This window comes from Bailinhaonella thermotolerans, from assembly GCF_003594875.1.
Classification (GTDB): Bacteria; Actinomycetota; Actinomycetes; order Streptosporangiales; family Streptosporangiaceae; genus Bailinhaonella; species Bailinhaonella thermotolerans.
Genome location: NZ_QZEY01000013.1, coordinates 182205 through 237619 on the forward strand (window position 1 = coordinate 182205; position 55415 = coordinate 237619).

59 protein-coding genes (1 of these 59 only partly in view) are annotated in these 55415 nt (G+C 73.1%); 25 read left to right on the plus strand and 34 right to left on the minus strand.

Features of this window, described 5'->3' with window-relative positions:
• Positions 1 to 10: 10 nt before the first annotated feature.
• From D5H75_RS27890 to D5H75_RS27935, 10 genes are all read right to left on the minus strand, one after another.
• Positions 11 to 643, minus strand: coding sequence for a TetR/AcrR family transcriptional regulator (locus tag D5H75_RS27890; protein WP_119929516.1), 633 nt, complete (start codon positions 641 to 643; stop codon positions 11 to 13).
• Positions 640 to 1536, minus strand: coding sequence for an oxygenase MpaB family protein (locus D5H75_RS27895; RefSeq protein WP_242454560.1), 897 nt, complete (start codon positions 1534 to 1536; stop codon positions 640 to 642). The genes D5H75_RS27890 and D5H75_RS27895 overlap by 4 nt, the downstream gene beginning before the upstream one ends.
• Positions 1537 to 1607: 71 nt before the next feature.
• Complete coding sequence (locus D5H75_RS27900; RefSeq protein WP_147425295.1) at positions 1608 to 2003, minus strand: hypothetical protein; 396 nt, start codon at positions 2001 to 2003, stop codon at positions 1608 to 1610.
• A 123-nt stretch (positions 2004 to 2126) separates the two neighbouring features.
• The gene (locus D5H75_RS27905) at positions 2127 to 3095 is read right to left on the minus strand and encodes a zinc-binding dehydrogenase (protein ID WP_119929518.1); all 969 of its coding nucleotides are present in this window, start codon (positions 3093 to 3095) and stop codon (positions 2127 to 2129) included.
• A gap of 210 nt (positions 3096 to 3305) precedes the next feature.
• Complete coding sequence (locus D5H75_RS27910) at positions 3306 to 4727, minus strand: SpoIIE family protein phosphatase (RefSeq protein ID WP_119929519.1); 1422 nt, start codon at positions 4725 to 4727, stop codon at positions 3306 to 3308.
• Positions 4728 to 4782: 55 nt separating this feature from the next.
• Positions 4783 to 6666, minus strand: a complete 1884-nt coding sequence (locus D5H75_RS27915) for a CheR family methyltransferase (RefSeq protein WP_242454561.1) — start codon at positions 6664 to 6666, stop codon at positions 4783 to 4785.
• 91 nt (positions 6667 to 6757) lie between these two features.
• Positions 6758 to 7858 (minus strand): chemotaxis protein CheB, encoded by a 1101-nt coding sequence (locus D5H75_RS41965; protein ID WP_202638573.1) that lies wholly within the window; start codon positions 7856 to 7858, stop codon positions 6758 to 6760.
• 10 nt (positions 7859 to 7868) lie between these two features.
• Positions 7869 to 8273, minus strand: coding sequence for a hypothetical protein (locus D5H75_RS27925; RefSeq protein WP_119929521.1), 405 nt, complete (start codon positions 8271 to 8273; stop codon positions 7869 to 7871).
• 42 nt (positions 8274 to 8315) lie between these two features.
• Positions 8316 to 9230 (minus strand): hypothetical protein, encoded by a 915-nt coding sequence (locus tag D5H75_RS27930; protein WP_119929522.1) that lies wholly within the window; start codon positions 9228 to 9230, stop codon positions 8316 to 8318.
• 186 nt (positions 9231 to 9416) lie between these two features.
• A complete protein-coding gene (locus D5H75_RS27935) occupies positions 9417 to 10640 on the minus strand; it encodes an NAD(P)-dependent malic enzyme (RefSeq protein WP_422674059.1) in 1224 nt (407 codons plus the stop codon).
• 230 nt (positions 10641 to 10870) lie between these two features.
• Between D5H75_RS27935 and D5H75_RS27940 the strand changes: the two genes are divergently transcribed.
• The 4 genes from D5H75_RS27940 to D5H75_RS27955 all read left to right on the plus strand — a co-directional run bounded on the left by D5H75_RS27940 (position 10871) and on the right by D5H75_RS27955 (position 14356).
• Complete coding sequence (locus D5H75_RS27940; RefSeq protein WP_119929524.1) at positions 10871 to 11731, plus strand: transporter substrate-binding domain-containing protein; 861 nt, start codon at positions 10871 to 10873, stop codon at positions 11729 to 11731.
• Positions 11732 to 11737: 6 nt separating this feature from the next.
• Positions 11738 to 12583 (plus strand): amino acid ABC transporter permease, encoded by an 846-nt coding sequence (locus D5H75_RS27945; RefSeq protein ID WP_119929525.1) that lies wholly within the window; start codon positions 11738 to 11740, stop codon positions 12581 to 12583.
• A 4-nt stretch (positions 12584 to 12587) separates the two neighbouring features.
• Positions 12588 to 13430: an amino acid ABC transporter ATP-binding protein gene (locus D5H75_RS27950; RefSeq protein WP_119929526.1), complete on the plus strand. Its 843-nt coding sequence runs from the start codon at positions 12588 to 12590 to the stop codon at positions 13428 to 13430.
• 368 nt (positions 13431 to 13798) lie between these two features.
• On the plus strand, positions 13799 to 14356 hold the full coding sequence (locus tag D5H75_RS27955) for a CGNR zinc finger domain-containing protein (protein ID WP_119929527.1): 558 nt from the start codon (positions 13799 to 13801) through the stop codon (positions 14354 to 14356).
• On the opposite strand, the gene sodX is transcribed toward D5H75_RS27955, so the two are convergent.
• Complete coding sequence (gene sodX / locus D5H75_RS27960) at positions 14311 to 14640, minus strand: nickel-type superoxide dismutase maturation protease (RefSeq protein ID WP_242454562.1); 330 nt, start codon at positions 14638 to 14640, stop codon at positions 14311 to 14313. The two genes, D5H75_RS27955 and sodX, sit on opposite strands and share 46 nt — an antisense overlap.
• Positions 14641 to 14719: 79 nt before the next feature.
• Between sodX and sodN the strand changes: the two genes are divergently transcribed.
• The 3 genes from sodN (at position 14720) to D5H75_RS27975 (ending at position 16530) form a co-directional block, all read left to right on the plus strand.
• A complete protein-coding gene (gene sodN, locus D5H75_RS27965; RefSeq protein ID WP_119929528.1) occupies positions 14720 to 15124 on the plus strand; it encodes a superoxide dismutase, Ni in 405 nt (134 codons plus the stop codon).
• A gap of 192 nt (positions 15125 to 15316) precedes the next feature.
• The gene (locus tag D5H75_RS27970) at positions 15317 to 15736 is read left to right on the plus strand and encodes an ATP-binding protein (RefSeq protein WP_119929529.1); all 420 of its coding nucleotides are present in this window, start codon (positions 15317 to 15319) and stop codon (positions 15734 to 15736) included.
• A gap of 17 nt (positions 15737 to 15753) precedes the next feature.
• The gene (locus D5H75_RS27975; RefSeq protein WP_422674060.1) at positions 15754 to 16530 is read left to right on the plus strand and encodes an RNA polymerase sigma factor SigF; all 777 of its coding nucleotides are present in this window, start codon (positions 15754 to 15756) and stop codon (positions 16528 to 16530) included.
• Between the two features lie 59 nt (positions 16531 to 16589).
• Here D5H75_RS27975 and bioB read toward each other — a convergent pair whose 3' ends face one another.
• From bioB to D5H75_RS27995, 4 genes are all read right to left on the minus strand, one after another.
• The gene (bioB, locus tag D5H75_RS27980; RefSeq protein WP_119929531.1) at positions 16590 to 17591 is read right to left on the minus strand and encodes a biotin synthase BioB; all 1002 of its coding nucleotides are present in this window, start codon (positions 17589 to 17591) and stop codon (positions 16590 to 16592) included.
• Positions 17588 to 18310: a dethiobiotin synthase gene (gene bioD, locus D5H75_RS27985; RefSeq protein WP_119929532.1), complete on the minus strand. Its 723-nt coding sequence runs from the start codon at positions 18308 to 18310 to the stop codon at positions 17588 to 17590. Before bioD ends, bioB begins: the two co-directional genes overlap by 4 nt.
• Before the next feature lie 130 nt (positions 18311 to 18440).
• Positions 18441 to 19175, minus strand: a complete 735-nt coding sequence (locus D5H75_RS27990) for a GntR family transcriptional regulator (protein WP_119929533.1) — start codon at positions 19173 to 19175, stop codon at positions 18441 to 18443.
• Positions 19172 to 20329 (minus strand): 8-amino-7-oxononanoate synthase, encoded by a 1158-nt coding sequence (locus D5H75_RS27995; RefSeq protein WP_119929534.1) that lies wholly within the window; start codon positions 20327 to 20329, stop codon positions 19172 to 19174. Before D5H75_RS27995 ends, D5H75_RS27990 begins: the two co-directional genes overlap by 4 nt.
• Before the next feature lie 110 nt (positions 20330 to 20439).
• Between D5H75_RS27995 and D5H75_RS28000 the strand changes: the two genes are divergently transcribed.
• Positions 20440 to 21906 (plus strand): PAS domain-containing sensor histidine kinase, encoded by a 1467-nt coding sequence (locus D5H75_RS28000; RefSeq protein WP_119929535.1) that lies wholly within the window; start codon positions 20440 to 20442, stop codon positions 21904 to 21906.
• A 393-nt stretch (positions 21907 to 22299) separates the two neighbouring features.
• Here the strand turns inward: D5H75_RS28000 and D5H75_RS28005 are convergent, their stop codons facing one another.
• Both D5H75_RS28005 and D5H75_RS28010 read right to left on the minus strand, forming a co-directional pair.
• Positions 22300 to 22554, minus strand: a complete 255-nt coding sequence (locus D5H75_RS28005; RefSeq protein WP_119929591.1) for a WhiB family transcriptional regulator — start codon at positions 22552 to 22554, stop codon at positions 22300 to 22302.
• A gap of 276 nt (positions 22555 to 22830) precedes the next feature.
• Complete coding sequence (locus D5H75_RS28010; protein ID WP_119929592.1) at positions 22831 to 23781, minus strand: diacylglycerol/lipid kinase family protein; 951 nt, start codon at positions 23779 to 23781, stop codon at positions 22831 to 22833.
• A gap of 39 nt (positions 23782 to 23820) precedes the next feature.
• On the opposite strand from D5H75_RS28010, the gene D5H75_RS28015 reads away from it, so the two are divergent.
• On the plus strand, positions 23821 to 24228 hold the full coding sequence (locus D5H75_RS28015) for a hypothetical protein (protein WP_119929536.1): 408 nt from the start codon (positions 23821 to 23823) through the stop codon (positions 24226 to 24228).
• Between the two features lie 275 nt (positions 24229 to 24503).
• Here the strand turns inward: D5H75_RS28015 and D5H75_RS28020 are convergent, their stop codons facing one another.
• Positions 24504 to 26153, minus strand: a complete 1650-nt coding sequence (locus D5H75_RS28020; RefSeq protein WP_119929537.1) for an acetolactate synthase — start codon at positions 26151 to 26153, stop codon at positions 24504 to 24506.
• A gap of 93 nt (positions 26154 to 26246) precedes the next feature.
• Here D5H75_RS28020 and D5H75_RS28025 point away from each other — a divergent pair, with 93 nt between their 5' ends.
• Together D5H75_RS28025 and D5H75_RS28030 are read left to right on the plus strand one after the other, a co-directional pair.
• Positions 26247 to 27929 (plus strand): carotenoid oxygenase family protein, encoded by a 1683-nt coding sequence (locus D5H75_RS28025; protein WP_119929593.1) that lies wholly within the window; start codon positions 26247 to 26249, stop codon positions 27927 to 27929.
• Positions 27930 to 27978: 49 nt separating this feature from the next.
• Positions 27979 to 28698, plus strand: a complete 720-nt coding sequence (locus tag D5H75_RS28030; protein WP_119929538.1) for a hypothetical protein — start codon at positions 27979 to 27981, stop codon at positions 28696 to 28698.
• A gap of 125 nt (positions 28699 to 28823) precedes the next feature.
• On the opposite strand, the gene D5H75_RS28035 is transcribed toward D5H75_RS28030, so the two are convergent.
• On the minus strand, positions 28824 to 29777 hold the full coding sequence (locus D5H75_RS28035; protein WP_119929539.1) for a thermonuclease family protein: 954 nt from the start codon (positions 29775 to 29777) through the stop codon (positions 28824 to 28826).
• Positions 29778 to 29871: 94 nt separating this feature from the next.
• Positions 29872 to 30408, minus strand: a complete 537-nt coding sequence (locus tag D5H75_RS28040) for an HXXEE domain-containing protein (RefSeq protein WP_119929540.1) — start codon at positions 30406 to 30408, stop codon at positions 29872 to 29874.
• A 155-nt stretch (positions 30409 to 30563) separates the two neighbouring features.
• On the opposite strand from D5H75_RS28040, the gene D5H75_RS28045 reads away from it, so the two are divergent.
• Both D5H75_RS28045 and D5H75_RS28050 read left to right on the plus strand, forming a co-directional pair.
• The gene (locus tag D5H75_RS28045) at positions 30564 to 30875 is read left to right on the plus strand and encodes a cupin domain-containing protein (RefSeq protein ID WP_119929541.1); all 312 of its coding nucleotides are present in this window, start codon (positions 30564 to 30566) and stop codon (positions 30873 to 30875) included.
• Between the two features lie 191 nt (positions 30876 to 31066).
• Positions 31067 to 31630: a TetR/AcrR family transcriptional regulator gene (locus D5H75_RS28050; protein WP_119929542.1), complete on the plus strand. Its 564-nt coding sequence runs from the start codon at positions 31067 to 31069 to the stop codon at positions 31628 to 31630.
• A 149-nt stretch (positions 31631 to 31779) separates the two neighbouring features.
• Here the strand turns inward: D5H75_RS28050 and D5H75_RS44290 are convergent, their stop codons facing one another.
• Together D5H75_RS44290 and bsaP are read right to left on the minus strand one after the other, a co-directional pair.
• Positions 31780 to 33555 carry a serine/threonine protein kinase gene (locus D5H75_RS44290; RefSeq protein WP_119929543.1) on the minus strand — a complete coding sequence of 592 codons (1776 nt, stop codon included), beginning with the start codon at positions 33553 to 33555 and terminating at the stop codon, positions 31780 to 31782.
• 213 nt (positions 33556 to 33768) lie between these two features.
• Positions 33769 to 33951, minus strand: a complete 183-nt coding sequence (gene bsaP, locus D5H75_RS44760) for a biotin synthase auxiliary protein BsaP (protein ID WP_119929544.1) — start codon at positions 33949 to 33951, stop codon at positions 33769 to 33771.
• 41 nt (positions 33952 to 33992) lie between these two features.
• Between bsaP and D5H75_RS28065 the strand changes: the two genes are divergently transcribed.
• Complete coding sequence (locus tag D5H75_RS28065; RefSeq protein ID WP_119929545.1) at positions 33993 to 34376, plus strand: thioesterase family protein; 384 nt, start codon at positions 33993 to 33995, stop codon at positions 34374 to 34376.
• A 106-nt stretch (positions 34377 to 34482) separates the two neighbouring features.
• Here the strand turns inward: D5H75_RS28065 and D5H75_RS28070 are convergent, their stop codons facing one another.
• The 7 genes from D5H75_RS28070 to D5H75_RS28100 all read right to left on the minus strand — a co-directional run bounded on the left by D5H75_RS28070 (position 34483) and on the right by D5H75_RS28100 (position 41392).
• Positions 34483 to 34695: a biotin/lipoyl-binding carrier protein gene (locus D5H75_RS28070; protein ID WP_147425296.1), complete on the minus strand. Its 213-nt coding sequence runs from the start codon at positions 34693 to 34695 to the stop codon at positions 34483 to 34485.
• 41 nt (positions 34696 to 34736) lie between these two features.
• Positions 34737 to 36092 (minus strand): acetyl-CoA carboxylase biotin carboxylase subunit, encoded by a 1356-nt coding sequence (locus D5H75_RS28075; RefSeq protein WP_242454563.1) that lies wholly within the window; start codon positions 36090 to 36092, stop codon positions 34737 to 34739.
• Between the two features lie 248 nt (positions 36093 to 36340).
• Complete coding sequence (locus D5H75_RS28080; RefSeq protein WP_202638574.1) at positions 36341 to 37618, minus strand: HD-GYP domain-containing protein; 1278 nt, start codon at positions 37616 to 37618, stop codon at positions 36341 to 36343.
• 127 nt (positions 37619 to 37745) lie between these two features.
• The gene (locus tag D5H75_RS28085; RefSeq protein ID WP_202638575.1) at positions 37746 to 39086 is read right to left on the minus strand and encodes an HD-GYP domain-containing protein; all 1341 of its coding nucleotides are present in this window, start codon (positions 39084 to 39086) and stop codon (positions 37746 to 37748) included.
• A gap of 342 nt (positions 39087 to 39428) precedes the next feature.
• Positions 39429 to 40379 (minus strand): NAD-dependent epimerase/dehydratase family protein, encoded by a 951-nt coding sequence (locus D5H75_RS28090; RefSeq protein ID WP_119929548.1) that lies wholly within the window; start codon positions 40377 to 40379, stop codon positions 39429 to 39431.
• A gap of 129 nt (positions 40380 to 40508) precedes the next feature.
• Positions 40509 to 40790: a mycothiol system anti-sigma-R factor gene (rsrA, locus tag D5H75_RS28095; protein ID WP_119929549.1), complete on the minus strand. Its 282-nt coding sequence runs from the start codon at positions 40788 to 40790 to the stop codon at positions 40509 to 40511.
• Complete coding sequence (locus D5H75_RS28100; RefSeq protein ID WP_119929596.1) at positions 40787 to 41392, minus strand: sigma-70 family RNA polymerase sigma factor; 606 nt, start codon at positions 41390 to 41392, stop codon at positions 40787 to 40789. The genes rsrA and D5H75_RS28100 overlap by 4 nt, the downstream gene beginning before the upstream one ends.
• Positions 41393 to 41777: 385 nt before the next feature.
• Here D5H75_RS28100 and D5H75_RS28105 point away from each other — a divergent pair, with 385 nt between their 5' ends.
• Positions 41778 to 42560 (plus strand): methyltransferase domain-containing protein, encoded by a 783-nt coding sequence (locus D5H75_RS28105; protein WP_119929550.1) that lies wholly within the window; start codon positions 41778 to 41780, stop codon positions 42558 to 42560.
• Between the two features lie 74 nt (positions 42561 to 42634).
• Here D5H75_RS28105 and D5H75_RS28110 read toward each other — a convergent pair whose 3' ends face one another.
• Both D5H75_RS28110 and D5H75_RS28115 read right to left on the minus strand, forming a co-directional pair.
• Positions 42635 to 42967, minus strand: a complete 333-nt coding sequence (locus tag D5H75_RS28110; RefSeq protein ID WP_119929551.1) for a TraR/DksA family transcriptional regulator — start codon at positions 42965 to 42967, stop codon at positions 42635 to 42637.
• A 76-nt stretch (positions 42968 to 43043) separates the two neighbouring features.
• Entirely contained in the window at positions 43044 to 43826 is a 783-nt protein-coding gene (locus D5H75_RS28115; RefSeq protein WP_119929552.1) for an SOS response-associated peptidase, read from the minus strand.
• 120 nt (positions 43827 to 43946) lie between these two features.
• Between D5H75_RS28115 and D5H75_RS43515 the strand changes: the two genes are divergently transcribed.
• The 3 genes from D5H75_RS43515 to rsgA all read left to right on the plus strand — a co-directional run bounded on the left by D5H75_RS43515 (position 43947) and on the right by rsgA (position 47208).
• A complete protein-coding gene (locus D5H75_RS43515) occupies positions 43947 to 44531 on the plus strand; it encodes a DoxX family protein (RefSeq protein ID WP_242454564.1) in 585 nt (194 codons plus the stop codon).
• Between the two features lie 395 nt (positions 44532 to 44926).
• A complete protein-coding gene (gene aroA, locus D5H75_RS28125; protein WP_119929553.1) occupies positions 44927 to 46216 on the plus strand; it encodes a 3-phosphoshikimate 1-carboxyvinyltransferase in 1290 nt (429 codons plus the stop codon).
• Positions 46186 to 47208, plus strand: a complete 1023-nt coding sequence (gene rsgA, locus D5H75_RS28130; RefSeq protein ID WP_242454565.1) for a ribosome small subunit-dependent GTPase A — start codon at positions 46186 to 46188, stop codon at positions 47206 to 47208. The genes aroA and rsgA overlap by 31 nt, the downstream gene beginning before the upstream one ends.
• Before the next feature lie 179 nt (positions 47209 to 47387).
• On the opposite strand, the gene D5H75_RS28135 is transcribed toward rsgA, so the two are convergent.
• Entirely contained in the window at positions 47388 to 47846 is a 459-nt protein-coding gene (locus D5H75_RS28135; RefSeq protein ID WP_119929554.1) for a DUF4442 domain-containing protein, read from the minus strand.
• Between the two features lie 110 nt (positions 47847 to 47956).
• Between D5H75_RS28135 and hisN the strand changes: the two genes are divergently transcribed.
• Both hisN and D5H75_RS40955 read left to right on the plus strand, forming a co-directional pair.
• A complete protein-coding gene (gene hisN / locus D5H75_RS28140) occupies positions 47957 to 48760 on the plus strand; it encodes a histidinol-phosphatase (RefSeq protein WP_119929555.1) in 804 nt (267 codons plus the stop codon).
• Positions 48761 to 48934: 174 nt separating this feature from the next.
• Positions 48935 to 49522, plus strand: a complete 588-nt coding sequence (locus tag D5H75_RS40955; RefSeq protein ID WP_147425297.1) for a hypothetical protein — start codon at positions 48935 to 48937, stop codon at positions 49520 to 49522.
• 48 nt (positions 49523 to 49570) lie between these two features.
• On the opposite strand, the gene D5H75_RS28150 is transcribed toward D5H75_RS40955, so the two are convergent.
• Positions 49571 to 50473, minus strand: a complete 903-nt coding sequence (locus D5H75_RS28150) for a fructosamine kinase family protein (protein WP_340137779.1) — start codon at positions 50471 to 50473, stop codon at positions 49571 to 49573.
• A gap of 138 nt (positions 50474 to 50611) precedes the next feature.
• Entirely contained in the window at positions 50612 to 51121 is a 510-nt protein-coding gene (locus D5H75_RS28155; protein WP_119929557.1) for a low molecular weight protein-tyrosine-phosphatase, read from the minus strand.
• Between the two features lie 144 nt (positions 51122 to 51265).
• Here D5H75_RS28155 and D5H75_RS28160 point away from each other — a divergent pair, with 144 nt between their 5' ends.
• The 5 genes in view from D5H75_RS28160 to D5H75_RS28180 are tightly spaced (at most 20 nt apart) and all read left to right on the plus strand, a layout consistent with a single transcriptional unit that may run on beyond the window.
• Positions 51266 to 52246, plus strand: coding sequence for a PstS family phosphate ABC transporter substrate-binding protein (locus D5H75_RS28160; protein ID WP_202638576.1), 981 nt, complete (start codon positions 51266 to 51268; stop codon positions 52244 to 52246).
• A 3-nt stretch (positions 52247 to 52249) separates the two neighbouring features.
• On the plus strand, positions 52250 to 53185 hold the full coding sequence (gene pstC / locus D5H75_RS28165; protein ID WP_119929559.1) for a phosphate ABC transporter permease subunit PstC: 936 nt from the start codon (positions 52250 to 52252) through the stop codon (positions 53183 to 53185).
• Entirely contained in the window at positions 53185 to 54075 is an 891-nt protein-coding gene (gene pstA / locus D5H75_RS28170) for a phosphate ABC transporter permease PstA (RefSeq protein WP_119929560.1), read from the plus strand. The genes pstC and pstA overlap by 1 nt, the downstream gene beginning before the upstream one ends.
• 20 nt (positions 54076 to 54095) lie before the next feature.
• Complete coding sequence (pstB, locus tag D5H75_RS28175; protein WP_206781970.1) at positions 54096 to 54935, plus strand: phosphate ABC transporter ATP-binding protein PstB; 840 nt, start codon at positions 54096 to 54098, stop codon at positions 54933 to 54935.
• An 8-nt stretch (positions 54936 to 54943) separates the two neighbouring features.
• Positions 54944 to 55415, plus strand: the 5' portion of a protein-coding gene (locus tag D5H75_RS28180) for a response regulator transcription factor (protein WP_119929562.1). It continues 218 nt past the right edge of the window; only the first 472 of its 690 coding nucleotides appear in the window; the start codon lies at positions 54944 to 54946; the stop codon falls past the right edge of the window.

A 55415-nucleotide genomic window follows, 5' to 3' on the forward strand; every position in this document is an offset into this window, starting at 1 on the left:
CCCTGGCGGGTCACTGAGCGAGGAGCGGGGCGAGGTGGTCGCGGGCGTAGGCCCGCAGGTCCTCGTCGGTGTCCAGGGGCACACAGGTCTGCGGGGTGAGGACGAGCGACAGCGCCAGCCGTACGAAGAGCTCGGCGACCGGGGCGACGCGGGCCCGGGTGAGGGCGGGGTCGGCGCGCAGGGCGTGATCGGTGAGGAAGTCGCGGGCCAGCGCCAGGAACGGGCCCGCGTGGATCGTCAGCTCGGGGAGCAGCGCCTCGGGCTCGGTGGCGAGCATGCGGGTCAGCAGCGGGTGGGAGCGGGCGGCCCGCAGGGTGACCGCGAAGCCCTCGACGAGCTGTTCGGCCAGGGTCGGGAGCGGCGTGATCGCGGCCTCGAAGTCGGCCAGGAAGCGGCGCAGCTCACGCAGGATGACGGCCTGCGTGAGATCGCCCTTCCTGGCGAAACGGCGGTAGACCGTGACGCGGCTCAGGCCGGCGCGGCGGGCGACGTCCTCGACGGTGGTGCGGCGCAGGCCGAAGTGGAGGTACAGCTCCAGGGCGGCGTCGAGGACTCGCTCGGTGGTCTCGTCGCAGGGCCCGGCCGCCTCGGCGAGCAGCCCGGCGAGCGGCGGAGGGGCCGGGGGAAGGGATTCGGCGGTCATCTCCCGCGCAAGGCTATCTCCAGGCGGGCGCGGCTCCGGGCCGCCTCCCGGGCGTGGTAGGCGATCGGGAGGTAACGCACCCGCTCGGGGAGCAGCGGCACGGTCTCGGCGATCACGCGCCCGATCCGGCGCAGGCGGCGCTCGTCCTGGGCGGTCCAGGACAGGCCCAGCTTGGCGCGCAGGGCGGGCGGCAGCGTGCCGACCATCAGGAAGTGGTTGAACCGGCCGCTCGACCAGCCAACGGGCACCCAGGCGGCGCGCAGCGACCGGGGCACGAACGGCGGGGCCTGCACACCGAGCGCGGTGCGGAGCACGTCGTGGCAGGTCGGGTGGTTCTCCAGGGTGTGCGCGACCATGTCGTCGAAGTAGTCCCAGTACTCGGACACGGTCTGGGGCACCACCCGGTCCGGGACCCGCAGGATGCGCCCGAGCCGCAGGATCTCCGCGTAGAGCCGTTCCTGCCCGGCCCGGTCGTAGGGCGTGTCGAAGTACCGGGCCATGGTGATCGCGCGGTCGAACGCGGTCAGGAAGACCCAGGCGTACGGCTCGGCGCTGAGCGCGTGGTAGCGCCGGCCCTGATCGTCCACGCCCTGGATGTCCTTGTGCAGCTCGCGCAGGCGGCGGCCCTCGGCGAGGGCGGCCTCACCGCCGTAGACCCACTTCTGCAGCGAGTCGAGGGAGCGGGTGAGCCGTCCCCACGGGTCGCTGCGGTAGACGGACTGCTGACCCACGGCCGCCCCGATCTGCGGGTGGGCGACCTGTTCGACCAGGGCGCTGCCCAGGACCAGCATCATGCGGACGTCGCCGATGCCCTCCCATAACAGCGACCCGGGCCCGAACGGCTCGGCTTCCGCGCCCGCGGGGGCGGGCCTCTCCTGGGCTACGGCGGTCACGGCGGCCTCCGGGGGGTGAAACAAAGCTACACAATATGTATCACCCACTCAGACCGGACGTAACCCATCACTTACGGCGTCGTCATGTGTTCTCCGTCGCACTCGACCAGCAACCGGCGGTTCGCCTCCACCTGGTGCCGGATGCGGTGCTCGGTGACGCGCACGAGCGCGGCGCGCTCCTCGGACAGGGCGCGGGCCAGCACCGAGCTGGAGTGCAGCACCGAGGCGAGGCAGCGGTGGGCCTCGCGGAGGTTCTCGCGCAGGCGCTGGACGCGCTCGGCGTCCCCCTCGCGCTCGGCCTCCGCCAGCAGCCGGCGCACGCTGCTCCAGGCGAGCTGGGCCTTGCGCCGGGTGACGGCCAGGGTGAGCAGCATGGCCCGCACCTCCCGCAGCCGCAGGGTCGCCACGATCGCCTCGGCCTCGCGCACGGCGCAGTCGGCCGATATGTCATGTGAGCCGTCGCGCATGTCCACCAGTGTGGCGATCCGCCCGGGCGGAAGCCGCCACGAGCAGGGGATGAACTCCGTCCCGGAGGAGGAGTTGGCCCCCGGGGCGGAGACATGCGCACCCCGGGGTTGAAAGGACTCGACCTACGGCGTGAAGACGATCTTCCCGAAGAGCTCACCGCGGTCCATCGCGGCGAACCCCTCCCGAGCCTCTACCAGCGGCAGAACCCGGTCGATCTCCGGCCGAACCCCCGTCTGCTCACAGAACGTGAGCAACCGCGCGAGCTGGTCGCGGGTGCCCATCGTGGATCCGACCACCGAAAGCTGGAGGAAGAACACCCGCGACAGGTCCGCCGGCGGCACGCTGCCGCTCGTCGCCCCGGAGACCACGATCCGCCCGCCGGGCCGCAGCGACTTCAGGGAGTGGGCCCAGGTGGCCTGCCCGACGGTCTCCATGACGGCGTCCACCCGCTCGGGCAGCCGCGCCCCGGGCTCGAACGCCGCGTCCGCGCCCAGCTCCACCGCGCGCGCCCGCTTCTCCTCCGAACGCCCGGTGACCCACATCCGGTAGCCCCCGGCCCGCCCCAGCGCCACCAGGGCCGTCGCGACGCCGCCGCTCGCGCCCTGGACGAGCACGGTCGCCCCGGGTTCGAGCCCGGCCTTGTCGAACAGCATCCGGTAGGCCGTGAGCCACGCCGTAGGCAGGCACGCCGCCTCCTCGAACGACAGCGCGGCGGGCTTGGGCACGAGGTTCCGCCGGGGCACGGCGACGCGCTCGGCGAGGGTGCCGTCGTACCGCTCGGACAGCAGCGACCGCCGCGGGTCCAGCGTCTCGTCACCCCCGCCCGCCGCCGGGTCCCCGATCACGGCGTGGACGACGACCTCGTTGCCGTCCTCGTCCACCCCGGCCGCGTCGCACCCCAGCACGATCGGCAGCCGGTCCTGCGAGATCCCCACGCCCCGCAGCGTCCACAGGTCGTGGTGGTTCAGCGAGGCGGCCCGCACGGTCACGGTGGTCCACCCCTCGGGCGCCTCCGGCTCGGGCCGCTCCCCGGCCTCCAGCCCGGCCAGCGGGTCCTTCTCATCGGTACGCGCAGCGCTCACGGCGAACATGAGTCAGACCCTAACCCCGCGCCCGCCCGCGATCACCCCCACCCCTCGCGCGCCGTACGGCGTGCGCGCGTACCGGTGCCCGGCGGGCGCGCACGCACCGGCTCAAGGCGCGTGCCGGGGTGGCGTGCGTGTGCCGGCGTCAGGCAAGGCGCGCCGTACCGGTGTACGGCAGGCGCCCCATGGCGGGGTGGCCAGCGCGCCGTACGGCCCTCAGCGGGGGCGGAGGGCGAGGACGGCCATGTCGTCGCGGGAGACGCCGCCGGTGTAGGCGAGCACGTCGTCCTCGACCGCGGCGACGAGCTCGGCGGCGGGGAGGTGGGCGGTGGCGGCGAGGACGTCGATGAGCCGGTCCTCGCCGTAGAAGCCGCCCGCCGCGTCGCGGGCCTCGGTGATGCCGTCGGAGTGCAGGACGAGGGTCTCGCCGTGTCCCAGGGTGAACTCCCCGACGGCGGGCTCGATCTCCTCGAACAGGCCGAGCGGCAGCGAGCCCGACGACGCGGTCAGCGAGATCCCGCCGCCGGACCGCAGGAGGACGGCGGGCAGATGCCCGGCGGACGCGTAGCGCACCCGCAGCCCGGGCTCCTCCACGGTGAACCGCGCGGCCAGGACCGTCACGAACCGCTCCCCGGACGGCTGCGTGAACAGGCCGCGGTTCATCTTGCGCAGCACCTCGGCCGGGGAGTCCTCCCAGAGCGAGAGCAGCCGCACCCCGTTGCGCACGGTGGAAGTGAGCACGGCCGCCTCCACGCCCTTGCCCGACACGTCGCCGAGCACCAGCCCCCACGATCCCAGGCTCGGGTAGACGTCGTAGAAGTCGCCGCCCACGTCGCCCCCGTTGGAGGCGGGCCGGTGCGCGGCGGCCAGCTCCACCCCCGGCACGGAGGGCAGGTCGCTCGGCACGAGGCCGGCCCGCAGGACCTTCAGCGCCTCCTCGCTCTCCCGCCGCCGCTCCTCCTCCGTCTCGGCCTCCCCCTTCCAGCGGCCGGCGCCCGCCTCCGTGCTCTCCCACCGGCGCGTGCCGAGGTGGCGGCGCCCCTGGGCGGGCCCGGCCTCGTCCCGCCGCGCGCCCTCGGGGCACGGCGGCACGGCGTCGAGCCAGGCCGAGCACATGGTGGCGCCCTCGGCCTCCTCGCTCTCGGGGGCGAACACGACGGCGACGCTGGGGGCCGGGGACGGCGCGGTGGTCAGGCGGACCAGGCGCATGCGGGCGGGCGCGGGCGGGCCGGGGCGGCGCAGCCGCAGGGTGACCGGGGTGGGGGCGGCGTCGCGGACGACGGCGGACAGCAGGGAGCGGAACACCGGCCGTTCGGCCAGGTCCACGAAGACCGAGAAGGGTCTTCCCGCGAGCTCGCCGCGGGGGACGTCCAGCGTCTCCGCGGCGGCGGGGTTGGCCAGCCGTACCATCCCGGAACGGTCCAGCAGGCAGATCGGGAGGGGCAACCGTTCGAAGAGCGCGCCCGGGACCTTCGGCGGGGCCGCTTGCGCCGGATCGCCGTCGCCGGCGTCCATGTGTCGGCGGCACAGACGTAGCGTCTCTTCGGCCCTGCGCAGCTCGCGCATGGCCGTGTCGAGCGTGCTCTCGGTGGTGCGGGTGCCGGGCTCGACGGTGTCGGGGTCGGGGTCGAAGCGCACGCGCAACGCTCCTTGGGGGGTGGAGAGCGACTACCCCCAGCCTGACACAGCGCGCTTACGACCGCTCACCCTTCGTCGAATTTTTCGGCCCGTTCGGCGTGTCGTCATCGACATTCATGATGAGGATCACCCCGTCGGCGACAGGCCCGTCGCCCCGCAGCGGCCAGGCGTCCAGCCGCAGGAGCACCGGGCGGCCCCGGCGGTTCACGGCCTCCAGCCGGACGGCCTCCGGGCTCTCGGCGGCGAGGACCCGCTTGAGCAGCGGGACCACCTCACCGAGGGGCAGGCCGATGTCGAGGGCGGGCAGCGTGCGCCCGACGCACTCCTCGGCGCGGACGCCCCACAGCTCCTCCGCGCCCGGGGTCCAGACCTTGATCCCCAGGTCGCGGCTCACCACCACGACGCCCGCGCCAAGGCTGCGCAGCACCGACGCGAGGAACCCGTTGACCATGTCGAGCTCGGCGGTGCGCAGGCGCATCATCTCGTTGATCTCCTGGAGCTCGTCGTTGGTCGAGTGGAGCTCCTCGTTCATCGTCTCCAGTTCCTCGTTGGTGGACTGGAGCTCTTCGTTGGTGGTCTCCAGCTCCTCGTTGGTGGACTGGAGTTCCTCGTTGGTGGTCTCCAGCTCCTCGTTGAGCGACTGGAGCTCCTCGTAGGCGCGCTCGAGTTCCTGGTTGGCGTGTTCGAGCTCGTCGCGGAGCCGGCGGTACCGCGTCACGTCGGTGAAGCTGACCCCCGCCCCGATCAACGCGCCCGTGTGGTCCGTCAGCGGCACGACCTGGATGTCCAGGACGCTCGGCTCGTCGGCGGGCGAGCGCCGCCACGGCACGTCCTGCAGCTCCACGACGCGCCGGTCCTTCTCGACCTGCTCGATCAGCGACCGCAGCTCGGCCGGCCGGTACGACAGCTCCAGGTCCTGGAACGGGGCCCCCACGTCGCCCCGGCGCAGGCCGAACATCTCCTCCGCGGCCGCGTTGGTCAGGGCGAGCGCGCCGTTCAGGTCCACCGCGATCTGCGCGATGGGGCCGGCGGCGAGGACGGCGTGCTCCAGCGCGCCGGGCCGGGCCGTCTCCTCCCGCGTCATCTGCTGCCAGGTCGCGCGCGGGGCGCGGGCCTGGTTCGGCCCCGACACCTTGCGGAACAGGCGCTTGCGCAGGTCGATCGGCTCGAAGCCCGCGTCGTGGCGGAGCAGCATCTCCGCCTTGCCGAGGAAGAGGTACCCGGGGTCGGCGAGCGCGAAGTGCAGCCGCCTGATCACCTCGGCCTGGGTCTCGGCGTTGAAGTACATCAGCGTGTTGCGCGCCAGCAGCAGGTCCACCCGCGAGATGGGGGCGTCGCGGGTCAGGTCGTTGCGCCCGAAGATGACCTGGCGGCGCAGGTCACGCCGGAACGCGCAGCGGTCGGAGTCCTCCTCGAAGTACCGCTCCCGGAACTCCTCCGGCACGCCCTCGAGCTGCCGCCGCGTGTAGACGCCGACCCGGGCCTCCTGGAGCGCGTTCTCGTCCAGGTCGGTGGCGTAGATCTTCACCCGGTCGCGGAACTCGGCCAGGCCCAGCATGTCGGCGAGCAGCATGGCCACGCTGTACGCCTCCTGGCCGGTGGCGCAGCCGGCGCTCCACACCCGGATCGGCTGCGCCGGGTGCTTGGCCGCGATGAGCCGGGGCAGGACGTTGTCCCGCAGCGACTCCCAGGCGGGCGGGTCGCGGAAGAACCCGGTGACGTTGATCAGCAGGCTGTCGAACAGCAGGGCGTATTCGCCCGGCTCGACCTCGAGCCGGTCGCGGTACTCCTCGAACGTCTTGCACCGCAGGGCGTCCATGCGCCGCGCGATCCGCCGCTGGAGGGTGGACCGTTTGTACCCGGTGAAGTCGAACCCCCGCATCTCCTTCAACATGATCAGGAGACCTTCGAACTGGCCGTCCGTATCGCCGGTCGTCACACCACGCAAGCGTACGCCTTGGGAGGGGCCTGGCGGGGATCAGCGGTGCAAGTGCACGCCGGTCGTGCGCGCGATCCTCGACGCCGGGGGTTCAGCCCGGGGCCTGTTCGCCCTGGCCCGGCCGCGCGGAGAGCCCCTCGATCAGCGTCCTGATCGTGCGCGCCGCCTCCCGCGCCTCGCGCGCCGCCTCCTCGAACCGGGCCGCGGAGAGCCCGTGCCCGCGTCCGTGCGCGGCGTCCTTCATGCGCGTCATCAGGTCGCTACGCTCCTGGAGCCGGATGATCGCCACCCACAGGGCGCGTTCGACCTCGCCCGCCTGGCCTTCGAGGAGGCTCTGCACGCCCCAGGCGTGACCCACGCGGCAGGTGTACGCCTGCGGCTCCGCGCTGGTCTGGTACAGGGGACCACCGCAGTCCGGGCAGCTCAGCGTGGTGTGTTCACCGTTCGGCCGAGCGTCCACCATGTCTCCTCGGAACAGCGTCTTCAGCGCCCCGCCGGGCTCGGCGGAGCCGGCGTCCCCGCCGGCGGACGGCGCCCGGGCCTGTTCCGGGGCCTGCGCCCGGGCCTGTTCCGGGGCCGACGCCCGGGCCTGTTCCGGGGCCGACGCCCGGGTCTGTTCCGTCGGCGGCGCCTGGTTCGTCCCGTAGTGCTCGGCGATCCTGGCGGCGATGAGACGGACCGGCAGCGCCTCCGCGCTCCTCGTCGCGGCGAGCGCGGCGGACGGCATGCCCAGGTGGGTCGCCTCCTCAGGGTCCTGCACGATCACGCGGCCCCCGTGCCGCTCGACGGTGGCCGCGCCCGCCGCGCCGTCGTCGAGCGCCCCGCTGAGCACCACGGCCAGCACCCCGGGCCCGAACGCCTCGGCCGCGCTCTTGAACAGGGCGTCCACCGCCGGCCGCACGCCGTTCAGCCGGGGCCCTCGGGACAGCCGGACCTGATCCCGCGTGACCAGCAGGTGGTGATCCGGCGGGGCCACGTAGACCCGACCCGGGACGATCTTCTCGCCGTCACAGGCCGCCGCCGCCGGCAGCGGCCCCGCGCGGTCGAGGATCGCGGGCAGCGCGGTGCGCGCGGTGACCGAGAGGTGCAGCACCACGAACACCGGGGCGTCGAGGTCGTCGGGCAGGCCCGCCAGCAGCGGGCGCAGGGACTCGACTCCGCCCGCCGACGCCCCCACCACAACGGCCTTCACGCCGGACGCCCTACCCCTCGGGAGACGTTTCATCCCCCCGCAGGCCGTGCCTCTCCCTCATCTGCCGCGCCGCCTTCCTGTCCTCGCGGGCGGCGGCCCGGTGCCTGGCCGCCAGTTCGCGATGGCCCGCGGCGTCGCCGAGGCCCTCCTCGGCCATCCCCTCGTGCAGTTCCGCCGTCCGGTCGTGGGCGCGGGCGGCCTGGAGATAGGCCCTGGCGGCGCGCTCGGCGGTCTCCCGCGCGCGCGTCTGCGCCTCGGCGGCGTGCTCGGCCGCGCGCTCGACGTACTCGTGGCCCGTGGCCACGGGCCGGTTCCCGGACAGCTCGGCCGCCCGGGTCCTGATCTCCGCGAGCCTGCGCTCGATCCCGGCGATGCGCGTGTGGTACGGCTCGCGCCCGGCGTCGTCAGGGTCCACGGCTCTCCTTATTCCCCGGTCCCCCGGTGCGCTACCCGACGATCAGGCGACTCGCCGTACGCGCAGGTTCCGGACGACCGCCTGGACGAACGGCAGGTCTCCGGCGGCGGCCAGGTAGAAGTCGCCGCGGCACCTCCCGGCGTACGGGCGGTTGAGCGAGACCAGCCGCATCGGCGGGTCCTCGACGCCGCGGCACCCCGGCTGGCGGACGATCCAGACCTGGCGGTCCCGCGAGCCCGCGCCGAAGTGCAGTTGCGGCCCCGCCAGCTCCGACCCCATCCGCTTCCCCGCGGGGGCCAGCCGCAGCGGCCCGTCCGCGCGCAGCACCAGGAACCCGTCGCGCGTGACGCGCCCGCGCAGGTTCCGCGCCCACTCCATGCGCTGCTCGAAGGTCAGGCCCTCGTCCACGTCGTGCAGCGCCATGCGCCAGCGCCCGAACTCGAACAGCAGCACGTGCCCGCCCAGCGGGACGTACGGCGCGGAGGGCCACAGGGAGACGGTCGGCGTCATGTCCCGGATGCGGGACCCGCCCTCGGCCAGCGACGCCTCGCCCCGGGGCGGCGCCACGAGCTGCCGGTAGGTGGTCATGTCGGTCCCGAGCCACGCCCCGACGACGGGCGAGGCACCGAGGGAGGCGACGGCGAGCGAGCGGGGGTATCTCAGCTCGGCCGACACCCCGTCGGGGAAGGTCACGCGCACGATCTCGGTGTCCCCGCGCCGGCGGGCCGCGGGGAAGACGGCGTTGCGCCCGGCCGCCGCCGCCTCGACGGTGGGGGTGACCACCGGCCCGCGCGTGGGGGCCGGCTCCGGAGGGTCCGGGCGCTGGGCCTGGTAGACCCCGAAGCCGATCACCACGACCGCCGCGCCGCCCACGGCCAGCGCCCGCCGGAGCCTCTCGCGCCGGGGGTCCGGCTCGTCCGGCCCCGACCCGACGACGTCGTAACGCCCGCCGCGCATGTCCCACCTCCCGCGGCGCAGGAGCCCGCACGGCGACGCTCCCCCGCCGCCCCCGGGCGGGTCAATACCCCCGGGATATCAGGTCGGCAACGCGGTACGGCCCGCGCTCGGGATGACCGGGCGCGGGCCGTACGGGATCGTGCTCGGGGGGTTCCCGGCGGGTGCGGCGGGGGTTCTGCGGGGGCTCTACAGGCGGGCGACGCCGTCCTCCCGGGCCTGCGCGGCGACGGCGGCGGTGACGGCCGGGGCGACGCGCGGGTCGAAGGGGCTGGGGATGACGTAGTCGGCCGTGACGTCGTCGCCGACCACCCCGGCCAGCGCCGTCGCCGCCGCCACCTTCATGTTCTCGGTGATCTCGCGGGCGCGGACGTCGAGGGCCCCGCGGAAGACGCCGGGGAAGGCCAGGACGTTGTTGATCTGGTTGGGGAAGTCGGAACGGCCGGTCGCGACCACGCACGCGTGGCGGCGGGCCGCCTCCGGGTGGATCTCCGGCGTCGGGTTCGACAGCGCGAAGACGATGGAGTCCCCGGCCATGGACGCGATGGCGTCCTCGGTGACGGTGCCGCCGGACAGGCCGATGAAGACGTCGGCGCCGCGCAGCGCCTCCTCGCAGGAGCCGGTGTAGCCGGTGCGGTTGGTGTCGCGGGCGAGCGCGGCCTTGACGGGGTTCAGCCCCTCGCGGCCCTCGTAGATCATGCCCTTGCTGTCGGCCACGGCGATGTCGCCGATGCCGGCGTTGATCAGGATCCGGGTGACGGCGACGCCGGAGGCCCCGGCGCCGGCGACCACGGCCCGGAGTTCCGAGAGCTCCTTGCCGACGAGGCGGGCGGCGTTCGTGAGCGCGGCGAGGGTCACGATCGCGGTGCCGTGCTGGTCGTCGTGGAAGACCGGGATGTCGAGCAGCTCGCGCAGGCGGTCCTCGACCTCGAAGCAGCGGGGCGCGCTGATGTCCTCCAGGTTGATGCCGCCGAACGAGGGAGCGAGGCGCACGACCGTCTCCACGAGCTCGTCGACGTCGGTGCAGTCCAGGCAGATGGGTACCGACTCGACGCCGCCGAACTCCTTGAACAGCAGCGACTTGCCCTCCATGACGGGCATGGCGGCGGAGGGCCCGATGTCGCCGAGCCCGAGCACGGCGGTGCCGTCGGTCACGACGGCGACCACGTTGGAGACCCACGTGTAGTCGTGGACCAGCTCGGGGTTGTCGGCGATCGCCGTGCACACCCGCGCCACACCGGGGGTGTAGGCGAGTGCGAGGTCGTCGGCATTGCGCACGGGCACGCTCGAACGGACCTCCAGCTTTCCGCCGCGGTGCAGCGCGAAAGCGGGATCGGCGTCGAGACCGGCGTTTTCCCGCGCGGTTTCCGAATGCGATGCGGATTGGGTTTCTGGGATGGGCTGAACAGCCACAGCGACCCCTGTGTCAGACGACTGGGTTGACATTCCTTCGGTAGACGCCGCGCCCGCGGGGTGGCCGGCTTCGGTAGTCGCCGGAGCCCTCGCGCGGTCGTCTCTCGGGGTACGGGGGTCACCCGTTGTCCGATTGTGTCACATCGGTGATAACGCTGGTGGTGGGGTGCGTCACGATAGGCTCCAGCTATTCCCCCAGCAATCGGACATATTCCTCAGAGGAGGACACCGTGGGCCCACGTTCCCTTCGCCGTACCGCGGCGCTCGGCGCCCTGGTTCTCGGCGCAGCCCTCACGCTCGGCGCCTGCGGCGGTGAGACCGGAGGCGGCAAGGACACCGCCAAGTCCGGCAACACCGGCGCGGCCTCCGGTGTCAAGCTGGTGACGCCCGGCAAGATCAAGACTTGCACGAGCCTGCCGTACCCGCCGTTCCAGTTCGACCAGGGCGGCAAGGTCGTGGGCTTCGACGTGGACCTGATCGACCTGGCGGCCAAGAAGCTCGGGGTCACCCAGGAGATCGTCGACGTCAAGTTCGACGTGATCAAGAGTGGCGCCGCCCTCAACTCGGGGACTTGTGACGTCGCCGCCGCCGGCATGACGATCACCGAGGAGCGCAAGGCCAACCTCGACTTCACCGACCCGTACTTCGACGAGGTGCTCGGCCTGCTGGTCAAGAAGGGCTCCGGCGTCAAGACGCTCGACGAGGCCAAGGCCAAGAACCTCAAGATCGGCGTGCAGACCGGCACCACCAGCCTCGACCTCGCCAAGAAGAAGGGCTTCGAGCCCGTCGAGTTCGACGACGCGGGCAAGCAGATCCTGGCCTACCAGTCCGGCCAGGTGGACGTCGTCCTCCAGGACCTCCCGGTGGTCAACGACTGGCTGAAGAAGCCGGACATCGCCGCCAAGTTCGAGCTGCAGGAGACCATCGTCAGCGGCAACCAGTACGGCTTCGCGGTCAAGAAGGGCGGCAACCCCGAGCTGCTCAAGACCATCAACGACAGCCTGAAGGCCGCCATCGCGGACGGTAGCTGGGCCAAGATGCACAAGCAGTGGATCGGCTCCGACCCGCAGTCCACGCCCGCTCCCAAGTAAGCCGCGATGAGTACCACCACTGTCGAGCCGTCCGGTCCTGCCGGGACACCTCCCGAAAGGACCGGGCTCAGCCCGCGCAAGCGCCGGCGGATCAGCCTGGGCATCCAGTACGCGATCGGCCTCGTCGTGCTGGTGGCCCTGGTCATCGTCATCGACTGGGGCCAGGTCGGGGAGCACTTCTTCGACCCCGACGAGATCGTGAAGCTGTTCCCCAACATCTTCCTGATCGCGATGAAGAACACCGTGATCTACACGGTGAGCGCCTACGTCGTCGGTTTCGCCCTCGGGCTGGTCGTCGCCTTGATGCGGCTCTCCTCGGTGAAGATCTACCGCTGGATCGCGCTGGTCTACGTGGAGATCTTCCGCGGTCTGCCCGCGCTGCTCGTCCTCATGATCATCGGCTTCGGGCTGCCGATGGCGCTCGGCGTCCAGATGCCCTTCGACATCTACGGCAAGGTCGCCATCGGCCTGGGCCTGGCCGCCTCCGCCTACATGGCGGAGACGTTCCGGGCCGGCATCGAGGCCGTCCCCAAGGGCCAGGTGGAGGCGGCTCGCTCGCTCGGGATGTCCCAGTCGCGGGCGATGGTCACGATCGTCGTGCCCCAGGCGCTGCGCATCGTGATCCCGCCGCTCACCAACGAGCTGGTGCTGCTGTTCAAGGACTCCTCGCTCGTGTCCGCCCTGGGCATCACCGCCGCCACCGTCGAGCTCACCAAGTTCGGCTCGGACATGGGCATCACCGCCGGGGACACCACGCCGATGATCGTCGCGGGCATGTCGTACCTCGTCATCACCGTGCCGCTGGGCATTGCCGTACGCAAGCTCGAGGCACGCCAGCGGAAGGGACGGTGAGCCGATGACCCACGCCGTGGAGATCCGGGACCTGCACAAGTCCTTCGGGGCGCTGAGCGTGCTGCGCGGGATCGACTTCACGGTCGATCCCGGCCAGGTCGTGTGCGTCATCGGCCCGTCAGGGTCCGGCAAGTCCACGCTGCTGCGCTGCGTGAACATGCTGGAGACGCCGACCAGCGGCAAGGTCGTCGTCAACGGGGCCGAGCTGACCGACCCGGACTGCGACATCGACGCCTGCCGGCGCACCGTGGGGATGGTGTTCCAGCAGTTCAACCTGTTCCCGCACATGACGGCGCTGCAGAACGTCATGATCGCCCAGCTCCGGGTGCTCAAGCGCGGCAAGGCCGACGCCGAGCGCATCGCCCGCGAGAACCTGGAGAAGGTGGGCGTCGGGGACAAGGCGGACGCCTACCCGGCCCAGCTCTCCGGCGGTCAGCAGCAGCGCGTGGCGATCGCCCGGGCGCTGGCCATGGACCCGTCGCTGATGCTCTTCGACGAGCCCACCTCGGCCCTCGACCCCGAGCTGGTCGGCGACGTCCTCGCGGTCATGCGCAAGCTGGCCCAGGACGGCATGACCATGCTCGTCGTCACGCACGAGATGGCGTTCGCCCGCGACGTCGCCGACCACGTGGTCTTCATGGACGGCGGCGTCATCGTCGAGGAGGGCCCGCCGGACCGGGTGATCGGCGACCCGCAGCACCCGCGCACCCGCACGTTCCTCAAGCGGGTGCTCGACCCCACCCACGCCGAGGTGGGCGGCGCCCCCGACGTCGACGCGATCCACGCCGGCAAGGACGCCCCCGAGCCGGGCCGGGCCGCCCCCAGCGGCTTCGAGCACGGCGCCTGATCCACCGCGAGGCCCCGGTCCCCCGCTCGGGAGGCCGGGGCCTCGCGCCATGCCGTACGGCCGCCGCCCGGCCTCCTGAGCCGTACGGCCGCCGCCCGGCCTCCCGAGCCGTACGGCCGCCGCCGGGCCTCCCACACGAGACGGTACGGCGTGAGCGCGAGCCCGCGCCGGTACGGCGGGCGCGAGGTGCGGCGAGGGCGCGCGAGCTGCGGCGGGCGCGAGGTACGGCAGGCGCGCGCGAGCTGCGGCGGGCGCGAGGTGCGGCGGGGGCGCGAGGTGTGGCGATGTCCGCGGAACGGAATGGGAGCGGGCCGCCGCGTGTAATACTCGGAAGACAGAATCGGTCATTACATCGGTAGGGCTCGCTCGTGGATCTGACGTCGTACGCGGAGCTGGCGGTCCAGCTCGTCAACACCGGGGAGGACCGGGAGGACCGGCTCGCCGACCTCGCGAGCCTGCGGCGGATGCTGCTGGAGGAGCAGCGGCCGCACCTGGCCGAGATCGCCACCGACGCCGACCTGGACCCGCTGCGGGGCCTGCGCGGGGAGCTGCGGGCGGTGTTCGACGCGGTGGAGGCGGGCGAGCACGCGGCCGGGGTGGACCGGCTCAACGTGCTGCTGGTTCGGCACCCCATCCACCCGCAGATCTCCGGTCACGACGACGAGGACTGGCACATGCACCTCACCGAGGACGGGGGCGCGGCCGACATCTACGCGGTCGGCGCGGTGATGGGCCTGGCCACGATCGTGACGACGCTCGGCATCGACCGGCTCGGGGTCTGCCGGTCCTCCCCCTGCCGCCGCGTCTACCTGGACACCTCGTCCAACCGCTCGCGCCGCTACTGCTCCGAGCGCTGTGCCAGCCGGGCGAACGTCGCCGCCTACCGGGCCCGCCGCCGCGAGACGGCCGGCCGGGGCGGCCAGTAACGCCAGACCACCTTCCCCACCACCGCCGACTCGGGCACCGCGCCGAAGTCCCAGCTGTCGCGGCGCCCGGACGCGTCCTGGTTGTCGCTCTCCAGCCACCAGCCGCCGTCCTCGCGGTGCGTCACCCGCTTCACGATGAGCCTGCCGTCCTCCGGGGACCGCGCGACCACCACGTCGCCGTCGCGGACCCGGGCGTCGCGCCGTACGAGGAGCTGGTCGCCGGGGCGGAGGCCGGGCCGCATGGACTCGCCCTCGACCACGACGCGCAGCCACGGGGCGCGCATGGCCCCCTCCTCTCGATCGCCGGTGAAACGGCGGAGTAGTGTCTTGCGGGTAAGCGTTTTACAGCGAGGAAGGATTCAAATGCTCGCACGACTGCTGCGGCCCAAGCACGTCGCCTCGGCCCACTGCGATCTCCCCTGCGGTGTGTACGACCCGGCTCAGGCCCGGATCGAGGCCGAGTCGGTCAAGGCGATCATGGAGAAGTACAACGCGAACGACGACCCGGTCTTCCGGACGCGCGCGCTGATCATCAAGGAGAAGCGGGCCGAGCTGGTCAAGCACCACCTCTGGGTGCTCTGGACCGACTACTTCAAGCCCCAGCACGTGGAGAAGTACCCGCAGCTCCACCAGCTCTTCTGGGAGGCCACGAAGCTGGCCGGCGCGGCCGGCGGCAAGGGCACCGTGGACGTGTCCCAGGCCGACGAGCTGCTCGCCAAGATCGAGGAGATCAGCAAGATCTTCTGGGAGACCAAGCAGGCCGCCTGAGAGCGTCGCCGGCGGGCCTCGCGCGTGCTCACGCGCGAGGCCCGCGGCGTGTCCCCCCGCTGCCCCGCTCCCCGTCCCCCCGGGTCCCGAATGCTCAAGATCGCGCTAAAGGGCGCGTCCTAGTGCGCGGGCATGGCCCGGCGGGCGGTAGGTTGCAAGCAGCGGTCCATCAAGGTGACCGTAAGGAGGAACGTGACCGAGGAAACCGCCGCTCCGTCCGAGGGCCTGGCCGGCATGCGCGACACCGTGACAGTCCGCCTGCCCGCGGCGAGCGCCTACCTGTCGGTGCTGCGCACCGCGACGGCCGGGCTGGCCGCGCGTCTCGACTTCACGCTCGACGAGATCGAGGACCTGCGCATCGCCGTGGACGAAGCCTGCGCGATGCTGCTGCGCCAGGCGGTGCCCGGCACCGATCTGACCGCCGAGTTCGAGCTGACCGGCGACGAGATGTCGGTGCGCGTGGCCGTGGAGACGGTGGAGCCGCAGGACCTCAAGCGCGACGACTTCGCGTGGATGGTGCTGACCGCCCTCGCCGACTACGTCGAGGCGGTCACCGACAAGGATCTCGCGATCGTCCTGCGGAAGCGACGCGGTGCCGCGAGGCCGGCGTGACGGAGAAGACCCGGGCTATGGCCGACGAACACGCTGTCCCTGATCGCGTACGGGCGCGCGAGCTCTTCGCGCGGCTCGCCACCCTGGCCCCGGACGACCCGTCCAGGCAGCGCATCCGCGACGAGCTCGTCGAGCTTCACCTCCCCCTGGTCGAATACCTCGCCCGCCGGTTCCGCAACCGGGGCGAGTGGCTCGACGACCTCACCCAGGTGGCGACCATCGGCCTGATCAAGTCGATCGACCGGTTCGACCTGGAGCGCGGTGTCGAGTTCTCCACCTACGCGACGCCCACCATCGTGGGCGAGATCAAGCGCCACTTCCGCGACAAGGGCTGGGCCGTGCGCGTGCCGCGCCGGCTCCAGGAGCTCAAGCTCTCGCTCACCAAGGCGATAAGCGAGCTGTCGCAGCGGGAGGGCCGCGCGCCCACCGTGGCGGAGCTGGCCGAGCACCTCAACATGAGCGAGGAGGAGGTGCTGGAGGGCCTGGAGTCCGCCAACGCCTACTCCACGGTCTCGCTCGACGCGCCCGATTCAGGCGACGACGACGCGCCCGCGGTGGCCGACTCGCTGGGCATCGTGGACGACTCGCTGGAGGGCGTGGAGTACCGCGAGTCCCTCAAGCCGCTCCTGGAGAAGCTCCCGCCGCGTGAGAAGCGCATCCTGCTGCTCCGCTTCTTCGGCAACATGACGCAGTCCCAGATCGCGGCCGAGCTCGGCATCTCCCAGATGCACGTCTCCCGCCTCCTGGCCCGCACCCTCACCCAGCTCCGCGAGGGCCTGACCGCCGAGGAGTGACCCGCTCGCGAAAGGGCCCCCGCCGGTCTCCGGCGGGGGCCCTTTCGCGTCCTGCCCGGTCAGAGGGTGTCCGAGAGGGCCTTGATGGGCATCTTGAGGTCGCGCAGGAGGGCCAGGTCGGCCTCCGGGGGGCGGCCGAGGGTCGTCAGGTAGTTGCCGACGATGATGGCGTTGACGCCGCCGAGCATGCCCTCGCGGGTGCCGAGGTCGCCGAGGGTGAGCTCGCGCCCCCCGGCGTACCGCAGGATGGTCCTGGGCAGGGCCAGGCGGAACGTGGCGATGGTCTTCAGGGCCTCCCTGCCGTCGAGCGGTGGCAGGCCGGCGAAGGGGGTGCCGGGGCGCGGGTTGAGGAAGTTGAGCGGGATCTCGTCGGGGGCCAGCTCGCCGAGCTGGGCGGCGAACTCCGCGCGCTGCCCGGCCGTCTCCCCCATGCCGACGATGCCGCCGCAGCACAGCTCCATGCCGGCCGCCCGGACCATCCGGCAGGTCTCCCAGCGCTCCTCCCAGGTGTGGGTGGTGACCACCTGGGGGAAGTGGGAGCGCGCGGTCTCCAGGTTGTGGTTGTAGCGGTGGACGCCCATCTCGGCCAGCTCGTCCACCTGCGCCCGCGTGAGCATGCCCAGGGAGCAGGCCACGTTGATGTCCACGGCCTCCCTGATGGCCTTGACGCCCTGGCGCACCTGGTCCATCAGGCGCCGGTCGGGCCCGCGCACGGCGGCCACGATGCAGAACTCCGTCGCGCCGGTGGCCGCCGTCTCCCTCGCCGCCTCGACCAGCCGGGGGATCTCCAGCCAGACCGAGCGCACCGGGGACTCGAACCTGCCCGACTGGGAGCAGAAGTGGCAGTCCTCGGGGCAGCCCCCGGTCTTGAGGGAGACGATCCCCTCGACCTCGACCTCGGGGCCGCACCAGGCGAGACGCACCTCGTGGGCCAGGGCCAGCAGGTCGGGCAGGCGGTCGTCGGGGAGCGTCAGGCACGCGAGGGCCTGGGCCTCGGAGAGCCCGCGGCCCTCGCCGAGCACCTGGTCGCGGGCGACGTCGAGGATGCCGGTTCCGGTCACCGGGCCAGCTTAGATCGCTCCCTGAAGGCCGCGGGGTCGAATCCGCCGCCCAGGGTCGCCGACAGCGAGGCGTGCGCCGCCGCCCAGAAGTCGGTGGCGTCGAGTTCGCCCGCGCCCTCGGGGATCGCGCCGGACAGCGGCCGCGCGGCCAGCATCTCCAGGTCCCCGACGTTCAGCCGGTCCGCGAGGCCCGGATCGCGCGGCCACGACCCGATCACCACCCCGGCCAGGCTCAGCCCCCGGTGGGCCATCGCCTCCAGCGTGAGCGCGGTGTGGTTGAGCGTGCCGAGCCCCGCCCTGGCCACCACGAGCACCTGTGCGCCGGTCGCGCGCGCCAGGTCGGCCAGCGTGCCGCCCTCCTGGTCGAACCGCACCAGCAGCCCGCCGGCCCCCTCGACCAGCACCAGCCGCCGCGTCCCGGCAAGGTCGCGGATCCGCGCCGCCGCGTCCCGCAGCGACACCGGCGGCAGCCCGCTCACCCGGGCCGCCGCCGCCGGGGACAGCGGGTCCGGGAACCTGGCGTACTCGTGCAGGTCCGTCACCCCGGACAGCCGCGCGACCTCGTCCAGGTCGCCCGCCTCGCCGGGCCCGACCCCGGTCTGCGCCGGCTTCACCACCGCCACCGAGGTGCCCCGGGCGCGGGCCAGCGCCGCCACCGCCGCCGTCACCACGGTCTTGCCGACCCCGGTGTCGGTCCCCGTCACCACCAGCACGCTCATCCCGCGTCCCCTTCGTCGCCGTGTCCCACCCAGGATCGCGTACGCCGGGGGCCGTCCTCCTCGTCTCGATCGTGCGATTCCGGCCGCGCCGTATGTGGGGAACCCACAGGACCGGCGCGGCCGGCGGGCGTCAGGAGACGCCGCCGGGGCGGCGCAGGCGGGTGACGAACTTGTACCGGTCGCCGCGGTACAGCGACTGGGCCCACTCGACCGGGTGGCCGTCGGCGTCGAACGCGTGCCGGGAGAGCAGGAGCATGGGCAGGCCGACGTCCACGCCGAGGAGCTGCGCGTCGTACGGCGTGGCCAGGATCGTCTCGATGACCTCCTCGGCCTCGCTCAGCCGTACGTCGTAGGCGTTGTGCAGCGTGTCGTACAGCGACGAGGGGTTGGTCTCCAGTTGCTTGCGCAGGCCCGGGAAGCGCCGCGCCGACAGGTGGGTGGTGTCGATGGACATCGGCTCGCCGTTGGCCAGGCGGAGGCGGTGGATGCGCAGCACGCGCCCGCCGGGGCGGATGGCCAGCCGGTGGCCCAGGGCCTCGTCGGCGGTGATGTAGCTGATGTCCAGGATCTTGGTGTCCGGGTTGAGGCCGACGGTGCGCAGGTCGCCGGTGTAGCTGGTGAGCTGGAGCACCTGGGCGACCTTGGGCTGGGCGACGAACGTGCCCTTGCCCTGGATGCGCAGCAGCCTGCCCTCGACGACCAGCTCGGCCAGCGCCTGCCGCACGGTCGTCCTGGAGGTCTCGAACAGCACGGCGAGGGTCCGCTCCGGCGGCAGCGGGCTGCCCGGCGCGAGCGACTTGGTCAGCTCCAGCAGCCGCCCCTTCACGTCGTAGTACTTCGGGATCCGTGCGATCTCTTCGGTCACGGACGCGCTCCCATCTCCGCCACCGCCCGCAGGGCGCGCTGGATCACCTCAAGGTCGCCGGGGCCCAGGTCCGCCCGTGACGTGAGCCGCAGGCAGGAGCGGCCCGGCGGCACGGACGGAGGCCGGAAGCAGCCGACCCTCGCTCCATGATCGGCGCACCGGGCGGCCGCGTCGAGCGCGCGTTCCGGCGGGCCGAGGAACACCGGCACCACCGCCGCCGCGGGGTCGTTGCTCTCCAGGCCGATCTCCGCGCAGTACGCCGCCAGCTTGACGGCGTGGTCGCGGGCCCGTGCGGGCAGGTCCGGCTCCGACTCGATGATTCCCAGCGCCGCCAGGGCCGAACCCGCGCAGGCCGGCGCGAGGCCGGTGTCGAAGATGAAGGACCGGCCCGTGTCCAGCAGCGTCTGGACCACCTCGGGCCCGCCCAGCACGGCGCCGCCCTGCGAGCCCAGCGACTTCGACAGCGTCACCGTCCGCACGACGTACGGCGAGGCCGAGAGCCCCGCCGCGGCCACCGCGCCCCGGCCGCCCTCGCCGACGACCCCGAGGGAGTGCGCCTCGTCCACCACCAGCAGGGCCCCGTGGCGTACGGCGACGTCGTGCAGGGCGGCCAGGGGGGCGAGGTCGCCGTCCACCGAGAACACCGCGTCGGTGACCACGAGCGCGGCCTCCTCCGGCCGGCCGGCGAGCGCGGCCTCCACGGCCTCGACGTCCCGGTGCGGCGTGACCACCACGCGGGAGCGCGACAGGCGGCAGGCGTCCACGATGGAGGCGTGGTTGCCGGCGTCGGAGACCACGAGGGCGTCCCGCCCGCCCAGCGCGGCCACGGCGGCGAGGTTGGCCAGGTAACCCGAGGAGAAGACCAGGGCGTCCGGCGAGCCCGCGAAGGCCGCCAGGCGCTCCTCCAGCTCCGCGTGGAGCCGGGTGCTGCCGGTCACCAGCCGCGAGCCGGTGGAGCCCGCGCCCCACACGCGCGCGGCCTCGGCGGCGGCCCCGGTGACCCGGGGGTCGCGGGCCAGCCCCAGGTAGTCGTTGGAGGCGAGATCGAGCAGCCCGTCGTGGTCGGGCCCGCGGGACCGCCGGGTCCGCCTCAGGCCGGCCGCGTGGCGCGCCTCGGCGGCGCGGCGCAGCCTGGCGAGGGGGTCGTTGCGCATACGGCCCTTCTCTCCTCGGTCACCAGTACGTCGTCGTCGGTTAACCGGAATCCTCCCAGGCCCGGTCGGCCGATTCGCGTTCGGGCGTCCGGAAGACGCATGATGCACCCGTGCCGACCCTGACCGACCTGGTGCTCCGCCACACCGCCCTGGACGAGGCCGACCTGGAGTGGATGCACTCCCTGGTCTCCGACTGGCAGTTGCTGGCCGACCTGTCCTTCGCCGACCTCATCCTGTGGATCCCGCTGCGCGACGGATCCGGCTGGGTGGCGATCGCCCAGATGCGACCGACCACCGGCCCGACCGTCTACCACGACGACGTGGTGGGCACGATAGCGAAGCGCGGGGAGCGCCTGCTCATCGACACCGCCTGGGACGAGAGGCGCATCTGCCGCGAAGGGGACCCGGACTGGTCGTCCGGTGTGCCCGTGCGCGAGGAGACCATCCCGGTACGCCGCGGCGAGCGCGTGATCGGCGTGATCCAGCGCTCCACGAACCTGTCCTCCGCGCGCACCCCGTCCCGGCTCGAGCTGACGTACCTCCAGAGCGCGAGCGACCTGGCCCAGATGGTCGCCGAGGGGCGGTTCCCGTTCCCGGAGGAGGAGCCCATCCTCGTGCGGTCGCCCCGCGTCGGCGACGGCCTGGTGCGGCTGGACCGGGGCGGCCGCATCACCTACGCCTCGCCCAACGCCCTGTCGGCCTACCGGCGGCTGGGGCTGGCCGCCGACCTCGTGGGCGCCGACCTGGGCAAGGTGACGGCCTCGCTCTGCTACTCCGAGGAGCCGGTGGACGAGTCCCTCATGATCGTCGCCAGCGGGCGGGCGCCGCGCGAGACCGAGGTGGACGCGAACGGCGCGGTGGTGCAGCTCCGCGCCATCCCGCTGATCGTGTCCGGCAGCCGCATCGGCGCGCTCGTGCTGATCCGCGACGTGACCGAGCTGCGGCGGCGCGAGCGTGAGCTGATGACCAAGGACGCCACGATCCGGGAGATCCACCACCGGGTCAAGAACAATCTCCAGACCGTCGCCGCGCTGCTCCGGCTCCAGGCGCGGCGGCTGCGCGTGCCCGAGGGACGCGAGGCGCTGGAGGAGGCCGTCCGCCGGGTGGGCTCGATCGCGATCGTCCACGAGACCCTGTCGCACACGCCTGAGGAGCTGGTGGACTTCGACGATATCGCCGACCGCGTGATCGCCATGTCCGCCGAGGTGTCGGTGCCGGAGGCGCACGTCACGCCCCGCCGTACCGGCACCTTCGGGGTCCTGCCGGCCGCGATCGCGACGCCGCTGGCCATGGTCCTCACCGAGCTGCTCCAGAACGCCGTCCAGCACGGCCTGGCGCACCGCCCCGGCCGCCTCGACGTGATCGCGTCCCGCTCGCCCGGCAGGCTGGACGTCGAGGTGGCCGACAGCGGCACGGGCTTCCCCGAGGACTTCGACGTCGAGGCCACGACCAGCCTCGGCCTCCAGATCGTGCGCACCCTGGTCGTGAGCGAGCTGGGCGGCCGCCTGGCCATCGGCCCCCGCGACGGCGGCGGCACCCGCGTCACCCTCGACATCCCCCTCGGCGAGTCCTGCTGAGGTCGCGGACTTCCCGCGGCGTACGGCGGGCGGGCGCGGGCTCACGTCCGAGGCTCAAGCCGCACGGCGGGCGGGCTCAGGCCGTACGGCGGGGCGCGGTGCGGGGCTCGCGGCGGGCGCGGCCCGGGCCGGGCGGCGGCGAGGGGGTGTGAGCCGTGGGGCGGGAGGGGGCGGAGGGAGAACGGGCCGAGTGAAGTTCGAAGATTTTTTCGGCCTGCTCCCGGCGGCGGGCGCGGAGCCCCGTCCGGATGGCGCCAGGCGGTCTCACCTGGGGCTGGAAACAGAAGTCCTCCACAGGCCGTGGAGGCTTGTGGAGGACCGAGAGCCGGTGGGGCGGCCGCGGGCGGGGGTGGCGCGGCGCCGTGGGTCCGGGGGCGTGGTTAAGATGTTGGATCAAGCGTGAGCGCGGGCACGGGCTCGGGCGGTGCGGCGCTTCAGGGCGCGGCGCTCGTCCTCGCTCAGGCCGCCCCAGACGCCGGCGTCCTGGCCCGACTCGATCGCCCACTTAAGGCACGGGTCGCTCACGGGGCACGCGTTGCAGACCTGCTTGGCCTCGTCGATCTGCAGCAGTGCCGGGCCGGTGTTGCCGATCGGGAAGAACAACTCGGGGTCCACGTCACGGCAGGCAGCGCGGTGGCGCCAGTCCATGCGGTTCCACTCCTTCATTCGGAGCCCGGGGCTCCTGGCTCGTGCGGTCGTACTTTGTGAAGTCTTTCACGAACTACGGCGAACAAATACCGGGCCTTGGTGGGGTCCCGGTATGAGTGTCGGACACCGGATCGTGGGGGAGGCGTCCTCGCCGTGAGCTACGTTCTGGTGTCGGTTCGAGCCTCGCAGTCATGAGGATCACACGCAAGACCCTTGGAGAAAGGTTTTGGCCGAAATGACTGTCAATTGCGTCACATAATCACTGACAGTGATCGACTAGACCAGAACCTGTAACGCGTCCGGTATGGAGTAGAACGTCACCTTCTCCGCCTCGCCGAGGTATTCCCCGTCCAATTGGAACGCGATGGGGCGGCTCGACGAAAGCGCCAGCTCGGAGGCATCGTGCACCTGCACCAGCCGCCGCCCGCGCAGGGGCGTGGACCGCTCGCCGACGATCTGCCGGACCACGTTGAGGATGCTCGGCAGCCCCAGCCGCGACAGCCCCAGCAGGTCGAGCCCCGCGTCGAACGCCGACAGCGGGGTCGGGTTGACCGGCCGCGAGCCGAGGTAGGTCCACGGGGCGGTGTTCGTCACGATCGCCATGAAGATCCCGGACTCCCCCGGGTGCCCGGGCCGGGTCAGCGTGAGCGCCGCCCGCCTCCGGTCCGTCATCAGGTAGTGCCGCAGCGCCGTGCTGACGTACAGCCCCGGCGTGGCGCGGTAGCCGGCTCCGCGCAGGCCCTCCACCGCCCGCACCACCTCGGCGTCGTAGCCCACGCCGGCGCAGAACGTGAAGTACCGCTCGGTGTGCTCGCCCGCCTCGCTCCACGCCGCCCGGCCCAGCCCCACCGTACGGCGGCTGCCCGACCGCAGCGCCTCCAGGGCGACGCCGGTCGCCTCCACCGGGTTGCCCGGGATGCCGAGGGCGCGGGCGAAGACGTTCGCGCTGCCGCCGGGGATCATCGCCAGCGCCGGGCGGTCCGGCGACGGCCCGTCCTCCAGCAGCCCGTTGACCGCCTCGTTGATCGTGCCGTCCCCGCCCAGCACCGCCACCACGTCGTAGCGCCCGTCCCGGGCCGCCTCCCGCGCCAGCTTCGCCGCGTGCCCCCGGTAGCGCGTCTCGGTCACGTCCAGCCGCACGGCGGCGCCGAGCGCGCGGATGAGCACGTCGCGGGTCCGCTGGTTGGTGGTCGTGGCCTTGGGGTTGACCAGCAGCAGTGCGCGCAGCATTCCGCCAGGGTATCCGGGCGCGGGTAGGCTGGCGGCGTGCGGAACCGCCCCTTCACGCTGATCGCGGCGGCCCTGGTGGTCGCCCTCCAGGGCCTGGTCGCGTTCGGCCTCGGCGCCTTCGTCGGCTTCCTCACCCTCACCGAGGGCACCGACAACATCCCCGGCGAGGTCTTCCAGATCGTCTTCGGCCTGGCCCTCGGCATCGGCCTCCTGGTCGTCGCCCGCGGCATCCTCCAGGCCGAACGCTGGACCCGCGGCCCCGCGATCACCGTCCAGCTCTTCATCGCCCCCATCGCGTTCTTCATGCTCCAGAACGCCATGTACGCCCCGGGCATCCCCCTGACCGCCTCCGCGGTGATAGTCCTGCTGACCCTCCTGAGCCCGCCCTCCACCCGGGCCATAGCCGAAGCGGAAGGCGACCCGGAGAGCAAGCCCACCCCCTGACCCGCGCCCTTCCACCCCGCCGTGATCTCGCCATCCCGCCCCAAGCCGACACCACCCCAAGCCTCGGGAAACGCGGGGAACGTGCGGGATCGCAAGATCACGGCCCACGGCGAGGCCGAGGCCGGGGACGAAGCCGCCACCCGCGACCAGCCGGCGCCGCGCCGCCGTACGGCCTGAGCGGGCCCCACACCGCCGTGATCTCGCGATTCGGCATCGCGGCGACACCACGCGCCCCCGGGAGATGTCGGGGGCGCGCGAGGTCACGGCGCGGGGGGTCAGACGCCCGTGGTGTTGCGGGGGTAGGCGATCTGGGGGTCGGTGGCGATGTTGACCAGGTAGGGGACCTCGCTGGCGAAGGCGCGCTGGAGGGCGGGGGCGATCTCGGAGGGCTTGCGGACGAGTTCGCCGTCGCCGCCGAGGGCCTTGACCACCTGGTCGTACCGGCACTCGGGCTGGAGGTCGGCGGCGACGTCGTAGCCGTAGAGCATCTGCATGGGGTGCTTCTCCAGGCCCCACGCGCCGTTGTTGCCGCAGATCATGACGACCGGGAGCTTGTGGCGGACGAGGGTGTCCACGTCCATCAGGGAGAACCCGGCCGCGCCGTCGCCCAGGAGCAGGACCACCTGCGAGGACGGGCGGGCGAGGCGGGCGGCGATGGCGTAGCCGAGGCCGGTCCCGAGGCAGCCGTACGGACCGGGGTCGAGCCACCCGCCGGGGCGGCGCGGCTCGATGTACTTGCCGGCGTACGACACGAAGTCGCCGCCGTCGCCGATCACGATGGCGTCGTCGGCGAGGAGGGGGTTGAGCTCGCCGTAGATCCGCATCGGGTGGATCGGGTCGGCGTCGGAGGCGAGCAGTTCCGCGTCCCCGGCGACGGCGGCGCGGGCGGCCTCGGCGAGCGAGGCGACCCACGGCGCGTACCGCTTCGGCGAGACGCCCGCCTTGCCCGCCGCGTCCGCGAGACCGGCGAAGACCAGGGACAGGTCGCCCGAGGCGGACCCGGCCGTCTGCATATGGGTGGCGAGCTGGGAGGACGCGTCGGCGAGGTGGACCACGCGGGCGAGCGGGGCGCCGTCCCGGCCGCCGAACAGGCCGTAGCCCAGCCGGAAGTCCAGTGGCGTGCCCGCGACGATCACCAGGTCGGCCTGGCCGAAGGCGCGGGAACGGGCGCGGGTGGCCAGCAGTTCGTGCCCGGCCGGCAGGATGCCCCGGCCCTGGCCGTTGGCGATGACCGGGAGGCGCAACTCCTCGGCGCAGGCGCGGGCGGCCTCGGCCGCGCCGTCCATCCACACATCGGAGCCGAGCACGAGGACCGGGCGCTCGGCCTCGGCCAACAGCGCGGCGATCCCCGCCAGCGCCTCCGCGTCCGGCTCGCGCGCCTCCACCGGGGAGGGCGGGGCCACGGTCGCGGTGGCCGGGGAGAACAGGTGGTCCATGTACACGTCGAGGAACACCGGGCCGCGGTGCGGGGCCGACGCCGTGCGGAAGGCCAGGTCCACGTCGTCGGCCACGGACGCGGCGTCGCCCGCGGTGAACGCGAGCTTGGTGACCGGCGCGAGCAGCGGCGGGTGGTCGAGCTCCTGGAGCGCGCCGCTCCCCCAGCGCGACGCGGGGGCCCGGCCGCCGATCACGACCAGCGGCGACCCGTTGAAGTGCGCGGTGGCGACGGCCGAGACGCCGTTCGTGACGCCCGGCCCGGCGGTGAGCACGGCCAGCCCGGGGCGCCGGGTGAGCTTGGCGGTCGCCTCGGCGGCGAAGACCGCGGTCTGCTCGTGCCGTACGTCCACGAGGCGCATGCCGTCCTTGACCGCGCCGTCGTACAGCGGGAACACGTGCCCGCCGGACAGGGTGAACATGGTCTCGATGCCGTGCGCCCGCGCGACGGCGACCGCGGTGTCGCCCGCGTGTCCCTGGATCTCCCGCATGGCGGCACGTTACCAGCCGGTCACCTTGACGGTCCCCCCTCGGCTGGGGTGGACTGAACGTCATTCGGTTTTTGAACGCGTTAGGTGGCCGTCATGCCGATCCCCCGCTCGATCCTCACCAAGGACGAACCCACCGACCTCGACCTGGACCTCGTGGCGGGGAGCTGGCCCGCGGACCTGGGCGGGCACGTCTACATCAGCACGTCCGACCAGCGCACCCACCCGATCCACGCCTTCTTCGGCGACGGGATCATGGTCCGGCTCGACCTGCGCCCCGGCGCCGCCGGCCGGTTCGCCTGGCGCCCGCGCCTGATCGGCACCCCGTCGGTACGGCTGCGCGGCCGGCGCCCGGACCTGTTCGAGAACACCCCGGTCGGCACCAGCTCGCCGTGGGGCCAGGTGAACGCCGCCAACACCGCGCCGCTGCCCTGGGGCGACCGGCTCTTCGCGACGTGGGACGCCGGGCGGCCGGTCGAGGTGGACCCCGTCTCGCTGGGGTTCCTGGCCGAGGTCGGGCACCGCGACGACTGGGCCCCGACGCCGGACCAGTCCGCCGCGCTGCCGCTGCTGTCCACGACCGCGCACCCGGTGATCGACCCGGACCGGGACTGCCTGTGGGGGGTCTCCCGCGACGTCTTCAGCGGCGTCCTGTCGGTGATCCGGTACGACGGGCACGGCCGCCACGTCACGCGCCGGCCGATCGACGGGGTCACGTTCCCGCAGGCCACCCACACGATCACGCAGACGCGCGACTGGCTCGTCCTGGCCGACACGGCGTACAAGATCGACATTGACGAGGTGCTGGGCGCGGGCGACCGCAAGGTGGCCAACAACCCCGACGGGCCGCTCGTGCTCGTCCGCAAGTCCGCGCTCGACGAGGCCCCGCCGGGCACGGCGGTCGCGGGGTCGGTCTTCCGCATCGCGCCCGAAGTCAACCACTTCTACGCGACGTACGACGACTCGTCCGGGATCCGCGTGGTCATGGAGCACTCGGCGGGCGTGGACATCGGGATGTACCTGCGCGAGGACGACGTGGACGTGTTCGGGCGGCCGATCGACCCGGCGCTGCGCGGGATGTACTCCCACGGCATGAGCCCGGCGCTGACCACGGTGATGGAGTTCGACCCGGAGAAGGGCACGGTCACCGACGTCGGGCGGCTGTACGACCCGGAGAGGTACTGGCAGGCCGAGCTGTCGGCGATCGACTGGTCGCGCGAGGGGATCACCGCCCCGACCGTGCACCACCTGGTCTTCCAGGGGTTCCACCCGGAGGGGATCAACCAGCGGGCGCTGCGCAACTACGGCGACCGCGTGGACCGGTCGCTGTTCCCCGGGTCGGAGACGCCGTCGGTGCTCGCGACGCTCGAACGCGACACGCTCAAGCCGAGGTCGGAGTGGGCCTGGTCGCTGGACGACTACCCCACCTCGCCGGTGTTCGTGCCGCGCTCGCCCGGGGCGGACGGCCGCAGCAGGTACGCCGGGGCGGACCCGGGCGGGCACGACGGGTACCTCGTGGTGATCGTGCACAACGACGCGCGCTTCCGGGTCGAGGTGTTCGACGCGGCGGACGTCTCGCGCGGGCCGGTGGCCGTGCTGGCGCCGCCGCCGGGCACGGTGATCCCGTTCATGATCCACTCGGCGTGGATGCCGCGGGCGGTCGCCGCCGACCCCGGGATCGAGCGGCTGCGCTTCGCCGACGACCTGGACGGACGCCTCGACCAGCTCGACCCCGAACTCCGCGCGGTGGCCCGCGAGGTGGCCGCCGAGATCGGCTGAACTCGCGGGCGCGGTCGGTCGTCTAACTCCCCGACGAACGGGAGGACCGATGATCCGCACCATCCTGGCGACCACCGCCGCGGCCGCCGTCGCCGTCGCCGCCACCCCGGCGACGGCCGCGACCGGCCCGTCCGCCGGCCCTCTGAGCGGCGCCGCCGCCGTGCCGTACGGCGTCGCCGCCGCGCCCGCCGTGCCGTACGGCGTGAGCGCGGGGGCGCCCGTGACGACGATCCCGAAGGACTTCCTGCTGCTGGAGAGGAAGTCGCGCAAGCCGGTGAAGTACCCCGACGAGCAGCGCTGGGCGCGCAGTTCGCGCACGGGCGAGCCACTGCTGCTGAAGCCGTGCGGGGAGCGGAACGCGCCGGGCGCCGCGGGCCGGGCCGCCGCGCGGTCGCTGTACTTCACCGAGCCGACGGTGCTCCAGGGCGAGCAGCTCGTGGTGTACCGGAACGAGGGCGCCGCCCGCGCGGCCATGGACGACCTGCGGGCCAAGCTCCGCTCCTGCTCCAAGCGGGGGTCGTACCACTTCACGGCGAGCCGGCTCCGCCTCGGCGACGAGGCGGTGCGGGTGGTCGGGCAGACCTGGCGGGGCAGGAACAAGCCGGGCGTCGGCGGCGAGCGGCACATCGTCGTACGGCGGGGCAGCGCGATCGCCGTCTACGGGATGTACGCCGAGTACGGCAGGCCCGGCGACGCGGAGTTCCGCTGGCACCAGAGGCTGGCGTCGCGGATGGCCCGCAAGCTCTGCCGCTACGACGGCGGCTGCTGACCCGCACCCCGTCCCGGCGCCCCGCGCGGGCGGCGGCGGCCCGGTAAGCGAGGCTCAGGGGGGCGGGACTCAGGAAACGGACCCAGGTAAACGGGGCTCAGGTAACGGGGATCAGGGGGCGGGGATCAGGGGGCGGGGACGCTCCAGCCCTTCTCGCGGAACAGGCCGACGTGCTCGGCGTTGACGTACAGCCGGTCCTCGGGGTGCGGGATCCGGAAGTAGTCCTGCGGGTGGAACAGCTCGCGGCCCTCGTCCGACAGGTCGAGGACGTACCGCTCCGGGGCGCGCCGCTGCGCCAGGTACCGCAGCTCGAACGGGAGCAGCCGGAGCGGGTCGGCGCGCTCCCAGACGCCGAGCCCGGCCTGCCGCGCCGCCCTGACCATCTCGCGGGCGTTGCGCAGCGCGCCGTCGGACTCGGCCAGCGCCCGCGCCCCGCCGGGCCTCGGCACCGCCTCCGCCGGGTGGGCCGCCTGCCGCCGGAACGGGTTGACGTTGGGCCAGATGAAGTACGGCGCCGCGTGCCCGGCCGCGAGCAGCCGCTCGTTGTACGTGGGCGGCCGCGGCGTCTCCCGCTGCTCGCGGTTCACGTAGCACAGCAGCCTGCCGTACCGGTCGATGATCTCGGCGGCGAACGAGAGCCGGAACCGGAACGTCTCGGGGGTGAGCCCCTGGGCGGCGACGTCGTCGCCGACCATGGTGCGCAGCGCGGTCGTGGAGATCGTCGCGTGCCGGGCGTGGTTGGGCGCGGTGGTCTTGTCGAGCCGGTCGAGCAGGTGCTCCTTCAGCGCCGAGCGCAGCCTGAGCGGCGGCAGGCCGGGCGCGAACGGGTCGACGAGGAACTCGGTCCACGCCGCGTCGGAGATGGGCACGAAGACGTCGGGCCGGGCGGGGAGCGTGAAGCTCACCTCGGGCGCGTCCACGCCCAGGAAGCGGACCCCGAGGTTGCCGACGGCCGCGACGTTGATCGTGTCGCCGTCGTGGACGGCCCGCTCCACCGTCCCGGGCGCCCCCCGGTGCAGGCCCAGCATCGCGTGACCCACCGTCGTACCCGACCTGAGCTGCTCGATCGCCTTGGCCATGACGTCGCTCCCGCCTGCCGTACGCCTGAGGAACCCCGACTGAGCGCCATCATCTGCCCGCGTGACGCGGAGCACCACCCGGGTGCGCGAAGTGTCACCAGGTGGGGCCGGTCCTCCTCCGGGTGACGAGGGCGGCCAGGCCGTGCACGGCCGCGAGGGCCCCGGCGGCCAGCGGTACGGCCGCGCGGACGCTCCCGGGGCCGGCGGTGACGCCCGCCGCGCGCAGCCGCCGGTGCGCCCAGAGCGAGAACGGGGCCACGACCAGCGGCGCGGTGATGAGTCCCGGGGTGTATCCGCGCACGAGCGCGCCCTGGGCGAGATGGCCGGCGGCGTGCCAGCCGAACGCGGCCAGCGCCGCCCGGTAGAAGCCCGAGCGCCCGCCGCTGCGCGCCCCGGCCGCCGAGGCCGCCGCCACGATCACCGCCATGCCCCCGATCGCCACGTTGACGTGGGCCTGGGGCACGTCCAGCCGGTCCCAGACGTGCGCGGGCACCCACGGCAGCCGCTCCTCCAGCCGGGGCCTGGCGCGCCGCGACCAGCCCGCCATCGTGACCAGCTCCTCCAGGTCGTGCACCGCCCACGCCGCGAACAGCCCCCACGTGACGGCCGCCGGCACCCTCGTGTCCGCCATGATCGCCTCTCACTCGAAACCACAACGCGACGTCGCGTTGCTTTTGGAGAGCGTACGCCTTCCGAGTTTCGCAACGCAACGTCGCGTTGTGATTGGCAGAGCGGCGCCCGAAAACGGACCAGCCGATGGGCCTCGGGAAATGTCATGATCTGAGGATGCGCTTCATCGACGCCGACGGGTTCACCGCCGACCGCCCCTGGGGAGCGGTCGACATCGCCGAGATCGACGGTGCGACGGTCCGGCTGCACTGGACCGACCAGCCCTACGTGTGGCACGTGAACGACGGCCCCGAGGTCTTCGTCGTCCTCGAAGGCGCCGTGGACATGCACTACAGGGAGAACGGCCGGGAGCGGGTGGAGCGGCTGGTCCCGGGCCGGATCTGCCACGCCGAGGTGGGCGACGAGCACGTGGCCCACCCGGCTCCCGAGGCGCGGATCCTGGTGATCGAGCGGAAGGGCAGCATCTAGGCCCCGCGAGGCATCCAGGTCGCGAGGCCGGCGAGCCCGCACGCCATCCAGGCCCGCGACCCCGGTGAGCCCGCACATCCCGGCACGCGCGCCCCGGCAGCCCGCCATCTCGCCACCCGCCCCCGCGTTCACGGCGCGCCGGGTCCTCCCCCGGTTGCCGGAGCCCGGATCACAACGCTACGTTGCGTCGCATGGCCAAGGGACCTCGGGCGGAGAAGGCGATCTTCGACGCGACGCTGCGGTTGCTCACCGAGCGCGGGTACGACGGGCTGACCGTCGAGGGCGTCGCCGACCTGGCGGGCGTGAACAAGACCACGCTGTACCGGTGGTGGCCGTCGAAGCCCGCCCTGGTGCGCGCCGCGTTGCTGCGGGCCGACGTCCTCACCGTGGAGATCCCCGACACCGGCAGCCTGCGCGGCGACCTGATCGCGCTGGTCGAGGGCATGATCGGGCTGCTGGGCGGGCAGGGAGCGGGCGGGGTCGCCGCCGCGGTGCTCGCCAGCGCCGGACGCGACGAGACTCTGGCCGCCCTGTCCCGCGACTTCTTCGCCGACCGCCTGGAACGCGAACGCCCCATCTTCGACCGGGCCGTCGAGCGCGGCGAGCTGTCCGACGCCACGGGCGTCATGACGCTGATGGACCTGCTGGCCGGCGCGGTGTGGCTCCGCCTCGTCCTGCGCGGCCTGCCCGCCCCGCCCCGCTTCGCCGAGGAGCTGGTGGACACCGTCCTGCCCGGCCACGCCGTACGCCACTGACCCACGACACCCCACTGACCCACCGGCGCCACTGGCCCACCGCGCGACACCGGCCCACCGCGCGGAACCGGCCCAGGGCGCGACGCTGACCCACGACGGGCCGCCGGCCGGCCGCGTTCGGCGGCGGGCGAGCGGGAGCGTCAGGAGCGTCAGTTGCCCACCGGGGTGCACCCCTTGGAGCGGTCGACGATGATCTGCACGACGGAGCCGACCTGGGCCCGCTCCCCCGCGCCCGGCGTCTGTTCGAGCACCGCGCACCCGCGGTCCTCGCCGCCCCCGCTGATCTGCACGTTCACCCGGAAGCCCGCGTCGGAGAGCCGGGCCCTGGCGATGGACTCGGTGAGCCCGACCACGTTCGGCACCTCCTTCTCCGGCTTGGGAGTGGGGGTCGGCGACGGCGTCGGCGTGGGCTTGGGAGTCGGGCCCGCCGTCTTGGTCGGTGACGGCGCGGCGGTCCTGACGTCGGTCGGGGTCGGCGTCGGCTTCGGAGTCGCCCGCAGTCGGGTGGGGGTGGGCTTCGGCCGCGGCGGGGACGTGCGCGGGGTCGGCCGCAGCTCGCTGGGAGAGCCGTTGCCGGCCGGGTCGGCGGTCTCGATCGGGCCGTTCACCGGAGGCGCCGTGGGCTGCGCCGCGCCGGCGTTCAGGAGGTTCGCCCCCCAGGCCCCGCCGACGACGACCAGGACGAGGAAGCCCACCACCAGCGCCGCCACCAGCGGGCGCCCCGCCATGTCGTTCCGGCGGCGCGGCGGCCGCTCCCGCCCCCTGCGCGTCTGCGTCGGCGCCTCGCCGCCGTGCGCCCCAGGGACGTGCGCCGTCGTGTCGCCCGCCCCGTCGTACGGCGGCCGGCCGTACGGCCCCGGCTGCCCGGGCTGCCCATACTGTCCAGGCTGACCGTGCTGGCCCGGCTGCCCGGGCCGGCCCGGCCCCGGCTGCGCGTGCCGTCCGGTCTGCCCGGCCGCGTCCTGGGGCCGTACGGCGTGAGGCTGCTGGTCGAGGCGCGCGCCGGTGACGGGCGGCGGGGCGTGGACGGGCTGGGCCGAGCCCAGGCCCGCGAGCGCGGCCACGGCGGACGCGCCGGTCGCGGCGGCGTGCGGGGCCTCGCCGAGGGCCTCACCGGCGGCCGCGGCCATCTCCGCCGCGCTGCTCCACCGGTCGGCCGGGTTCTTCGCCAGCGCGCGCTCGACGACGAGGCGGGCGGCGGGCGGGATCTCGGCCGGCAGCGGCGGCGGAGCCTCGCGGATGTGCTTGAGCGCGATGGTGACCGGGGTGTCCCCGTCGAACGGCCGCTGTCCCGCGAGGCATTCGTAGGCCACGACGCCCAGCGCGTAGACGTCGGCGGCGGCCGTGACCTCCGCGCCCTCGGCCTGCTCCGGCGCGCAGTAGGCGGCGGTGCCCAGCACCATGCCCACGTCGGTCAGCCGGGCCCCGGCCGCCGAGCGGGCGATGCCGAAATCGGTGAGCACCAGTGTGCCGTCCTCGCGGACGAGCAGGTTGCCGGGCTTGACGTCCCGGTGCACGATCCCGGTCTGATGGGCGGCGTGCAGCGCCGAGGCGGCCTGCGCGATCAGCTCCATCGCCGGGACGACCGGAAGCCGCCCGAAACGCGAGAGGAGCCGGTCCAGCGGCTCGCCCTCGACGTACTCCATCACCAGGTAGACGGTGCTTCCCCCGCCGTCCAGCCCGCTCTGGCCGTAGTCGTAGACGTCGACGACGCCCCGGTGCTTGATGGTCGCCATGGCCCGCGCCTCGTTGTGGAAACGCGTGACGAACCCCGGGTCGTCAGTCAGATTGGACAGCAGCAGCTTGACGGCCACCACCCGCCCGAGAACGGTGTCCTCCCCGCGCCAGACCTCCCCCATGCCTCCGGCGCCGATGCGGGAGTCCAGGCGGTAGCGACCGCCCAGCGTGGTTCCCTGCCCGACCATGCTCCCCCGTCGCCCCTCGCTGCTCGTCCGTCCCTACATCGTCAAGAGATCGCTCCCGGCGCCCCATCCGCGAACCGGCGGATTGGCACGCGCAGTATCCCGGCTCCCTTCAGTAACTGTCCAGCAAATCAGCGGCGGATCGCAGCCCGATTACATGGGAATCACAAGACACCAGGTTTCCCAGGAGTATTCACAGGTCGCCGAAGACGCCGGTCAGGAGGTGCGAATGCCGTGTTCGGCGCAACCGGCCGTCCACCCTCGGGGCGTGACCTGCACGATCATGCGCCGGCGGCACAGAGGGCAGTACCGGGGCGGCTCCATCGCGCGAGCCACCCCGCACGCGACGTGATCGCCCTCGCCCATCGCCCGCCCGCAATGATCACAGTACGCGTTCACGCTGACAGGGTACGGCGGTGCGCCCCCACTAGGCTGCCCCCATGACGATTGCTCCGGGTCTGCGGGCGGAGGTCCGCCTGGTGGTGACTGGTGACGACACGGCCGAGAGCGTGGGCAGCGGCGACGTGCCCGTGCTGGGCACCCCCCGGCTGCTCGCGCTGGCCGAGCGCGCCACGGTCGAGGCGGTGGCCGCGAGCCTGGAACCGGGCGCGACGTCGGTCGGCACCCGGGTCGAGCTGGACCACCTGGCCGCGACCCCGGTGGGCCGCGAGATCGTCGTCACCGCCGAACTCGTCGAGGCCGACGGCCGCCGCCTGGCGTTCGCCGTCACCGCCCGCGACGGCGACACGCTCGCGGCCACCGGCCGGGTCGAGCGCGCCGTCGTGGACCGCGAGCGCTTTCTCGCCCGCGTCACCCGCGCCTGAGCCGTACGGCCCGAGCCCGCCCCGCCGTACGGCCAGGGGCCCACGGGCCGGCCGTACGGCACGGCGGCGCGGCGCGGGACCGCTCGACGACCGCGGACTACGCGGACTACTCGATGACCGCGATGAGGTCGCCGTCCTGGACCACGTCGCCCTCGGCCACCTTGAGCTGGGTCACCGTGCCCGACTCCTCGGCCACGACGGGGATCTCCATCTTCATCGACTCCAGGATCACCAGAGTGTCCCCGTCCTCGACGGAATCGCCCTCGGCCACCACGACCTTCCAGACGTTGGCCACCATCTCCGCTCGGACTTCCGCCACCTTGAGCTCCAGTTCTCAGTGATTGATTTACCAGTGTCCCGTCACGAACGCATTCGCGCGATCAGGCCCGTGTCGTAGTCGCCGCTGACGAATTCCGGCCGGTCGAGCAGTTCGGCGAAGAACGGAAGATTGTTCTTCGGCCCCTCCAGCCGGAACGCGGCGACGGCCGCCCGGGCACGCTCCAGGGCCTCGTCCCGGTCCGCGCCCCACACGCACAGCTTGGCCATCAGCGGGTCGTAGAACGGGGTGACCTTGTCGCCCTGGGCGTACCCGCTGTCGACGCGCACACCCTCGCCCGACGGCTCCTCCCAGACGGTGATCTCGCCGGGGCCGGGGAAGAACCGCTTGGGGTCCTCGGCGTAGACGCGCAGCTCCAGCGCGTGCCCGCGCGGCTCGACGGCGCCGAACGTCACCGGCCGGCCCGCCGCGATGAGCAGTTGCTGCTCGACCAGGTCGATCCCGGTGACCATCTCGGTGATCGGGTGCTCGACCTGGAGCCGGGTGTTCATCTCCAGGAACACGAAGTCCTGCGCCGCCGGGTCCACCAGGCACTCCACCGTGCCCGCGCCCCGGTAGCCCACGGCCTCCCCGGCGCGTACGGCGGCCGCCAGCATGCGCTCGCGCAGCTCGGGCGAGACGCCCGGCGACGGGGTCTCCTCGGCGACCTTCTGGTGGCGGCGCTGCACGGAGCAGTCGCGCTCGCCCAGCGCCACGACCGTGCCGTCGGCCAGGCCCAGGATCTGCACCTCGACGTGGCGGGCGTGCTCGATGTAGCGCTCGAGCAGGATCGCGGGCGTGCCGCCGAAGCGGGCCGCCGCGCGCTGGGCCGTCTCGAACGCCTTGACCAGGCCGTCCTTGTCGTAGGCGACGCCCATGCCGATGCCGCCGCCCCCGCCCGCGGTCTTGACCATCAGCGGGTAGCCGATGCGCTCGGCCTCGGCGATCGCGTGGTCGACGTCGGTGGCGGGCTCCCGCGTCCCGGCGGCGACCGGGACCCCGGCCTCCTCCATGAGGTTCCGCGCGTTGATCTTGTCGCCCATGCGCTCGATGGCGTCCGGCGACGGGCCGATCCAGGTCAGGCCCGCGTCCATGACCGCCCGCGCGAAGGCGGCGTTCTCGGCCAGGAAGCCGTATCCCGGGTGGACGGCCTGCGCGCCGGACGTGCGCGCGGCCTCGATCACCGCGTCGATCGACAGATAGCTCTGGGCCGGTTGCGCGGGCCCGATCGGCACCGCCTGGGCCGCCTCCCGGACGTACGGCAGGCCGGCGTCGGCCTCGGAGTGGACCGCGATCGAGCGCACTCCCATCCGGTTCAGCGTGCGGATGATCCGGCGGGCGATCTCGCCGCGGTTGGCCACGAGAACGGACTCGAACACCTGGGGGTCTCCCTTCGTCACAGGGCCACATTAGTGCCGTGATCTATGGGCGTCCCCATCCCGTTCCGCACGGACCGGGGCCCGGAGTTCTGTAGGTTTCCCACAGAAGCCCTCCCGCGGCAAGCGCCCGCGGCGGATCTCCACGGGAAGATCCCCGGTCAGGCTCCCCCGGCCTCCCCTCGGCCGTCAACCTCGGCCGTCCCCCTCGGCCGTCCCTCTCGGCCTTCCCTCTCGGTCTGGGGTACCGACGCGTTCCCCGGGCCGGAGCGTCAGAGGCCGTGCAGCGGGGTCAGCCGCTCGATCACCCGCGAGGCCGCCTCCACCACCGCGGGGTCGTACTCGCTGCCGCCGTCCAGCCGCATGCGCTCCAGCGCGGCGGCGGCCCGGTCGCGGTCGGCGGAGCCCCCGAGCAGGTCGTCGTAGGCGTTGGCGACCTTGATGATGCGGCTGGCCAGCGGGGGCGGGGTGCCGCCGTCCAGCCCCCGGTAGGGGTCGCACTGGCAGCGGACGATCTCGGCCACCCGGTCCAGCACCCCGGTCTGCCGGATCACCGCCGCGCCGAGCTCGGCGATGCGGCGGGCCTGGGCCGGCTCGGTGAGCACGGTCGCGCCGCCGGGGATCGGGTCGCGCAGGGAGAGCTGCCCGATGTCGTGCATGAGCGCGGCGTACTCCAGCTCCAGCAGCTCCGGCTCCGACAGGCCCAGCTCGCGCCCCACCGCCACCGCCAGCCGGCTGACCCGGCGCGAGTGCCCCGGCTCGACGTATCCCCCGACCTCGGTGACCCGCGACAGCGCGCGCACGGTCTGCAGGTAGGTGGCCCGGATCCCGGCGTACTTGCGGAACGCGATCTGCGTCACCAGCAGCGGCGCCGCGAAGACCAGCAGCGCGGCCATGCCCATGCTGTGCGCGGCCAGCGCCAGCAGGATCCCCGACGCGCCGACGGCCGCCCCCAGCGGGGCCGCGATGCGCAGCTCGTCGCGCACCGCCACGCCGAACGCCGTGCGCACCTGCTCGGCGCGCAGCATGGCGGCGATCACCGCGTCGGCGAGCACGGCCAGCACGACGAGCACGGTCATCACCGCGAGCGTCGTCCACTTGTACTCTTTCCCGAGCACGTCGGGGACGAGGAACCGGTAGACGAACGCGACGAGCGCGACCGCGAGGACGCGCCGCGCCATCGCGTCGAGCCGCGGGGCCCGCCCCACGGCCAGGTGCGGCAGCGCCCCGAGGATCATCCCGACCGCGGTCACCGCCACCACCTCCAGGGCGGTGTGCGTCGTCTCGGACCCGCCCACGCTGAACAGCAGGGTGTATCCGAGGGCTCCCGCCGTCGCGATAGGCGCGACCTCGCGGTTGCCCGGCATCGTGAGCCGCGCCAGCTCGCCCACCGCGATCAGCACCCCGAACCCCAGCGCCAGGTCCGAGTCCACGAGGCCGGTCGCGCCGGTCTTCGCGATCGCCGCCACCACCAGCAGCCCCGCCCCGCAGATCAGCAGCAACTGCCCCGAGTCCAGCGTCTGCCAGCCGTACCGGTGCTCGCCCGTCACCGTCTCCCCCCGTTCGTGGCGCGGCCCCGCCGCCCCCCGCCCGCCGTACGGCACGAGCGGGCCGGGCGCGACGCCGTACGGCACGAGCGGGCGCGGCGCGGCGGTGTGCGGAGGGAGGGAGGCGTGATCATCGTTCGGACACCACCTGGATGGGGACGGTGGGATCGTCGTGGTCCTTGGCGGCGGCCTCGGCGGCCACGCCGTCGGGCGGGAGCGCGGAGCGGGTCGGCCGCCAGCCCTCGCGCTCGACCGCCTTGATGAACGCGTTGACCATGACCGGGTCGAACTGGGTGCCCGCGCCCTTGCGCAGCTCGTCCAGCGCGACCTCGACCGGGCGCGCGCCCCGGTAGGACCGGTCGGAGGTCATCGAGTCGAACGCGTCGGCCACCGCGATCACCCGGGCGAACTCCGGGATCTCCGGCCCGGCCAGGCCCATCGGGTAGCCGCGGCCGTCCATGCGCTCGTGGTGGTGCATGATCCCGGCGTACGCCTCGTCGAGGAAGTCGATGCCGCGCACGATCTCCAGCCCGCGCATCGGGTGGAGCTGGATCGCGGCGTACTCCTCCTCGGTGAGCGCGCCGTCCTTCTGGAGCACCTTCGTGGGGACGCCGAGCTTGCCCACGTCGTGCAGCATCCCGGCGTAGCGGATCGCGCCGACGCGCTCGGTGCCCATGCCGATCTCCTCGGCGATCATCACCGAGGCCTTGGAGACGCGCTCGCTGTGCCCGCGCGTGTAGTAGTCCTTGGTCTCCACCGCCTGGCAGAGCGCGGCGATGGTGGCGTCGTAGGCGCGCTGCTGGGCGAGGTACTGCCCGAAGGCCCAGCGCGCGATGAACAGCGGCAGCAGCACCAGCACCGCGGCGATCGACTTCACCGAGGACCAGAGCCCGGCGATGAGCAGGCCGAACGTGGCGTAGCCCATGTAGGAGAGGAAGAGCTGGCCCATGCTGCGCCAGCGGATTTGGCCCGCGCCCACGTTGCCGGCGAGCCGCAGCAGGAGCCCCATCATGGCGAAGTTGAGCAGGGCGTAGGTGACGGCCGCCGCGGCGAACGGGGCGATCAGCGGGATGAACGCCTCGACGTCCCTGGGCACGCCCGTGCTGCCGCCGAACTCGGTGAACGCGACGCCCGCGGCGTACCCGCACAGCGCGAACTGGGCGCCGTTGTAGAGCCGTTTGACCAGCGGCAGGCCCGGCCGCACGGACAGGACCGCCACGGAGCCGACGATCGCGGCGGCCGTCGGGCCGAGCAGCACGACCGAGGCGAGCACGGCCGAGAAGCTGACGGACATCGCGGCCTCGCGGATGTTCAGCAGCGTGGGCACGGACTCGCACACGAGGAAGAGCAGCGCGAGCACCATCAGCGGGCGCCAGTCGAGCGTGCCGGGGCGTCCCTGCACGATCACGGCGGCCGCCCCGGCCGTGAGCACGACGAGGTAGAGCCGGGCGGGCCACGGTAGTCCACGCAAAGCAGACCCCTTTGTTGCGATCCTCGGCCACCCCTGGCGGGCGACCGCCACCCCGAGGAGTCACATGCGCATGCTCAGAACTCGCTCAGATCCGTTCGGTCAGGCTCGGTCGAGCTCGGCCGGGCTCGTCTGGCTCGGTCCGGCTCAGATCCAGGAAATCCCCTTCGGCCCGCTCTCGGCCACGAAAAGAATCACCATGGCGAACAGCATCATCGCCGCCGTCGCCCTGACGATCGCCGCCTTGGACATGGCACTGCCTCCCCTAATCCGACCTCAGGCTACAACGGCCGAAGTCCCCGATGGGGGCGGTACGAAAATCGTAAGCAAAGCGTGAGGTTGTGACTACATCTCGTGCGACAGGGAGCGGGCCCGCGCCCACGCGACGGTCTTGGCCAGGCCGTCGGGAAGGGACGTCGCGGCGGTCCAGCCCAGCGCCTCACGCGCCGCGGCGGGGTCCACCGACATCGCCGGGAGGTCCCCCAGGCGGGGCGGGGCGAAGCCGGGGTCGTCGGCCACGCCCACCGCCTTGGCGACCAGGGTGTGCAGGTCGCGGTCGGTGGTCTCGGCGCCGGTGCCGATGTTGAGCCGGAGGCCGGAGGCGCCCTCGCCGGTCGCGCGGGCGAAGGCGTCCACCACGTCCTCGACGTAGACGTAGTCCCGAGTCTGGCCGCCGTCGCCGTAGACGACCGTGGGCGAGCCGTTGAGCAGCCCGTCGGTGAAGATCGCGACGACGCCGGCCTCGCCCTCGGGGCTCTGCCGGGGGCCGTAGACGTTGGCGAGCACCAGCGCGGTGTAGTCCAGCCCGTGCAGCGCGCGGTAGGTGGACAGGTAGACCTCGCCGGACAGCTTCGAGGCGGCGTACGGCGAGCGGGGGTCGGCGGGCGCGTCGGACGGGACCGGCAGCGCGGCCGGCCGGCCGTAGAGCGCGACGGAGGAGGCGAAGACGACCTTGCGCGCGCCGGCGAGGCGGGCGGCCTCCAGCACGCGCACGGTGCCCTCGACGTTGAGGCGGGCGTCGGCGACCGGGTCGGCGACGCTCTTGCGCACGCTGATCTGCGCGGCCAGGTGGCACACGACCTCGGGCCTGACGCGCCCGGCCAGCTCGGCCAGGCCGTCCTCGCGCACGTCCAACTCCTGGAAGTCGAACCGGGGCGAGGAGGAGGCGGCGCGGAGGTTCGCGGCGGAACCCGAGGACAGATCGTCGACGGCGACGACCTCATGGCCGTCGCCGAGCAACCGGTCGACGAGGTTGGAGCCGATGAACCCGGCGCCCCCCGTTACAAGCACGCGCATGGCGCCGATCCTATGCCGCGGCGCCGACAATCCCGAAAGCGCTCTGTCAGACCGAGCGGGCGCCCGCGCCCAGACCGAGCGGTCGCCCGCGCCCGGCGTCAGGCCGAGCGGTCGCCCGCGCGCGGCGCGTCAGGCCGGGTTGTCGCTCTCGGCCAGCTCGCTCTGGACCTGCTGGATGCGGCGCATGACCTTGGCGCGCAGGTCGTCGGGCACCGGGTCGCACCCGCAGTGCTTGGCGACGAGCTGCTTGACGACCTTCTCCAGGCCGTACTCCTCCAGGCAGGGGCCGCACTCGTCCAGGTGCTCCTGGATCTCGTGGCAGCCGCCCTTGTCCAGCTCGCCGTCGAGGTAGGTGTAGACCCGGGCCAGCACTTCCGAACAATCGGTCTCGTGAGGGTTCCCGCAGCTCATTTCGCCCCCTTCGACCCGACCAGTCCGCGTTCGCGTGCGTAGTCCTCCAGCTCCTTGCGGAGCTGACGGCGTCCCCGGTGCAGCCGCGACATCACGGTCCCGATGGGGGTGCCCATGATGTCGGCGATCTCCTTGTACGGGAAGCCCTCCACGTCGGCGAGGTAGACCGCCATGCGGAAGTCCTCGGGCAGCGCCGCCAGCGCGTTCTTCACGTCGCTGTCGGGCAGGTGCTCCAGGGCCTCGATCTCGGCCGACTTCAGCCCCGACGAGGTGTGGGACTCGGCACGTGCGAGCTGCCAGTCCTCGATCTCCTCGGCCGCGGACTGCTGCGGCTGGCGCTGCTTCTTCCGGTAGGTGTTGATGAAGGTGTTCGTGAGGATCCGGTAGAGCCAGGCCTTCAGGTTCGTGCCCTGCTGGAACTGGTGGAACGACGCGAACGCCTTCGCGAAGGTCTCCTGCAGGAGGTCCTCCGCATCCGCTGGATTGCGCGTCATCCGGAGCGCGGCGGAATAGAGCTGATCCAGGAACGGCATCACGTCGTTCTCGAATCGAGCCCTGCGCTGCTCCAGAGTCTCCGCGTCTGTCGCCGAGACCTCGTCCACCCCCTTGAACCCGTCGTCGGCCCCCGCCCGGCCCTGCGACCCGGCGTCGGCACCGTACGCAGGGGAGAATACCTGGCTGGGCGCTGCCGAACGGGCGCGGGGCACCGCGCCACGCTGGAGGGGCACGTCACGCGGGGTGACGGCCGCCGAACCCGGGGCTACGAGATTGATCTCGGCCGCCCTGGGCATAGTGGGGCTGGTGAGCATGCGGTGGGAACCTCCGGACGTCAAACAGGCGTTGTCCCGACGTACGCCCGCTGCAACACGTCGGCCATGAGATCTGTTCCCGGCCACACAACTCGTTCTGTTTCCGGCGTTGTCAAGGTGACGAATGGCCCGGCATTGGGAAAAAGCTACGTACGGGTATGTCTTCGCAGGAGCCGCCGTGCTGCCCATCCCGGCCACGCAACTCAACGGTGCGGCGACCTTGGGGCACTACTGGACGTTCTACAGGGCCGTCGCCGCCGCCCAGCTCAAGCAGTGGCTGCCCAAGCGTCCCGTCCGGGTCGCCGACGTCTCGGGCGGTCATGGCCGCTGGTCGGCCCAGGCCGCCCTGGCCGGCCACACCGTCATCGAGGTGCATGACTTCCGCCGCGCCGACAACGACAGGCAGCTCGCCGGGGTGGGCCCGGTCGGAACGGTCGCCCAGGGCCCGGGCGCGCTCCAGCCGGGCCCGGTCGCGCGGGTGCGCGCCGAGGGGCTGCGCTTCCTCGACGACCGCAGCGTGGACGCCGTCCTGGCCGAGGAGCGCACCCTGTCCGTGGACCTGGTGACCGAGACGCTGGTGGCCGAGATCGCGCGCGTCCTGCGTCCCGGGGGCCGCGTGCTGGCCTGCGTCGACTCCCTGGTGCTGGGCATGGCCATCCTCGCCGAGCAGCAACAGTGGGCCCATCTGCGCCTGACCGAGGACGTCATGCTCGTCCCGTGGCCCGACGGCAGCATCACCCGCTGCTTCTCGGCCGCCCACCTCCACGAGCTCTTCGCCGGCGCCGGCCTGGTCGTCGAGTGGATCCGTCCCCGCACGGTCCTGTCCCCCAGCACCGTGGACCACGTCCTCGGGGCGGACAGCCGCGCCCTGCCCTGGCTCGTCCGCACGGAGCTGGCCACCCGGCCCGACGGCGACGACACGGTGGGCATCCACCTCCTGGTCAGCGCCCGCCGCCCCTGACCCGCCACGCCGTACGGCCTGAGCCCGCCGCCGCCCGGCATCCGGAGGGGCCGGGCGGGGCGGCCGGTGGGGCGTCAGCGGCGGCGTTCGCGCTTGGCCTGGCAGGAGACGCAGCGGGCGGCTTCGGGCCGGGCCTCCAGGCGGCCCTCGGGGACCTCCTTGGAGCAGTCCACGCAACGGCCGTACGTGCCGGAGTGGACGCGCTCCAGGGCCTCCGCGATGGCCCTGCGCTGGCGCCTGGCCGCGTCCAGCATGGCCTTGGCCCGCTCGGTCTCGGTCAGGTCGGCGCCCGCGTCGGCGGCTGATCTGTCCCTGGCTCCGGCGTCCGCCCCGGTGAGGACTCCGATGGTGCGGTCCAAATCGGAGAGCATGGTTTCCAGGCGCTTACGAGCGGTCGCGGTGTCCACGAATCCGCACCTCCCAGGGCTCGGGGGGAAACCACCGTTCTATGGAGTTCTCTATAGAACGGAGGACTTTGGCCCATCAGAACAGCGTGGGGGCATATTCCCCAGAAATACCCTCTTCAGGCAATGGCTTGACAAGTTCCGGGCCGTTATTCCGGACGTTGTTCACGTCGGTGGACACCGGATAGGCGATGAGGCCCGTCTCGGCGGCCGGGCGCAGCAGCCCGAGGGCGGCCTCGGCCTCGCCCAGCGACGGGTCGAGCCAGGCGGACCAGTCCCAGTGCGGGACGAACATCGGCATCCGGTCGTGGATGCGGCCCAGTTCGTCGAGCGCGTCCGTGGTGATCACCGTGACCGTGGTCCACCAGGCCAGGGGGTCGTCGTCGGGGCGCGTGCGGTCGCGCCAGAACTCGTAGATCCCCGCCATCGCCAGCACGCCGCCGTCGGCCGGCCGGATGAAGTAGGGCTGCTTCTTCTTCTCGCCCTCCTGGGCGTACCACTCGTAGTAGCCGTCGGCGGGCAGCAGGCAACGGCGCCGCGCGAAGGCCCGCCGGAACGCGGGCTTCTCGGCCACGGTCTCGACCCGCGCGTTGATCATGCGGCTGCCGATCGACGGGTCCTTGGCCCACGACGGCACCAGGCCCCAGCGCACGACCCGGAGCTGCCGCACCGGCGCGGCCTCCTCCGCGGGCGGCGTGCCGTCCTCCTCGCGGGGGGCGCGGGTCAGGACCGCGTAGACCTCCTTGGTGGGCGCGACGTTGTAGTCGGCGGCGAGCTCCCGCGCCTCGGGGGCGTCCCGGGGAATGTCGAACTCTTCGAGAAGCTCGTGCCGCTTTCGCGCGGAGGCGTACCGACCACACATACCCCACAGGGTGCCACGCGCCACCGACAAAGTGCGCACACGAAAGCGGGAACTTCCCCGCCGGGCCAGGACAAGTCCGGTGTCGTGTGTCGAGCGCGATGAAGCGGGCAGAAATCGCGCATGCGACCCATAAGAATGATCGCTCGACCCCTGCTCGCGGCCCCCTTCATCAAGTCCGGGATCGAGGCACTGCGCGACCCGGGCTCACGAGCCGAGCAGGTCGCGCCCACCGTCAAGCCGCTGGCCGACCGCTACACCTGGCTGCCCAACGACCCCGAGCTCCTGGTGAGGATCCAGGGCGCGGTCAACGTGGGCGCCGGCGTGCTGCTGGCCCTCGGCCGCCTCCAGCGCCTGTCCGCCCTGGCCCTGGCGCTGAACACGCTCCCCCACGCCCTGGCGCCCGGCGCCGAGGACCGCGCCCCCGACCGGTCGGAGCGCCTCACGGAGCTCGCCAAGGCCGGGGCCCTCCTCATGATCGCCACCGAGCCCATCCGCCGGAAGTCCGCCCTCCGGCCCAAGGCCCGGGTCCAGGCGCTGGAGGCCCGCCACGCCCTCGACGCCCAGACCCGCAAGCTGGAGCGCCGGGCCCGCCGCATGGCCGCCAGGGCGGCCAGGACGCAGCTCCGCATGGCCGCCAAGGCCGGCCGGGCCAAGGGCGCCGCCGCCGCCAGGACGCGTCCCCTCCGCGCCAGGATCTCCCGCTGACCCCCGGTACGGCCGAGCGCCCCGCGCCCTGGCCGTACCGGTCCCTTCTCGCGGCGCTCGCGCGGTTCCGAGCGCGGGTGCGCTCGGAACCGCGCGAGCGCCGCGAGACCCGTTCCCCGAGCCCGCCGGGCGTTCCCGCGCGTGCGCCGTGAGCCCGGCGGCCCCGCGCCTCCCCTCCCGGGCGTACGGCACGAGCCCGGCAGCGCCCGCGTCCAGTCCTGGGCGTACGGCATGGGCCCCGGGTCCCGCGCGTCCCATTCCCGGCGTACGGCGTGGGCCGGGGGCCTCCGCGCGTCGCGTCCCGGGCGGCGGCCGGGCGTGAGGGGGCGCGCCGGTCCCCGCGGCGGGTGTATCGGCCGGTGGGAGAGCCGGGCGTGACCGATAAGGTCGGGGGCATGGGCGAAGGGTTGTGGGACGCTCCGGTGGCCCCGGGGGCGGTCGAGGCGACCGTGCGGGTGCCGGGGTCGAAGTCGGTGACGAACCGGGCGCTGGTGCTGGCGGCGCTGGCCGAGGGGCCGGGGACCGTGCGGCGGGCGCTGCGGAGCCGGGACGCCGACCTGATGGTGTCGGCGCTGACCGCGCTGGGAGCGACGTTCACCCCGGTGGGCGAGGGCACGGCCGACAGCGTGGACTGGCGCGTCGAGCCCGCCGCCGCGATCACCGGGAACACCTCCGTGGACACCGGGCTGGCCGGGACCGTGATGCGGTTCGTGCCGCCGGTCGCGGCGCTGGCCGACGGGGACGTGTCGTTCGACGGCGACCCGCACGCCCGCAAGCGGCCCATGGGCGCGCTGCTCGGGGCCCTGCGCGCGCTCGGGGCGGACGTCGAGGGCGACGCGCTGCCGTTCGTGGTGCACGGGTCGGGCGGGCTGCCCGGCGGTGACGTGACCATCGACGCCTCGGCGTCCTCCCAGCTCGTGTCCGGGCTGCTGCTGTCGGCGGCGCGGTTCGACAAGGGCGTGACCGTGCGCCACGAGGGCCCGCCGGTCCCGTCCGCCCCGCACCTGGCGATGACGATCGCGATGCTCCGCGACGCGGGGGTGGAGGCGGACGACTCGCGGCCGGACGTGTGGCACGTCGCGCCGGGGCCGGTCGCCGCCCGGGACCTCACCGTGGAGCCGGACCTGTCCAACGCCGCGCCGTTCCTGGCCGCGGCGCTGGTCACCGGCGGCTCGGTGACCATCCCCGACTGGCCCGAGAGCACCACGCAGCCGGGCGACGCGCTGCGCGGGCTGCTCTCCGAGATGGGCGGGAGCGTCGAGCTCACTCCGCGCGGGCTGACCGTCACGGGCACCGGCACGATCAGCGGGATCGACGCGGACCTGCACGAGGTGGGCGAGCTGACCCCCTCCATCGCGGCGCTGGCGGCGCTCGCGGACTCCCCCAGCCGGCTGCGCGGGATCGCGCACCTGCGCGGGCACGAGACCGACCGGCTGGCGGCGCTGGCGGCGGAGATCAACCGGCTCGGGGGCCGCGCCCGCGAGACCGAGGACGGGCTGGAGATCGACCCGCGCGGTCTCCGCGGCGGCGAGTGGCGGTCCTACGCCGACCACCGGATGGCGACCGCCGGCGCGATCGTCGGATTGGCGGTTCCGGGGGTGAAGGTGCAGGACATCGCCACGACGGGTAAGACCCTGCCGGAGTTCCCGGCCATGTGGGCGGCGATGCTGGAGGGTTCACGCTGAGGCGCAGGCAGTTCGACGAGGAGGACGTCCGGATACGCCCCGGGCGCGGTTCGCGTCCCCGCACGCGCAAGCGCCCGGCGCACGAGGACGCCGCCACCGGCTATGTGGTGGCCGTGGACCGCGGGCGCTACACCTGCCTGGTGGAGGGCCGCACGACCGTCGCGATGAAGGCGCGGGAGCTGGGCCGCAAGGGCGTGGTGGTCGGCGACGAGGTGCGCCTCGTCGGCGACGTGTCCGGCCGGCCCGACGCGCTCGCCAGGATCGTGGGCCTCGTGCCCCGCCGCAGCGTGCTCCGCCGTACCGCCGACGACACGGACCCGGTGGAGCGCGTGATCGTCGCCAACGCCGACCAGCTCGTGATCGTCACGGCCCTGGCCGACCCCGAGCCGCGCCCCCGGATGATCGACCGATGCCTGGTCGCCGCCTACGACGCCGGGCTGGACCCGCTGCTCTGCCTGACCAAGGCGGACCTGGCCCCGGCCGAGAAACTCCTCGACGTCTACGCCCCGCTGGGCGTGCCGCACGTCGTCGTCCAGCGCGGAGGCGACCTGGCGGAGGTCCGCGAGCACCTGCGGGACCGCCGCAGCGTCCTCGTCGGCCACTCCGGCGTCGGCAAGTCCACGCTGGTCAACGCGCTGGTGCCGGACGCCGGGCGCGCCGTCTCCCACGTCAACCCGGTGACCGGGCGGGGCCGGCACACCTCGTCGTCCGCCCTGGCCCTGGAACTCCCCGGGGGCGGCTGGATCATCGACACCCCGGGCGTCCGCAGCTTCGGCCTGGCCCACGTCTCCGAGGAGTCGGTCCTCGCCGCGTTCCCCGACCTGGAGGCCGGCGCGGTCGGCTGCCCCCGGGGCTGCGACCACCTCAACGACGCGTGCGCCCTCGACGCGTGGGTGGAGGAGGGCAACGCCCGGCCCGGGCGCCTGGTCTCCCTCCGCCGCCTCCTCGTCGCCCGCCTCGGCGAGCCCGAGGACGCCTCCCTGGAGGAGTAGCCCGGGCCCGCGCCGTACGGCCGGAGCCCGGGTCTCCTGACGTACGGCCGGAGCCTCCGCCCAACGCGCGGGAGTACGGCCGGAGCCTCCGCCCAACGCGCGGGAGTACGGCCGGAGTCTTCGCACACCGTGCGGGAGCCGGATCACCGGCTTCCCGCGGCGGGGTGAGCCGGAGGGCGTCAGTCGTTGGGGCGGAGGATCCAGGTGACGGTCATCTCGGCGACGGTGGCGCCGTCGGAGACGCGGCGGATCGCGATGTGGACGTCGAAGGAGGGGCGCCGGCCCGCGTCCAGCTCGGCGAGGATCTCGGCCCGGCTGGAGCGGAGGGTGGCGGTGCACTCGACGTCGCCGCGGGCCAGCTTGAGGAAGTCGATCCTGGCCGTGGTGGGGAGGGGGGTGGCCCGGCCGAGCTGGTCGCCGACGGCGGAGAGCATCGCCGCGCCGGACGCGCTCTCGGCCAGGGTGAACAGGACGCCCGCGTGGGGGCCGCCCACGTGGTTCTGGATCTCGGGACGGTCGGCGACGCGCGCCACGACGACGCCCTCGCCGATGTCGCCGTACTCGATGCCCAGGTTCCGGGCGAACGGCACGCCCTCCAGCATGAGGGTCTTCACGTCGTTCGGGTCGATCGTCGTCATACGCCTTATGTTACTGGCGAGTAGAAGCCCACATCCGGGCAGGACCGTTGCGTATCCGTTGACCGGCGCTCATATCTCCCCGAGGGCCCGGCACGATAGCGTTTCCCCTCATGGCGGGCTATGACGACGACCTGCGCCTCGCGCACGTCCTCGCGGACGCGGCTGACGACATCTCCCTGCGGCGTTTCCGCGCGATCGACCTGCGCGTGGACACCAAACCGGACCTCACCCCGGTCAGCGACGCCGACCAGGCCGTGGAGGAGGCGATCCGCGGCCACCTCAAGCGGGCGCGCCCCCGCGACGCCGTCGTGGGCGAGGAGTACGGCAAGTCGGGGTTCGGCTTCCGCACCTGGGTGATCGACCCCATCGACGCGACCAAGAACTACGTGCGCGGCGTGCCGGTGTGGGCGACGCTGATCGCGCTGATGGAACGCGACGAGGTCGTCGTGGGCCTGGTGTCCGCGCCCGCGCTCGGCCGCCGCTGGTGGGCGGCCAAGGGCGGCGGCGCGTGGACCGGCCGCAGCCTCGCCAAGGCCTCCCGGATGCGCGTCTCGGGGGTGACCAGGCTGGAGGACGCCTCCTTCTCCTACTCCGACATCGAGGAGTGGGAGAAGCACGGCAAGCTCGACGAGTTCCTCGACCTGTCGCGCGCTGTCTGGCGCACCCGCGCGTACGGCGACTTCTGGTCCCACATGATGGTCGCCGACGGTTCGGCGGACATCTCGGCCGAGCCGGAGCTCTCGTTGTGGGACATGGCCGCGCTCACCGTGATCGTCGAGGAGGCCGGGGGCATGTTCACCGACCTGTCCGGCGTCCCCGCCGTCGGCGACAACGCGCTCATCTGCACGAACGGCCACCTCCACGGCGACGTCCTCAAGCGGCTCGGCGGGGGCCCGCTCACCATCAAGGTCTGATCGCCCGTACGGCTGCCGCGCCGACCCCCGGGAGGCCCGGTCCGCCATTCCCCCGCGCGCCGACCAGGCCCGGTCCGCCATTCCCCCGCGCGCCGGCCAGGCCCGGTCCGCCGCTCCCCCGCGCCCGCAGGGGCCCGCAGGGCGCGGGTACGCTGATCGATCGTGACGGCGTGGATGGACAGGGCTCGCGCGATCGCGGCCGCCGCCTGTCTCGCGGGCTGCGCGGCCTGCTCCGGCGCGCCGCCCGCCCCCGCGGCGGCCACCCCGCCATCAGGCCCGGCGCCGGAGACTCCGGCCGGCGCCCCGCCCGCTCCGGCGGGCCCGGGCGGGGCCGGCCCGCTGGAGGCCACGCACGGCAGGGGCAGCAGCGAACCGGGCGGAGGCGCGGAGCCGCGACAGCGGTTCAGCCCCCGTTCCGTGGCCTGCACGCCCCGCCTGCCCGCCGAGGCGGGCGGCCGCTGGCGCACCCGTGCCCCGCGCGAGCCGATCCCGCGCACCGCCCGTGCCGTACTGGGCCTGCGCAACGACTCCGGCGGCGCGTCCCTGACCGTCACCGTCACGGTGCGGGCCCCGGGCGGCGAGGAGTCCACGCGTGAGACCACGCTCAAGCCGCGGACCTGGGCGGAGGTCACCTATCCCGCCGATTTCCGGCGCGGCCGCGGCGGACACGCCCCCGCCCGCCTGGCGAGGGGGACGCACACCGTCCTGTGGCACGCCTCCGGGGGACGCCTGATCTCCTGCGACGGATTCGTGGTGAAGTAGCGCCCCGGCGGAAGGTCGGGCGGCAACCGGGCAGCGGCCAGGAGCCGGTCAGGCGGCGTCGAGCGCGGCGCGGGCGGCGGTCAGGAGGCCGTCCCGGTAGGACGCGCCGAAGAGGCAGACGTGCACGAGGAGCGGGTTGAGCTGGTGGAGGGGGACGCGCTCCCGCCAGCCCGCAGCGAGCGGCCACTCCTCCCGGTAGGCCCCGATGATCCGGTCCTGGTGGGGCGCTCCGAACAGCGCGAGCATCGCCAGGTCCGTCTCCCGGTGGCCGCCGTGCGCCGCGGGGTCGATCAGGACGGCCGAGCCTCCGGACCACAGGACGTTCCCGCTCCAGCAGTCGCCGTGGATCCGGCTGGGCGGCTCGGCGGGCCCGGCCAGCTCCGGCAGCCGGTCCCGCACCCGCTCCAGCAGCGCGACGTCCGCCCGGCCCAGTGAGCCCGCGTCCGCCGCCCGCCGCAGGTACGGCTCCAGCCGGCGCGACCAGTACCACTCCGGCCAGGAGCCCTCCGGCGAGTTGTCCATCGGCAGGTCCGCGATGAACCCGGGCCAGGGCGCGCCGAACGCGCCCGCCCCCGCCCGGTGCATCACCGCGAGCGCCCGGCCGAACGCCTCGGCGGCCTCCGCGCCCGGCCGTTCCTCGTCCACCCACGCGAGCACGAGCAGGTCCGGCGAGACCGCGACGACCTCCGCCGCGGGCCCGGCCTCCCCCAGCCAGCGCAGCCCCGCCGCCTCGCTCGCGAACACGTCGCCGAGGGGCCGCGACGCCTGCTTCACGAAGACGGTCCGCCCGTCCGCCAGCAGCGCCCGCTCCAGCGCCCACGCGTGCTGCGCCCCGAGCGCCCGCACCTCGCGCACCCCGACGCCCACCAGCTCGGCCAGTCCGGCCCGCTCGGCCCGCTCGGTTCGCTCTGCTCTCCGGACCGGCTCGGCCGGCTCCACCGGTTCCCGCACCTTCGCCCTCCCACCCGGCGCCCCGCGCCCCGCCGTACGACACCCAGCCGTACGACACCCAGCCGTACGGCGGCCGCGCCCGCCGTACGGCCGGCCGCGCGTCCCGCCCGCAGGTCCTTCCCGGGCGGGACGCGGCGATCACCTCCGGAGCAGTTTCTCCAGGTCGTCGGCCAGGCCGCGCGCCGCGGCCTCCACCATGTCGAGCACCTCGTCGAACCCGGACCGCCCGCCGTAGTACGGGTCGGGCACCTCGGCCTCGCGGGGCGCCGACGGGTCGAAGGAGCGGAACAGCCGCAGCCGCTCCTCCGGCACCCCGAGCGAGCGCAGCGCGCGGAGGTTGTCGCGGTCCATCGCCAGCACCAGGTCGTACCGCGACGCCCAGTCCCGCACGAACTGCCGCGCCCGGTGCGAGGCGCCGTCGAGCCCGCGCCCGGCCAGCGCCGCGAGCGCCCGCTCGTCCATGTCCGCGCCGGCGTGCCAGCCGCCGGTTCCTGAGCTGTCCACGGCCACGAGGTCGCCGAGTCCGCGCCGCGCGACCTCCTCCCTGGTGACGACCTCGGCCATCGGTGAACGACAGATGTTGCCGAGGCACACCATCGCGACGCGGTACGGGCGGCCGGCTTCCTGAGGATCGGGCAGGTCAGACATGGTTCACAGCATGCCAGGTCATTCACGAAGGCCTGCGCCTGACTTCCGCCCGAAGTAACGGTTCGTTTGATTTCCGTTCACTTTGACTGCGTTTGATCTGGTTACGCAGAGACCCGAGAAGCGTCTTGAGACGGAGAAGGACGAGTGACCAGTGGACAGCGCCGCCTTCGCGCGGTGGCAGTAGCGGCCATCGTGGCGGCCTTCGCCGCCGCGTGCGGCGGGGGCAACGGCGGCAAGGACGCGGCCCAGCCCGGCGGTACGGCGGCGGGCCAGGAGAGCAAGCAGCTCTCCGGTGAGATCAAGTCTGACGGTTCCAGCACCGTCGGGCCGCTGACCTCCGCCGCGGCCGAGTTCTTCGCCGAGGAGCAGCCGAGGGTCAAGGTGAGTGTCGGCACCTCCGGGACCGGCGGCGGCTTCGAGAAGTTCTGCGCGGGCGAGACGGACATCTCCAACGCCTCCCGCGCCATCAAGGACGAGGAGAAGGCGGCCTGCCAGGCCAAGAACATCACCTTCACCGAGCTGACGGTGGCGACCGACGCCCTCACCGTCGTGGTCAACAAGGACAACACCTGGGCCAAGTGCCTGACCACGGACCAGCTCAAGAAGATGTGGGAGCCGAACTCCAAGGTGAAGTCCTGGAAGGAGATCGACCCCAAGTTCCCGGACGAGCCGCTGAAGCTGGCCGGTCCGGGCACCGACTCCGGCACCTTCGACTACTTCACCAAGGAGATCAACGGTGAGGAGAAGGCGAGCCGCAAGGACTACAGCGCCTCGGAGAACGACAACGACATCGTGAGCGCCGTGTCCGGCGCCAAGGGCGGGCTCGGTTACTTCGGGTTCACCTACTTCGAAGAGAACATGGACAAGCTCAAGGCCGTCGAGATCGACGGCGGCAAGGGCTGCGTCGCCCCCAGCAAGGAGGGCGCGCAGAACGGCACGTACGCGCCGCTGTCCCGGCCGCTGTTCCTGTACGTCAAGAACGACTCGATCAAGCGCCCCGAGGTGAAGGCCTTCATGGACTTCTACGCCGGGAACATCAACAAGATCGCGACCGACGCGAAGTACATCCCCCTGAGCGCGGACCAGGAGAGCAAGCTCAAGGCCGCCGTCGAGGGGCTGAAGTAGCGCATGGCTTCCGCAGGCCGCGGCGTGACCGCCCCCGGGAACTCCCTGGGGCGGTCGCGCCCGCGTTACGGCGAGACCGCGGTCAAGGTCCTGCTGCTCGCCGCGGCGCTGGTGTCCATCGCGACGACCGTGGGCATCGTCGGCGCCCTGATCGAGCCGACGATCAAGTTCTTCGGTGAGGTGAGCGTCTTCGAGTTCTTCGCCTCCACCGACTGGGCCCCGCTGTTCAGCCCGCCCGCGTTCGGCGTCATCCCCGTCGTCACCAACACGCTGATCATCACCCTGATCGCGATCCTGGTGGCGGTGCCCCTCGGCCTGGCCGCGGCGATCTACCTCTCGGAGTACGCCACGGCGCGGGTCCGCAAGGCCCTCAAGCCGATCCTGGAGGTGCTCGCCGGCATCCCCACCGTCGCGCTGGGCTTCTTCGCGCTGACGCTGGTCTCCCCGTTCGTGCGGAGCTGGTGGCCGTTCCCCATGGAGGCGAAGAACGGCCTCGTCGCCGGGCTGATCGTGGGCATGATGATCATCCCGATCGTGGCCTCGCTCTCCGAGGACGCGATGTCGGCGGTCCCGGGCGGCCTCCGCGAGGGCGCGTACGCCCTGGGGTCCTCCCGCATGATCGTCTCGCTGCGCGTCGTCTTCCCGGCCGCGCTGTCGGGCATCATCGCCGCCGTCATCCTGGCGATCTCCCGGGCCGCGGGCGAGACGATGATCGTGGTGATCGCCGCGGGCTCCAACCCGACGTTCACCGTGAACCCGGGCAAGGAGATGCCCACGATGGCGTCGTTCATCGCCCAGGCGGGCTCGGGCGACCTCCCCGTCGGCAGCATCGCCTACGACACGATCTTCGCGGTGGGCTCGCTGCTGTTCGCCCTCACCTTCGCGATGAACTTCATCAGCGCCCGCTTCGTACGGCGCTTCCGAGAGGTCTACGAGTGATGGCCGTCCTCACCACACCCCGCAGCGCCGTACAGCTCGCCTCCAAGGGCCGTCCGGTGCGCGAACACGTATTCCGGTTCGTCCTCATGGCGAGCCTGGCCGTCGCGCTCGCGTTCCTGATCCTGCTGCTCGTCTACATGGTGGTCAAGGGCTGGCCCCGGCTCGACGCGCGGCTCTGGGAGAACATGCCGTCCATCCGGCGGCCGGAGCGCGCGGGCGCCCAGTCGGCGATCGTCGGCACCCTCTGGCTCATCGGCCTGACCGCCCTGTTCGTGCTGCCGACCGGCGTGCTCGCGGCGATCTACCTGGAGGAGTACGCCGACAAGACCCGGTGGTACAACCGGCTGATCGAGCTGAACATCCAGAACCTGGCCGGCATCCCGTCGATCATCTACGGCATCCTCGGCCTCGGCATCCTGGCGCGGGTCGTCGGGCTCGGGTTCGGCGTGCTCACCGGCGCGCTCACCCTGTCCCTGCTCGTGCTCCCGATCGTCATCATCGCCTCGCGCGAGGCGATCCGGGCCGTCCCGCCGTCCATCCGCGAGGGCTCGCTCGCCCTCGGGGCCACCCAGTGGCAGACGGTCTACCGGCAGGTGCTGCCCGCGTCCATCCCGGGCATCGCCACCGGCTGCATCCTGGCCCTGTCCCGCGCGATCGGAGAGGCCGCCCCGCTGGTCATGCTGGGCGCGGCCACGTTCGTGCCGTTCAACCCCGAGGGCCTGTTCGACCAGTTCGCGGCCCTGCCGGTGCAGATCTACTTCTGGATCACGCAGTCGCGGGAGGAGTTCCACGTCCTCGCCGCCGCCGCCATCGTGCTGTTGCTCGTGATCCTGCTGCTGATGAACTCCGTGGCCATCTGGCTGCGCAACCGCTACCAGAAGCGTTGGTGACCATGACCGAGGTAGGCGCAATGTCCTCTCAGCCCCACGTGACCATCCACCAGCCGGAGGTTCCCCGGAACCTCGCGGCGCTGGACCCGGTCTTCACCGTGCAGGGGCTCGACGTCTTCTACGGCGACTACAAGGCGGTCCGCGACGTGGACCTCACCATCGGTCGCAAGGAGATCACGGCCATGATCGGGCCGTCCGGCTGCGGCAAGAGCACGGTCCTGCGCTGCTTCAACCGCATGAACGACCTGATCCCCGGCGCCCGGATCGACGGCAAGATCCTCTACCACGACGAGGACCTCTACGGGGACCACGTGGACCCGATCGAGGTGCGGCGGCGCATCGGCATGGTCTTCCAGAAGCCGAACCCGTTCCCCAAGTCGATCTACGACAACATCGCGTACGGCCCGCGCGTCAACGGCCACAAGCGTGGCGACCTGGACTCCGTCGTCGAGCGGGCGCTGACCCAGGCCGCGCTGTGGGACGAGGTCAAGGACAAGCTCAAGGCCAGCGCCCTGTCCCTGTCCGGCGGCCAGCAGCAGCGCCTGTGCATCGCCCGCGCGATCGCCGTGCAGCCCGAGGTCATCCTCATGGACGAGCCCTGCTCGGCCCTCGACCCGATCGCCACGACCAAGATCGAGGACCTGATGCAGGAACTCGCGAAGGACTACACGATCGTGATCGTCACCCACAACATGCAGCAGGCGGCCCGCGTCTCCGACCGCACCGCCTTCTTCACGGCAGAGGTGGACGAGGCCGGCGTCCGGCACGGCCGCCTGGTCGAGTTCGACGAGACCAACCGGATCTTCACCAACCCCGCCGACAAGCGCACCGAGGACTACATCACCGGCCGCTTCGGCTGACCCGAGCCATGCCCCTGCTGCTCGTCGCCGATCCCGCCCCCGGCCCCGAGCTCCCCCGGGTCCTGGAGCCGGAGGGCATCGACGTGGTGGTGGCCGAGGACGGCGCCCAGGCGCTCCTGCACGCCGGCGCCCTCCACCCCACCGCCGTGCTCGTCAGCGCCGCGTTGCCGGTCATCGGCCCGGTCGAGTTCGTCCAGACCGTACGGCGGAGCGTCAGCGTCCCCATCCTCCTGGGGGCGGGCCCCGGCGACGGTGACACGGCCGCCCGCGCCCTGACCGCGGGCGTGACCGCCTGCGTGGCCAGGCCGTACCGGATGCGGGAGTTGCTGCCGCTGGTCCGCGCCGCCTGCCTGGGGGAGACGTCGGCCGACCACAACGTGCTGACCGCGGGCGAGGTCACCCTCGACGTGCCCGCCCACGAGGTGCGCGTGGCCGGCGTGCCGGTGCACCTCCCGCTGCGCGAGTTCGACCTGCTGCACT

Coding starts and splice junctions, on each gene's coding strand:
- D5H75_RS28135 (WP_119929554.1), bottom strand. CDS start 47,846: ATGACGACGATCGACCCGAACGACGTGAAGACCCTCATGCTGGAGGGC.
- sodX (WP_242454562.1), bottom strand. CDS start 14,640: ATGCGCGCCCCGTGGCTGCGCGTCGTGGTCGAGGGCGAGTCCATGCGG.
- D5H75_RS27900 (WP_147425295.1), bottom strand. CDS start 2,003: ATGCGCGACGGCTCACATGACATATCGGCCGACTGCGCCGTGCGCGAG.
- pstC (WP_119929559.1), top strand. CDS start 52,250: ATGGCTTCCGCAGGCCGCGGCGTGACCGCCCCCGGGAACTCCCTGGGG.
- D5H75_RS28115 (WP_119929552.1), bottom strand. CDS start 43,826: ATGTGTGGTCGGTACGCCTCCGCGCGAAAGCGGCACGAGCTTCTCGAA.
- aroA (WP_119929553.1), top strand. CDS start 44,927: ATGGGCGAAGGGTTGTGGGACGCTCCGGTGGCCCCGGGGGCGGTCGAG.
- D5H75_RS27975 (WP_422674060.1), top strand. CDS start 15,754: ATGGCCGACGAACACGCTGTCCCTGATCGCGTACGGGCGCGCGAGCTC.
- D5H75_RS28025 (WP_119929593.1), top strand. CDS start 26,247: ATGCCGATCCCCCGCTCGATCCTCACCAAGGACGAACCCACCGACCTC.
- D5H75_RS28040 (WP_119929540.1), bottom strand. CDS start 30,408: ATGGCGGACACGAGGGTGCCGGCGGCCGTCACGTGGGGGCTGTTCGCG.
- D5H75_RS28065 (WP_119929545.1), top strand. CDS start 33,993: ATGACGATTGCTCCGGGTCTGCGGGCGGAGGTCCGCCTGGTGGTGACT.
- D5H75_RS28050 (WP_119929542.1), top strand. CDS start 31,067: ATGGCCAAGGGACCTCGGGCGGAGAAGGCGATCTTCGACGCGACGCTG.
- D5H75_RS27945 (WP_119929525.1), top strand. CDS start 11,738: ATGAGTACCACCACTGTCGAGCCGTCCGGTCCTGCCGGGACACCTCCC.
- hisN (WP_119929555.1), top strand. CDS start 47,957: ATGGCGGGCTATGACGACGACCTGCGCCTCGCGCACGTCCTCGCGGAC.
- pstB (WP_206781970.1), top strand. CDS start 54,096: ATGTCCTCTCAGCCCCACGTGACCATCCACCAGCCGGAGGTTCCCCGG.
- D5H75_RS28005 (WP_119929591.1), bottom strand. CDS start 22,554: ATGGACTGGCGCCACCGCGCTGCCTGCCGTGACGTGGACCCCGAGTTG.
- D5H75_RS28035 (WP_119929539.1), bottom strand. CDS start 29,777: ATGGCCAAGGCGATCGAGCAGCTCAGGTCGGGTACGACGGTGGGTCAC.
- pstA (WP_119929560.1), top strand. CDS start 53,185: ATGGCCGTCCTCACCACACCCCGCAGCGCCGTACAGCTCGCCTCCAAG.
- D5H75_RS43515 (WP_242454564.1), top strand. CDS start 43,947: ATGCGACCCATAAGAATGATCGCTCGACCCCTGCTCGCGGCCCCCTTC.
- D5H75_RS28045 (WP_119929541.1), top strand. CDS start 30,564: ATGCGCTTCATCGACGCCGACGGGTTCACCGCCGACCGCCCCTGGGGA.
- D5H75_RS27890 (WP_119929516.1), bottom strand. CDS start 643: ATGACCGCCGAATCCCTTCCCCCGGCCCCTCCGCCGCTCGCCGGGCTG.
- D5H75_RS27905 (WP_119929518.1), bottom strand. CDS start 3,095: ATGTTCGCCGTGAGCGCTGCGCGTACCGATGAGAAGGACCCGCTGGCC.
- D5H75_RS28155 (WP_119929557.1), bottom strand. CDS start 51,121: ATGTCTGACCTGCCCGATCCTCAGGAAGCCGGCCGCCCGTACCGCGTC.
- rsrA (WP_119929549.1), bottom strand. CDS start 40,790: ATGAGCTGCGGGAACCCTCACGAGACCGATTGTTCGGAAGTGCTGGCC.
- bioD (WP_119929532.1), bottom strand. CDS start 18,310: ATGAGCGTGCTGGTGGTGACGGGGACCGACACCGGGGTCGGCAAGACC.
- D5H75_RS28090 (WP_119929548.1), bottom strand. CDS start 40,379: ATGCGCGTGCTTGTAACGGGGGGCGCCGGGTTCATCGGCTCCAACCTC.
- D5H75_RS27930 (WP_119929522.1), bottom strand. CDS start 9,230: ATGCGCGGCGGGCGTTACGACGTCGTCGGGTCGGGGCCGGACGAGCCG.
- D5H75_RS28020 (WP_119929537.1), bottom strand. CDS start 26,153: ATGCGGGAGATCCAGGGACACGCGGGCGACACCGCGGTCGCCGTCGCG.
- D5H75_RS28030 (WP_119929538.1), top strand. CDS start 27,979: ATGATCCGCACCATCCTGGCGACCACCGCCGCGGCCGCCGTCGCCGTC.
- D5H75_RS40955 (WP_147425297.1), top strand. CDS start 48,935: ATGGACAGGGCTCGCGCGATCGCGGCCGCCGCCTGTCTCGCGGGCTGC.
- sodN (WP_119929528.1), top strand. CDS start 14,720: ATGCTCGCACGACTGCTGCGGCCCAAGCACGTCGCCTCGGCCCACTGC.
- D5H75_RS27950 (WP_119929526.1), top strand. CDS start 12,588: ATGACCCACGCCGTGGAGATCCGGGACCTGCACAAGTCCTTCGGGGCG.
- D5H75_RS44290 (WP_119929543.1), bottom strand. CDS start 33,555: ATGGTCGGGCAGGGAACCACGCTGGGCGGTCGCTACCGCCTGGACTCC.
- D5H75_RS27995 (WP_119929534.1), bottom strand. CDS start 20,329: ATGCGCAACGACCCCCTCGCCAGGCTGCGCCGCGCCGCCGAGGCGCGC.